Source organism: Paenibacillus validus NBRC 15382 (genome assembly GCF_004000985.1).
Taxonomy (GTDB): Bacteria; Bacillota; Bacilli; order Paenibacillales; family NBRC-103111; genus Paenibacillus_G; species Paenibacillus_G validus.
This window is the reverse complement of record NZ_BIMH01000004.1, coordinates 56672-112946: the sequence shown is the minus strand read 5'-3', so window position 1 is coordinate 112946 and position 56275 is coordinate 56672. Positions and strand designations below refer to the sequence as shown.

At 53.7% G+C, this 56275-nt stretch carries 60 protein-coding genes and 1 pseudogene (1 of these 61 only partly in view); 48 read left to right on the top strand and 13 right to left on the bottom strand.

What is annotated here, in order from left to right:
• Positions 1 to 11: 11 nt before the first annotated feature.
• On the top strand, positions 12 to 2270 hold the full coding sequence (locus tag PVA01S_RS04675; RefSeq protein ID WP_127605575.1) for a hypothetical protein: 2259 nt from the start codon (positions 12 to 14) through the stop codon (positions 2268 to 2270).
• Here PVA01S_RS04675 and PVA01S_RS04670 read toward each other — a convergent pair.
• Positions 2267 to 3148: a hypothetical protein gene (locus PVA01S_RS04670; protein WP_127605573.1), complete on the bottom strand. Its 882-nt coding sequence runs from the start codon at positions 3146 to 3148 to the stop codon at positions 2267 to 2269. The two genes, PVA01S_RS04675 and PVA01S_RS04670, sit on opposite strands and share 4 nt — an antisense overlap.
• 380 nt (positions 3149 to 3528) lie before the next feature.
• Here PVA01S_RS04670 and PVA01S_RS04665 point away from each other — a divergent pair, with 380 nt between their 5' ends.
• The 3 genes from PVA01S_RS04665 (at position 3529) to PVA01S_RS04655 (ending at position 7684) form a co-directional block, all read left to right on the top strand.
• Positions 3529 to 4467 (top strand): hypothetical protein, encoded by a 939-nt coding sequence (locus PVA01S_RS04665; RefSeq protein WP_127605571.1) that lies wholly within the window; start codon positions 3529 to 3531, stop codon positions 4465 to 4467.
• A gap of 181 nt (positions 4468 to 4648) precedes the next feature.
• Positions 4649 to 6025, top strand: coding sequence for a phosphoglucosamine mutase (glmM, locus tag PVA01S_RS04660; RefSeq protein WP_127605569.1), 1377 nt, complete (start codon positions 4649 to 4651; stop codon positions 6023 to 6025).
• A gap of 558 nt (positions 6026 to 6583) precedes the next feature.
• Positions 6584 to 7684, top strand: a complete 1101-nt coding sequence (locus tag PVA01S_RS04655) for an LLM class flavin-dependent oxidoreductase (RefSeq protein ID WP_127605567.1) — start codon at positions 6584 to 6586, stop codon at positions 7682 to 7684.
• Positions 7685 to 7761: 77 nt separating this feature from the next.
• On the opposite strand, the gene PVA01S_RS26470 is transcribed toward PVA01S_RS04655, so the two are convergent.
• Positions 7762 to 7938: a hypothetical protein gene (locus PVA01S_RS26470; RefSeq protein WP_155614264.1), complete on the bottom strand. Its 177-nt coding sequence runs from the start codon at positions 7936 to 7938 to the stop codon at positions 7762 to 7764.
• A gap of 381 nt (positions 7939 to 8319) precedes the next feature.
• Here PVA01S_RS26470 and PVA01S_RS04650 point away from each other — a divergent pair, with 381 nt between their 5' ends.
• Genes PVA01S_RS04650 through chrA form a run of 3 tightly spaced genes read left to right on the top strand, consistent with a single transcriptional unit; the run spans position 8320 to position 10836 of the window.
• The gene (locus tag PVA01S_RS04650) at positions 8320 to 8874 is read left to right on the top strand and encodes a helix-turn-helix domain-containing protein (RefSeq protein WP_127605564.1); all 555 of its coding nucleotides are present in this window, start codon (positions 8320 to 8322) and stop codon (positions 8872 to 8874) included.
• Positions 8871 to 9560, top strand: coding sequence for a hypothetical protein (locus PVA01S_RS04645; RefSeq protein WP_054795229.1), 690 nt, complete (start codon positions 8871 to 8873; stop codon positions 9558 to 9560). The genes PVA01S_RS04650 and PVA01S_RS04645 overlap by 4 nt, the downstream gene beginning before the upstream one ends.
• A gap of 34 nt (positions 9561 to 9594) precedes the next feature.
• Complete coding sequence (gene chrA / locus PVA01S_RS04640) at positions 9595 to 10836, top strand: chromate efflux transporter (RefSeq protein WP_127605562.1); 1242 nt, start codon at positions 9595 to 9597, stop codon at positions 10834 to 10836.
• A gap of 265 nt (positions 10837 to 11101) precedes the next feature.
• On the opposite strand, the gene PVA01S_RS26465 is transcribed toward chrA, so the two are convergent.
• The gene (locus PVA01S_RS26465) at positions 11102 to 11275 is read right to left on the bottom strand and encodes a hypothetical protein (protein WP_164751730.1); all 174 of its coding nucleotides are present in this window, start codon (positions 11273 to 11275) and stop codon (positions 11102 to 11104) included.
• Positions 11276 to 11454: 179 nt separating this feature from the next.
• Here PVA01S_RS26465 and PVA01S_RS04635 point away from each other — a divergent pair, with 179 nt between their 5' ends.
• From PVA01S_RS04635 to PVA01S_RS04625, 3 genes are all read left to right on the top strand, one after another.
• Entirely contained in the window at positions 11455 to 12534 is a 1080-nt protein-coding gene (locus PVA01S_RS04635; protein ID WP_127605560.1) for an ABC transporter substrate-binding protein, read from the top strand.
• A 95-nt stretch (positions 12535 to 12629) separates the two neighbouring features.
• Entirely contained in the window at positions 12630 to 13568 is a 939-nt protein-coding gene (locus PVA01S_RS04630; protein ID WP_230875990.1) for an ABC transporter permease, read from the top strand.
• The gene (locus PVA01S_RS04625; protein WP_054795228.1) at positions 13568 to 14362 is read left to right on the top strand and encodes an ABC transporter ATP-binding protein; all 795 of its coding nucleotides are present in this window, start codon (positions 13568 to 13570) and stop codon (positions 14360 to 14362) included. Before PVA01S_RS04630 ends, PVA01S_RS04625 begins: the two co-directional genes overlap by 1 nt.
• A 70-nt stretch (positions 14363 to 14432) precedes the next feature.
• Here the strand turns inward: PVA01S_RS04625 and PVA01S_RS04620 are convergent, their stop codons facing one another.
• Both PVA01S_RS04620 and PVA01S_RS04615 read right to left on the bottom strand, forming a co-directional pair.
• Positions 14433 to 14900 carry a type II toxin-antitoxin system VapC family toxin gene (locus PVA01S_RS04620; protein WP_127605558.1) on the bottom strand — a complete coding sequence of 156 codons (468 nt, stop codon included), beginning with the start codon at positions 14898 to 14900 and terminating at the stop codon, positions 14433 to 14435.
• A complete protein-coding gene (locus PVA01S_RS04615; protein WP_127605556.1) occupies positions 14887 to 15234 on the bottom strand; it encodes a hypothetical protein in 348 nt (115 codons plus the stop codon). Before PVA01S_RS04615 ends, PVA01S_RS04620 begins: the two co-directional genes overlap by 14 nt.
• Positions 15235 to 15468: 234 nt before the next feature.
• Between PVA01S_RS04615 and yidD the strand changes: the two genes are divergently transcribed.
• The 6 genes from yidD (at position 15469) to PVA01S_RS04585 (ending at position 21733) form a co-directional block, all read left to right on the top strand.
• Positions 15469 to 15678 carry a membrane protein insertion efficiency factor YidD gene (gene yidD, locus PVA01S_RS04610; protein ID WP_127605554.1) on the top strand — a complete coding sequence of 70 codons (210 nt, stop codon included), beginning with the start codon at positions 15469 to 15471 and terminating at the stop codon, positions 15676 to 15678.
• Positions 15679 to 16196: 518 nt separating this feature from the next.
• On the top strand, positions 16197 to 18188 hold the full coding sequence (metG, locus tag PVA01S_RS04605) for a methionine--tRNA ligase (protein WP_127605552.1): 1992 nt from the start codon (positions 16197 to 16199) through the stop codon (positions 18186 to 18188).
• Positions 18189 to 18351: 163 nt separating this feature from the next.
• Positions 18352 to 19335: a metal ABC transporter substrate-binding protein gene (locus tag PVA01S_RS04600; RefSeq protein ID WP_127605550.1), complete on the top strand. Its 984-nt coding sequence runs from the start codon at positions 18352 to 18354 to the stop codon at positions 19333 to 19335.
• A gap of 32 nt (positions 19336 to 19367) precedes the next feature.
• Positions 19368 to 20150, top strand: a complete 783-nt coding sequence (locus PVA01S_RS04595; protein WP_127605548.1) for a metal ABC transporter ATP-binding protein — start codon at positions 19368 to 19370, stop codon at positions 20148 to 20150.
• Positions 20151 to 20205: 55 nt separating this feature from the next.
• A complete protein-coding gene (locus PVA01S_RS04590; protein WP_127605546.1) occupies positions 20206 to 21009 on the top strand; it encodes a metal ABC transporter permease in 804 nt (267 codons plus the stop codon).
• 13 nt (positions 21010 to 21022) lie between these two features.
• Positions 21023 to 21733, top strand: a complete 711-nt coding sequence (locus tag PVA01S_RS04585) for a cytochrome c biogenesis CcdA family protein (protein WP_164751736.1) — start codon at positions 21023 to 21025, stop codon at positions 21731 to 21733.
• A gap of 15 nt (positions 21734 to 21748) precedes the next feature.
• Here the strand turns inward: PVA01S_RS04585 and splB are convergent, their stop codons facing one another.
• Complete coding sequence (gene splB, locus PVA01S_RS04580; RefSeq protein ID WP_127605542.1) at positions 21749 to 22810, bottom strand: spore photoproduct lyase; 1062 nt, start codon at positions 22808 to 22810, stop codon at positions 21749 to 21751.
• A 160-nt stretch (positions 22811 to 22970) separates the two neighbouring features.
• Here splB and mntR point away from each other — a divergent pair, with 160 nt between their 5' ends.
• Both mntR and PVA01S_RS04570 read left to right on the top strand, forming a co-directional pair.
• Positions 22971 to 23393, top strand: a complete 423-nt coding sequence (mntR, locus tag PVA01S_RS04575) for a transcriptional regulator MntR (protein ID WP_054795222.1) — start codon at positions 22971 to 22973, stop codon at positions 23391 to 23393.
• 159 nt (positions 23394 to 23552) lie between these two features.
• A complete protein-coding gene (locus tag PVA01S_RS04570) occupies positions 23553 to 24563 on the top strand; it encodes a patatin-like phospholipase family protein (RefSeq protein WP_127605540.1) in 1011 nt (336 codons plus the stop codon).
• 37 nt (positions 24564 to 24600) lie between these two features.
• Here PVA01S_RS04570 and PVA01S_RS04565 read toward each other — a convergent pair whose 3' ends face one another.
• Positions 24601 to 24879, bottom strand: a complete 279-nt coding sequence (locus tag PVA01S_RS04565; protein ID WP_054795221.1) for a hypothetical protein — start codon at positions 24877 to 24879, stop codon at positions 24601 to 24603.
• 28 nt (positions 24880 to 24907) lie between these two features.
• Positions 24908 to 25783, bottom strand: a complete 876-nt coding sequence (locus tag PVA01S_RS04560; protein WP_155614860.1) for a DUF1385 domain-containing protein — start codon at positions 25781 to 25783, stop codon at positions 24908 to 24910.
• A gap of 206 nt (positions 25784 to 25989) precedes the next feature.
• Here PVA01S_RS04560 and PVA01S_RS04555 point away from each other — a divergent pair, with 206 nt between their 5' ends.
• The 4 genes from PVA01S_RS04555 to efp all read left to right on the top strand — a co-directional run bounded on the left by PVA01S_RS04555 (position 25990) and on the right by efp (position 28721).
• Complete coding sequence (locus PVA01S_RS04555) at positions 25990 to 26502, top strand: YqhR family membrane protein (RefSeq protein ID WP_127605536.1); 513 nt, start codon at positions 25990 to 25992, stop codon at positions 26500 to 26502.
• 78 nt (positions 26503 to 26580) lie between these two features.
• Entirely contained in the window at positions 26581 to 27027 is a 447-nt protein-coding gene (gene aroQ / locus PVA01S_RS04550) for a type II 3-dehydroquinate dehydratase (RefSeq protein WP_054795219.1), read from the top strand.
• Positions 27028 to 27029: 2 nt separating this feature from the next.
• Complete coding sequence (locus tag PVA01S_RS04545; RefSeq protein ID WP_054795218.1) at positions 27030 to 28103, top strand: M24 family metallopeptidase; 1074 nt, start codon at positions 27030 to 27032, stop codon at positions 28101 to 28103.
• A 60-nt stretch (positions 28104 to 28163) separates the two neighbouring features.
• On the top strand, positions 28164 to 28721 hold the full coding sequence (gene efp / locus PVA01S_RS04540) for an elongation factor P (RefSeq protein WP_054795217.1): 558 nt from the start codon (positions 28164 to 28166) through the stop codon (positions 28719 to 28721).
• A 59-nt stretch (positions 28722 to 28780) separates the two neighbouring features.
• On the opposite strand, the gene PVA01S_RS04535 is transcribed toward efp, so the two are convergent.
• Positions 28781 to 29965: an oxalate decarboxylase family bicupin gene (locus PVA01S_RS04535; RefSeq protein WP_127605534.1), complete on the bottom strand. Its 1185-nt coding sequence runs from the start codon at positions 29963 to 29965 to the stop codon at positions 28781 to 28783.
• 127 nt (positions 29966 to 30092) lie between these two features.
• Positions 30093 to 31580 carry a phospholipase D-like domain-containing protein gene (locus tag PVA01S_RS04530; RefSeq protein ID WP_412760960.1) on the bottom strand — a complete coding sequence of 496 codons (1488 nt, stop codon included), beginning with the start codon at positions 31578 to 31580 and terminating at the stop codon, positions 30093 to 30095.
• 717 nt (positions 31581 to 32297) lie between these two features.
• On the opposite strand from PVA01S_RS04530, the gene PVA01S_RS04525 reads away from it, so the two are divergent.
• The 13 genes and pseudogenes from PVA01S_RS04525 to PVA01S_RS04465 all read left to right on the top strand — a co-directional run bounded on the left by PVA01S_RS04525 (position 32298) and on the right by PVA01S_RS04465 (position 44796).
• Positions 32298 to 33500, top strand: a complete 1203-nt coding sequence (locus tag PVA01S_RS04525) for an acyl-CoA dehydrogenase family protein (RefSeq protein WP_127605530.1) — start codon at positions 32298 to 32300, stop codon at positions 33498 to 33500.
• 128 nt (positions 33501 to 33628) lie between these two features.
• Positions 33629 to 34609, top strand: a complete 981-nt coding sequence (locus PVA01S_RS04520; RefSeq protein ID WP_054799086.1) for a catechol 2,3-dioxygenase — start codon at positions 33629 to 33631, stop codon at positions 34607 to 34609.
• Between the two features lie 349 nt (positions 34610 to 34958).
• Positions 34959 to 36827, top strand: coding sequence for a XylR N-terminal domain-containing protein (locus tag PVA01S_RS04515; protein ID WP_127605528.1), 1869 nt, complete (start codon positions 34959 to 34961; stop codon positions 36825 to 36827).
• A 117-nt stretch (positions 36828 to 36944) separates the two neighbouring features.
• Positions 36945 to 37430, top strand: coding sequence for a flavin reductase family protein (locus PVA01S_RS04510; protein WP_054795213.1), 486 nt, complete (start codon positions 36945 to 36947; stop codon positions 37428 to 37430).
• 20 nt (positions 37431 to 37450) lie between these two features.
• Complete coding sequence (locus tag PVA01S_RS04505) at positions 37451 to 38389, top strand: FAD synthetase family protein (RefSeq protein WP_244932901.1); 939 nt, start codon at positions 37451 to 37453, stop codon at positions 38387 to 38389.
• Between the two features lie 28 nt (positions 38390 to 38417).
• Complete coding sequence (locus PVA01S_RS04500) at positions 38418 to 39062, top strand: alpha/beta hydrolase (protein ID WP_127605524.1); 645 nt, start codon at positions 38418 to 38420, stop codon at positions 39060 to 39062.
• A gap of 67 nt (positions 39063 to 39129) precedes the next feature.
• Entirely contained in the window at positions 39130 to 40014 is an 885-nt protein-coding gene (locus PVA01S_RS04495; protein WP_127605522.1) for an acetaldehyde dehydrogenase (acetylating), read from the top strand.
• A 24-nt stretch (positions 40015 to 40038) separates the two neighbouring features.
• A complete protein-coding gene (gene dmpG, locus PVA01S_RS04490) occupies positions 40039 to 41067 on the top strand; it encodes a 4-hydroxy-2-oxovalerate aldolase (RefSeq protein WP_127605520.1) in 1029 nt (342 codons plus the stop codon).
• Between the two features lie 28 nt (positions 41068 to 41095).
• Positions 41096 to 41200, top strand: a pseudogene (locus PVA01S_RS04485) (4-oxalocrotonate decarboxylase); the annotation flags it as partial.
• Positions 41201 to 41296: 96 nt separating this feature from the next.
• Positions 41297 to 42115, top strand: a complete 819-nt coding sequence (locus tag PVA01S_RS04480) for an alpha/beta fold hydrolase (RefSeq protein ID WP_127605518.1) — start codon at positions 41297 to 41299, stop codon at positions 42113 to 42115.
• Positions 42116 to 42413: 298 nt separating this feature from the next.
• Positions 42414 to 42713 carry an antibiotic biosynthesis monooxygenase family protein gene (locus PVA01S_RS04475; protein ID WP_127605517.1) on the top strand — a complete coding sequence of 100 codons (300 nt, stop codon included), beginning with the start codon at positions 42414 to 42416 and terminating at the stop codon, positions 42711 to 42713.
• Between the two features lie 224 nt (positions 42714 to 42937).
• On the top strand, positions 42938 to 43381 hold the full coding sequence (locus PVA01S_RS04470) for a flavodoxin (protein ID WP_054795208.1): 444 nt from the start codon (positions 42938 to 42940) through the stop codon (positions 43379 to 43381).
• Positions 43382 to 43539: 158 nt separating this feature from the next.
• On the top strand, positions 43540 to 44796 hold the full coding sequence (locus PVA01S_RS04465; protein ID WP_054795207.1) for an aspartate kinase: 1257 nt from the start codon (positions 43540 to 43542) through the stop codon (positions 44794 to 44796).
• Between the two features lie 11 nt (positions 44797 to 44807).
• Here PVA01S_RS04465 and PVA01S_RS04460 read toward each other — a convergent pair whose 3' ends face one another.
• The 3 genes from PVA01S_RS04460 to comA all read right to left on the bottom strand — a co-directional run bounded on the left by PVA01S_RS04460 (position 44808) and on the right by comA (position 46997).
• Positions 44808 to 45272 carry a DUF441 domain-containing protein gene (locus PVA01S_RS04460; protein WP_054795206.1) on the bottom strand — a complete coding sequence of 155 codons (465 nt, stop codon included), beginning with the start codon at positions 45270 to 45272 and terminating at the stop codon, positions 44808 to 44810.
• 85 nt (positions 45273 to 45357) lie between these two features.
• Entirely contained in the window at positions 45358 to 46101 is a 744-nt protein-coding gene (locus PVA01S_RS04455) for a 2-phosphosulfolactate phosphatase (RefSeq protein WP_127605515.1), read from the bottom strand.
• Positions 46102 to 46121: 20 nt separating this feature from the next.
• Entirely contained in the window at positions 46122 to 46997 is an 876-nt protein-coding gene (comA, locus tag PVA01S_RS04450; protein WP_127605513.1) for a phosphosulfolactate synthase, read from the bottom strand.
• A 143-nt stretch (positions 46998 to 47140) separates the two neighbouring features.
• Here comA and PVA01S_RS04445 point away from each other — a divergent pair, with 143 nt between their 5' ends.
• The 13 genes from PVA01S_RS04445 to amaP form a co-directional block, all read left to right on the top strand.
• Positions 47141 to 47407: a YqhV family protein gene (locus tag PVA01S_RS04445; protein ID WP_127605511.1), complete on the top strand. Its 267-nt coding sequence runs from the start codon at positions 47141 to 47143 to the stop codon at positions 47405 to 47407.
• Positions 47408 to 47472: 65 nt separating this feature from the next.
• Entirely contained in the window at positions 47473 to 48489 is a 1017-nt protein-coding gene (spoIIIAA, locus tag PVA01S_RS04440) for a stage III sporulation protein AA (RefSeq protein ID WP_054795204.1), read from the top strand.
• Positions 48490 to 48532: 43 nt separating this feature from the next.
• Positions 48533 to 49051, top strand: a complete 519-nt coding sequence (gene spoIIIAB / locus PVA01S_RS04435; protein WP_127605717.1) for a stage III sporulation protein SpoIIIAB — start codon at positions 48533 to 48535, stop codon at positions 49049 to 49051.
• Between the two features lie 48 nt (positions 49052 to 49099).
• Positions 49100 to 49303 (top strand): stage III sporulation protein AC, encoded by a 204-nt coding sequence (gene spoIIIAC / locus PVA01S_RS04430; protein WP_127605509.1) that lies wholly within the window; start codon positions 49100 to 49102, stop codon positions 49301 to 49303.
• 12 nt (positions 49304 to 49315) lie between these two features.
• A complete protein-coding gene (spoIIIAD, locus tag PVA01S_RS04425) occupies positions 49316 to 49705 on the top strand; it encodes a stage III sporulation protein AD (protein WP_054799647.1) in 390 nt (129 codons plus the stop codon).
• Between the two features lie 116 nt (positions 49706 to 49821).
• Positions 49822 to 51027, top strand: coding sequence for a stage III sporulation protein AE (spoIIIAE, locus tag PVA01S_RS04420; RefSeq protein ID WP_127605715.1), 1206 nt, complete (start codon positions 49822 to 49824; stop codon positions 51025 to 51027).
• 29 nt (positions 51028 to 51056) lie between these two features.
• The gene (gene spoIIIAF / locus PVA01S_RS04415) at positions 51057 to 51800 is read left to right on the top strand and encodes a stage III sporulation protein AF (protein ID WP_164751729.1); all 744 of its coding nucleotides are present in this window, start codon (positions 51057 to 51059) and stop codon (positions 51798 to 51800) included.
• Positions 51801 to 51804: 4 nt separating this feature from the next.
• Positions 51805 to 52437: a stage III sporulation protein AG gene (gene spoIIIAG / locus PVA01S_RS04410; protein WP_054795202.1), complete on the top strand. Its 633-nt coding sequence runs from the start codon at positions 51805 to 51807 to the stop codon at positions 52435 to 52437.
• 48 nt (positions 52438 to 52485) lie between these two features.
• Positions 52486 to 53241: a SpoIIIAH-like family protein gene (locus PVA01S_RS04405; RefSeq protein ID WP_127605505.1), complete on the top strand. Its 756-nt coding sequence runs from the start codon at positions 52486 to 52488 to the stop codon at positions 53239 to 53241.
• Between the two features lie 383 nt (positions 53242 to 53624).
• Positions 53625 to 54110, top strand: coding sequence for an acetyl-CoA carboxylase biotin carboxyl carrier protein (gene accB, locus PVA01S_RS04400; protein ID WP_054799649.1), 486 nt, complete (start codon positions 53625 to 53627; stop codon positions 54108 to 54110).
• A 17-nt stretch (positions 54111 to 54127) separates the two neighbouring features.
• Entirely contained in the window at positions 54128 to 55486 is a 1359-nt protein-coding gene (accC, locus tag PVA01S_RS04395) for an acetyl-CoA carboxylase biotin carboxylase subunit (RefSeq protein WP_127605503.1), read from the top strand.
• A gap of 183 nt (positions 55487 to 55669) precedes the next feature.
• Positions 55670 to 56083 carry an Asp23/Gls24 family envelope stress response protein gene (locus tag PVA01S_RS04390; protein WP_127605501.1) on the top strand — a complete coding sequence of 138 codons (414 nt, stop codon included), beginning with the start codon at positions 55670 to 55672 and terminating at the stop codon, positions 56081 to 56083.
• Positions 56084 to 56160: 77 nt separating this feature from the next.
• Positions 56161 to 56275 carry the start of an alkaline shock response membrane anchor protein AmaP gene (gene amaP, locus PVA01S_RS04385; protein ID WP_054795199.1) on the top strand. 446 nt of this gene lie beyond the right edge of the window, so the window shows 115 of its 561 coding nt (coding positions 1-115); it begins with the start codon at positions 56161 to 56163; its stop codon lies beyond the right edge, outside the window.

Below are 56275 nucleotides of genomic sequence, written 5' to 3'. Positions count from 1 at the left end.
AGGAGGGTATCATGCACGTCATTTCGGTAAAAAAAAGAATCCTGCCCGGGCTGGTCCTTCTCGCCTTATTGGCGGGCTGCACCCCGCCATGGGGCGAAACGGCCCGAAACCTGTTTGCCGGCGGCAGCAAAGACATTCCCGTGTCAGCCCTGCCGGTGTACGATGAGGGGGGCGTGAAGCAAACCTCCGCCGTTAAGGACGGGCATCTGCAGGTCTACGACGGGAAGGCGTGGAAACCGCAGTTTTGGTCCGGCGTGAACATGGGGGCTACGACTCCGGGGCATGCGCCCGGAGAGCTCAGTCCGACCAAGGAGGATTACTTGCGATGGTTCGGACAAATCAAGGCTATGCATGCGGATGTCGTCCGGATTTATACGATTTTGCCGCCGCACTTCTATGAAGCGCTGGCCGAATTCAATGCCGGACGCAAGGACCCGCTTTACATCCTGCAGGGCATCTGGGCGCCTGAGGAACAGCTCGTCGGCGCGGGCGGGCAGGGCTATGATGCGCTGCAGCAGGACACGATCGACCAGTTCCGGAAAGAGATCCGGGATGCCGTTCAGGTCATCCACGGGCAGTTGAAGAGGAAGGCGGAGTCCGGTCATGCTTCGGGCAAATTCGAAGCCGACGTATCGCCTTATGTGCTCGGCTGGGTGGTTGGCATCGAGTGGGACCCTTACACCGTGAAAGCGACGAACGATGCGCATCCCGGTATGAAGCCGTTTCAAGGTACCTATTTTCAGGCGGCTTCCGGGGCCTCCCCTTTTGAAAGCTGGCTGGCTCAAATGCTGGACACGTTGGCGCAGGAGGATATGAAATTCGGCTGGCAGCATCCGGTTTCGTTCACCAATTGGGTGACCACCGACCCGCTGACCCACCCGAACGAACCATCAGATACCGAAGACCTGGTCTCGGTGGACCCTATGCAGGTTCGTCCGCAAGCGGGCTGGAAGGCCGGCTATTTCGCCTCCTATCACATTTACCCGTATTACCCGGACCTGCTGCGGTACGAGGAGAAGTATCAAACCTACAAAGACAGCGAAGGGAACATCAATCCGTATGCGGGGTACCTGCACGAGTTGCGGGAGCATCACAAGGGCATCCCGCTGATCGTGGCGGAATACGGCGTGCCGAGCTCGCGCGGTATGGCCCACTACGGTCCGCTAAACCGCAATCAAGGCATGCATTCGGAAAAAGAACAGGGGGAAATCGACGCCGATTTGTACCGCAGTATTTACAACGAGAACTTGGATGGCGCAGTCCTGTTCGCCTGGCAGGATGAATGGTTCAAGATCACTTGGAACACGATGGAGCTGGATTCGCCGATCGACCGCCGTCCCATGTGGCGAAACATGCTGACGAACGAGGAGCATTTCGGCTTGCTTGCGGTGGAACCGGGCAAATCGCAGGAGGACACGATCGTGCTTGACGGGAAGACGGATGATTGGGACCGCCGAAAAAACACCGAAAGCCGGGATTATCCGGGGTACAGCCTCACCGTCTCGCATGATGAAGCTTACCTGTACTTGCTGCTGAAAAATAAGAACGGCGATTGGAAGCCGGGGGAACAGCCGCTTTATATCGGCTTTGATACGGTGGATAGCGGGAGCGCGAAGGCGGATAAAGCGCCTGGCATCACCTTCAGCGGCGGTCAGGAGTTTGTTATGAAGCTGAGCGGGGAGAACGACTCGGCCATCTATGTGCAAAGCGCGTATGATTACCATGCCTGGCAGTATGGCTTCGTGAACCGTATGATGCCCTGGCAGGAAGCCTGGTCTCAGGCAGAGAACGGTCTCTTCCTGCCGTGGAGGCTGCCGGTCAGCAAACCGCTGGTGCTCCCGCAAAGCAAGAAGCCGGTGCCGTTCGAGGATGTCGAGATCGGCCGGCTGCATCACGGCACGACAGACCCGAAGAGCGCCGAGTTCAACAATTTGGCCGACTGGCACGCCGCCGGGTCTGTCATCGAGGTTCGCGTGCCCTGGATGCTGCTCGGATTTACCGATCCCAGCTCGCACAAGGTATGGCGTTACCCTTATCAAGCAGCGGCGTTTAAGATGGAGGAAAGCAAGGCGGTCCGGGTTGAGCCGCATCTCTCCGGAAATTCGAACCCGGCAGAGCCTGTCGCTTACAAGTGGGATAACTGGAACAAGCCGGCATCGCATGAGCGTCTCAAGCAAAGCTATCCGATTCTGAAGGAGGCGTTCGGCAAGCTCGGGAAACAGCCGCCTAAAGCGACTCCTCCGGACGGAGCGGCAGCCGCCAAGCCTTAGTTGCGTATATGGCGCCAGCCGGTGTAATCATGAACGGCGATGCCCGAATAAGACGGGCGAGCTTTCAGCAAGCCGTCGATGACAGCCAGCTGGCGCTCCATTTCTGCCTTGCTTTCCCCGCTGAAGGTGATATACGGAGTATCCGGCGCCGGATTCGTTTCCACGCTAATCCATACCTTCTTGCCAAGACGATCGGCTAAGGCTATTTCCTCCGCTGCCAAATCAATGACGTCCAGCGCTTGATTGCGGTAGGTCATCAAGGCGGTTTCATCCAGCTTGCCCATCATCGCTTCGCTGAGCGTGCCGCTGCCGTCCGATAGCGGAATGCCGTCGAGCCAGAACGGTAAGGCGGCGGATGTCGTTAAAGCGGCGGAATCCTTCTTCACCAGATCATGAAAATAGGCAATGGATTGCTGCCAATTCACGGCAACCGCATGTTGGTCCGCGGTCCAATCCGGCAGCAGATAAGGCTCGATGTCCACTTGAATGCCCGCAAACCGTTCGTTAACAAGCACGGATGCGTTATAGGACTTTACCCAATCGACCAGAGCTGTCATGTATTTCCGGTTTTCCGGAAGTGCCCACTTCGGAGCGCCGTCCAGCGCGTGGATTTGAATACCGCTGTCCGCCGCCGCTTGGATGAAGCTTCGATAATCGCTTTGGGCGACATCCCGGTTCACCTGTAAGTAGATGCGTTCGACCCGCTCATTTTTGGCAAATTGCAAAATGTCGGTTCGCCCTGCGTTCGTACCGATGAGCGAAGTATTCCACAGCCAGGTTGCCCTTGGCATGTTGGATGGCAAGGAGTCTGCCGAGGAAGGGGACGAAGTTGTAAAGCCTGCCGATAACCACATGAGCATCACCATCACTATAATCATATCAAATCCTTACCCCGCTACTGCAATTATGCAACATATCCGATTCAGCTCTCCTTTGCCGCCACTATTGTATTTCTCCCAAAGTTTGTGAATCGATGTACGCGGGGTTAAGCATGGATAGCGATCGTCCGGTCTCGTTCTTTCGTTCTTGGGTGATTAAATAGAATGCTTGCATCCATTATACCAAACGATAGTTTCGCAGTTAAAGAAATTCGTTATAACGCATTCTTGGGTGCGATCTTCTATCATCCCTATGCAAAAGTTGAGCTATTTTTACTAAAATGAAAAAAATGACATAGGAACCATTCTTTATAACGAACTACAATGGTATAATTTGCCTTGTATGCAGCTGAAAAATACGATATCGAAGGAGTTCATAAGTGAAAAGACAACGTCTACGGTCAAGATCCCGCTTTGTTGGAAAAGTACTGGTCATTTGTTTAGCTTTTACCCAGGCCCTTGTCGCCCTTCCGGCGGAAGCCGGTTTGACCCGTCAGGTATATGCCGCGGCAGCGGATCGCCCGATACATAAAGCCACTTGGCTGTGGAATACAGGTACGCTGCTGAAGGACAGAGAAGGCACATTCCAATTTCTCCGGCAGAACGGCGTCAATCTTATTTTTTTGCAGGCCGATCCGGATGTTCAGACGAGTGACTACAGCGGCTTTATCCGGGAGGCTGCCGCCCGCGGAATTGAGGTTCATGCTCTGGGAGGAGCTCCAGATTGGATCCTTCAGGACAAACAGATTAAGATGTACAAGCTGATCAATTGGGTGAAAACATACAACAACAGCGTTGCAGCCGAGGAACGGTTTAAAGGAATCCATCTCGATGTCGAGCCGTACGTCATGCGGGCATGGTATGAGGATACGGATACGATGCTGGGGCTTTGGCGGGATACGGTGAGCGGATTTGTCGAAGAAATGAAAATTGAAACCCCCGATTTGATCGCCGGTGCGGATTTGCCGGTCTGGCTGGAGCAATTCAACGTGCCGGACGGGGAGGGGGGGCGGACAACCTTGTCCAACTGGATGATCGGCAAGCTTGACCAAACGACCCTCATGGCTTACCGCGACAATGCGGCAGACATCATCAGCAGCATTGCTACAGAGCTGGGCGAGGCGGAGAGAAACGGCAAGTCCGTCATCGTGGCGGTGGAAACATTGCCGAGTTCCGAGGGCCCCATCTCCTATTTCGACAAAGGCAGCTTGCAAATGATGCGCGAGCTCGGCACCGTGGGCGAAGCGCTTATCAGCCGCGCTCCTTTTACCGGATATGCCGTGCATGATTATGACGGCTGGGGCCGTTTAAAGGAATAGGACGGCATCGGGACAAGGTTGGGACTCCACGAACGCAATTCCGAACGGCTGGGCATAGAGCAGCACGAATTGCCATTGTGATGAGAGATACTCCGTCTTATTTGAAGCAGTGGAACAAGTAACCAACCAAACTGGAATACGCCGAACCATTGCGGTGGCGCTAAGGAAAGGGGAATGCATAATGGGACGTTATTTTGGAACAGACGGTGTGAGAGGCTTGGCCAATCAGGAACTGACTCCGGAACTAGCCTATAAATTCGGGCGTACAGGTGCGTATCTGATCACGAAACAGAAAGCCAAGGCGTCGATTGTAGTCGGCAAAGATACTCGTATTTCGGGCGATCTGCTAGAGTCTGCTTTAATTGCCGGGATCCTTTCGGTAGGGGCCACGGCTATTCAAGCGGGTGTTATCCCAACGCCAGGCGTTGCCTACTTAACTCGAACCTTGCAAGCGGATGCCGGTGTGATGATTTCCGCTTCGCATAACCCTGTAGCGGATAACGGAATTAAGTTTTTTGGCAGTGACGGCTTTAAGCTGCTTGACGAGCTGGAAGATCAGATTGAGGATTTGATGGATCAGCCGGATGACCGGCTGCCGCGTCCTGTTGGAGCTGATCTTGGGCGTCTGTCTGTGCGTAAAGATGCAGCTGAAATGTATGCGAAATTTCTGGAGAATACAGCGTCTGTTCGTCTGAACGGAATGAAGGTTGTCGTAGATTGTGCGAATGGCGCGGCAGCCCGGATTGCGCCGGCTGTGTTTAGTGCCCTGGGAGCGAATGTCATTCCCTTGGCTGCAGAGCCGGATGGGATCAATATCAATGCAAACTGCGGCTCTACGCATCCGGATGAACTGCGGAAGGCAGTCGTGCGGGAAGGGGCGCAATTAGGCCTTGCATTCGACGGCGACGCAGATCGCTTGATTGCGGTGGATGAGACAGGGGAGCTTGTGGATGGCGACTATATAACGGCAATTCTGGCACGCAGTTTGCTTGACGCCGGTAAGCTGGACCGGAATACAGTAGTCACCACCGTCATGTCCAATATGGGCTTTGTTAAAGCCATGAGAGCCTTGAATATTAACCTGATTCAGACGGCTGTCGGAGATCGCTATGTCGTGGAGGCCATGCGTAAAGGAGGCTATGTACTGGGCGGTGAACCGTCGGGTCACACGATTATGCTGCATCTCAACACGACAGGAGACGGTATTCTAACCGCTGTCCAGCTGGCAAGTGTGTTGGTGAAAACACGGCGACCCTTGAGCGAGTTACGCCAAATCATGCGCTCGTACCCGCAGCTGCTTGTGAATGTTCCGGCCGCTAGCAAGCAAGGCTGGGATGCCAATGTCCGCATTAAGAGGGCGATAGAGGCGGTTGAGGCGGAGCTTGGGGACGAAGGGCGTGTGCTTGTACGTCCCTCCGGAACGGAGCCGTTCATTCGTGTTATGGTTGAGGGCCCCGATGCTGCTTTGCTGGAGGGGTATGCCGAGCGAATTGCTCGCGTCATTCGCTCGGAAACAGGCTTGGTGCATCCTGCATTTCATCCGGTTTCATCGCGTTAGTACCGCAGGGGGCCATTCGTTCGGCTCAGTTGCCCATGTTTCCTTGTTGAGTTAAAGGAAGAGGTAAATGCATACAGGATGCATCGCTCCCGCGGGCTCGAATTCATATTGAACGCAAATAGCCTGACTGTCTCCTGCAGTCAGGCTATTCGATCAGCTTTATTAATTAACGTAAATAAAAAGTTCTTCGTTCCCAAGCATAAGGTGAATTAAGAAATAAACTAACGGTGACGAAAGGACCGCGCAGAATACGAGGATAACTAGCGGAAGGCCGTCAAATTGTTTCTTTTTCTCCGTTTTTATTACCGTTTGCATTCGTATACTCCCCCATTTCAGATCGTATTGTTTGCCTCTGTCGTCCTTAGAACCATCATAGCGGAGTGAAATAAAAAGGTAAGTGATTTAAATCACATCTTCCATCGCGAGGCTTGGAAGGAACGACGGCGATGAAGATCAGCAGCCAAAAGCCTACTTCCGGAATTTCCCTTTTAGATGCATAATAAACTCAGAGCACTTGTTACGAGATTGACTACTTTTCCGAGGAGCTGATCCATCCCTATGAATGACGAATCAAACAGAGCGCATGGGCCGGATTTTGAGTTCGGCGTGTACACTTTCGGGGATTTGCTGCCCGATCCGCAAACCGGACGGACCCTGAGCGCCAGGCAGCGTCTGGAAGAAATCGTGGCGGCGGCCAAGCTTGCCGATGAGGCGGGGCTCGACGTCTTCGGCTTCGGCGAGCATCACCGGCTGGATTTTGCGGCTTCTTCCACACCCGTTGTCTTGGCCGCCATTGCCCAGGTGACCAAGCGCATTCGGTTGACGAGCGCCACGACGGTGCTCAGCACCTCCGATCCTGTGCGGGTGTTCGAAGATTTCGCGACCTTGGATTTGATTTCGGACGGCCGCGCGGAGATCATCGCCGGACGCGGGGCGTTTGTTGAATCTTTCCCGCTGTTCGGCTATAAGCTGGACGATTATGAAGAGCTGTTCAAGGAGAAAATCGCGCTGTTGCTTGAGCTGAGTGCCAAGGAACGCGTCACCTGGGACGGCCGATTCCGCTCGGCCTTGCAGGATGCCGAAATCTCGCCCCGCCCCATACAGGAACCGCTGCCGATCTGGATCGGCGTCGGGGGAACCCTGGAGAGTGCGGCGAGAGCCGGTCTGTTGGGGAAAGGGATGGCGATGGCGCTGCTCAGCGGCGATCCGTCCTTCTTCAAGCCGCGGGTCGACATCTACAGGCGAACCTATCTGGAAGCAGGTCATCCTCCTGCGAACCTCAAGGTGTCTGTGAACAGCCACGGGTATATCGCGAAGACATCCCGGCAGGCTCTGGATGAATTTTACCCGTATTATGCCAATTACTGGGGCCCCCTGATGCGGGAGAGAGGGCGCAGCTTCACGATAACGCGATCCGATTTCGAGCGGTTCGTCCGCCCTGAAGAAGGTCTGGCCGTCGGCAGCCCGGAGCAAATCATCGACAAAATCATGTACCAGTATGAGATGTTCGGACATAACCGCTTTGTTGCGCAAATCGATATCGGCGGGCAGCCCTTCGCCAGGGTAGCAGCCGCCATCGAGCTTTTGGCCACGGAGGTCGCCCCGGCAGTACGGCGCGAGATTAGGCGACGGTCAGCGGGAGCTCGCGGCGATTCTTGACGGATATCGCCGCATATAGAGCGAAAACATAACGCCCTTCAGGATGCGGCTTACGCTTCTTGAAGGGCGTTAAAGCATTACGATTGGTTGCGGTTGACTTCTGCCGCATTCAGCATATCACGTTCGTTCTGCGCTTGGTTTCCGTAAAAAGCATCGTCCATCGCCTCGTTGGCTTGTACCGTCCGGGTAGCCTCCAGTTCTTCGGTCTGCTGTGCGTCAAGCCCGTCTATACCCTCTCTGTTGTCAGGCTCCATCGATTTGTTCGCCTCCTTCACGAATTGTTGATAGGTCAGAAGTAGGATGCTGCAAAAACGGCCATCATAACCGTTAGCTTGGAAGACGTGCTGTATCCACTAGTATCGACATGGCTTCATCCCGACCTAAGTCCAGTGAACGCGCTGGACTATTGCCTGTTCAGCACGCTTCCAAATAAAGGGTATACTGAACGAAGCGATCTGCTGTTGATGGGGAGATCAGGCACGGAGAACGAAGGGAGACGGGACGGTTGATTAGAAACGGCAAAAAGGAGATCGGCGCTGCTTTATTTTTTATTGGAGTACTCTTATATTCGATCAGATTGGTCTTGACATTATTATCATTATCAATAATAATAACGTTATAGGAGGTGTACGGTTATGACGGAATCTAAAGCGGATCTTATTTTGCATCCCGTTCGTTTGAAAATCATTCAAGCGCTTATACAAGGACGCAAGCTCACCAGGCAGCAGCTAAGCGCCTTATTCCCGGACATTCCCCAAGCGACGATGTATCGCCATCTGAACAAACTGGAACAAGCCGGATTGATCGTCGTCGTCGAGCAGCGTAAGCAGCGCGGCGCGAAGGAGAAATGGTATGCGATCGGGGAGCATGCTGAAAGCGTGCCGAACGAAGAACTGACGGCGATGAGCGCGGAGGAACACATGGAGCTATTCATGAAGTTTGTTTCGGGTCTGATCGGCGATTTCGGACGGTATGTGGCTCAGGACGAATATGATATGCAGCGGGACGGCATTTCAATGAGGCAAACGACGCTTTATTTAAGCGATGACGAATATCGCGAGTTGTTTGAAGAAATCAAGGCGTCGCTTATGCGCCGGATGGATAACGGGCCTGCGCCTGATCGACGGAGAAGGGCATTTACGAACATCGTTATTCCCGAGCCAAAGAGGAAACAGGAGGAGTCGCCATGAGTACAGATCCGTTCTTGAATAATGCCCGTATCGCCAAGCGGTTGGTTCCGCTATACTTGCTCGTTCCGGTTCTGTTTGCCGGAGCTTTCGCCTATAGCGGGTTCCCGCTCATATGGACGGCGTTCGGCTTGGGAGCGGCCGGCTGGGTCGTCGCTTTCATGCTGCGAGGTCCATTATCCGTGCTGGCGATGAAGAAGCCCGGTTTCGGCAAGACCATCCTATACGCATCCTCCGGTCCGCTGGAGGAAGGCGTTCGCTATGGCTTGCTGGCGCTTACGTCGGTTCAGGTGAGCTGGGCGGCTTCGCTCGGGCAAGGCTGGGCGGCGGTCGAGGTCGTTTATGTGATGATCCAGGTCGTCGCGATTTCAGCGCTTGCTCACCGACAGGATGAGCAAGCGCTTCAGGCGAAAGCTATACTGGAGTCGCAGGGCTTAACCCAATCACATCCGTTATGGGGGATCGTCGAGCGCCTGTCCGCTAGCGCGTTTCATATTGGCGCGACATTGATTGTAGCGTCGATCCCCTGGACGGTGTTTATCCTGATTCCGCTGCACAGCCTGTTTAATTTAGCAATGGTCCAGCTGGTCAAGCGTTCGGTGGCTTGGGGTGAGGCGTTTGCGGCTTTGCTCGGCGGAGCATTACTTGGGTTAGGGTTGTACGTATCGGGGGCTTGGTCATGGATATAGAGAATCGAAGCGCTGAAGGAGTGCAGGTAAGCTTATGACCATTGTGGGAAAAGCAGGAAGCGCCGCTTCCAAGCCGAATGTCGACGAAGCAAGGAAACGGTCCCGTTTCTCCGTTTTATTTGAAATTTTTATCGTATCCCTGAAGCTGGGATTGACCTCCTTCGGCGGTCCGATCGCACATTTGGGTTATTTTCGCAGTGAATACGTGAATCGCAGACGATGGATGGATGACCGGAGCTACGCCGATTTGGTGGCACTGTGCCAATTTTTGCCCGGACCTGCGAGCAGTCAGGTCGGCATCGGCATCGGAACGCTGCGCGCCGGTTGGCTCGGCGGGGTGGCGGCTTGGCTTGGCTTCACGGGACCGTCGGTGCTGGCGCTCGTATGGTTTGCTGTTCTGCTGCAGGGGACGGATGCGGCACAAAGCGGATGGATTCACGGCCTTAAGCTTGTTGCCGTAGCTATAGTCGCACAAGCGGTTATCGGCATGGGGCAAAAGCTGGCGGCCGGCCGCGTACGGGCTTCGATCGCCTTCGGCGCGTTCGCCGTTGTGCTGCTCGTCGAGAGCGCCTACGCGCAAATCGCGCTGCTGCTGGCTGCCGGGCTGTTCGGGTATTGGCGCCTGCGGCATGAAACGGAGGGCGATCCGGCACAGTTGAAGCTGACGATAAGCAAGCGAACCGGTGCCCTCTTCCTTGTTCTGTTCGCCGCGCTGTTCACGCTGCTGCCGATAGGCCGCCACTTCTTCGCGCATCCGCTGCTGGCGATGTTCGAAGTGTTTTACCGCGCCGGCTCGCTCGTGTTCGGCAGCGGACATGTCGTGCTGCCGCTGCTCGAGCGGGAGGTCGTCCCCGCCGGCTGGGTCGGGGATGCCGACTTTTTGGCCGGTTACGGCGCCGTTCAAGCGGTTCCGGGTCCGATGTTCACGTTTGCCTCTTACCTGGGCATGACGGCATACGGCGTCGTCGGTGCCGTCGTTGCGACGGCCGCAATTTTTTTGCCGGCGTTTCTGCTCGTATGGGGGGCGCTGCCATTCTGGAACGAACTGCGCGGGAAGCCCCGCTTACAAGGCGTTATAGCGGGCGTAAATGCGGCGGTTGTCGGAATTCTGGGCGCCGCGCTGTATGATCCGATTTGGACGTCGGCGGTGACGCACAGGACCGACGCGGCCTTCGCCGTCGTCATGTTCGGATTGCTGCAATTTTGGAGAATGCCGCCGTGGGCTGTAGTTGTCCTTGGCATAGGCTGCGGCGCGCTCGGTATTATTGGATCGTAACGATTTATGGAGGAATTCCCCCGAAGGCGGAAATTGGCCTGCGGCTGGTTACGGCTCCCGTTAGCGCCGATCCTTCGGCGGGTACGGGATGGGGAAGCGACGCAGCGTGAGAATGTGTAAACCGACCGAACACAAAGCGGCCGAGAACGCCTCGACGGCTTTGTTCAGGCTGCGGACGAGCATCTTCACCTTCCCGCAAGAACGGCTTGCTTGCCGATCAGCAGAGCAGACCTTGTCCTACCTTCGGCGGACGAAGGGCGGCGCCTTATTTTTTCTTTTTGAACAACCAGGACAAAAGCTCGGAGCCGATGATAAGAAATGACAGCGAGGCGAGCGCGTATGGAACGACCAGCGGGATCGCCCGCAGATCGGAGATATGAATCAAGCGCAGAAATAGCGGGTAAAGCATGAGCAGCAGGACGAAAACGGCGATTTTCATGAAGGGCCTCCGGTAATTCGGGTGAGCTGTTCCGAAAATAATGACCAATTTATGGATAGTATTCATGACTGATCAGGCAAAAATATTGATAATGACGCCGAAAGCCAACTGAACAACAGTCTATTCTATATTGACGGAATCAATACGTCCATACTATTATAACATTATTACTTTAAAGCATGTTCACGTTACACCAAACGGGGGGTCATCGTAAATTGAAAACTTCATTAAAAATTGTTTCGTTGCTGATTGCAGTACCGCTGGTTCTGGCAGGCTGTGGAACGAAACCATCTACTGAAGGCCAAAGTGCAGGAAGCGCTTCCAATGCTCCGGAAGCGAAAAAGACAGTTAAAGTCGGAATTTCGCAGATCGTCGAGCATCCTTCCTTGAATGCGACAAGAGAAGGGTTTCTGGCGGCATTGAAGGACGGCGGATTCGTCGACAAAGAAAACCTGCAGGTCGACTATCAGAATGCGCAGGGCGATTCCACGAACAACTTGACGATCGGGCAAAAATTCGCCGCCGACAAGAAGGATCTTGTCTTCGCGATCGCTACGCCTTCGGCTCAAGCGGTTGTGCAGAACGTCAAAGATACGCCGGTCCTGTTCGGCGCCGTTACCGATCCGCTTAGCGCGAAGCTCGTCACGAGCCTGGACAAGCCGGGCGGCAACGTAACCGGCGCAGCCGATACGCATCCCGATGCCGTACCGAAGCTGATGGACTTCATTGCGTCCGAGTTTCCGAAGGTGAAAACCGTCGGTGTCGTCGTCAACGAAGGCGAGCCGAACGCCGCATTCATGGTGAAAACGGCGGAAGCCGCTTTAGCCAAGCACAATGTTAAAGTTGTGAAAGCGTCGGTGGCGAATCCGTCCGATGTGAAGCAAGCGGCCGAATCGCTCGTCGGGCGCGCCGATGCGATCTACATCACGCTCGATAATACGGTCGTGAGCGGGGTTGAATCGATCATCAAAGTAGCAACCGACAAGAAAATTCCGTTCTTCTCCAGCGACCGCGATACGGTGGAAAAGGGCGCGATCGCGACCTACGGCTTTAAATATTACGATCACGGATACCAAGCAGGCAAAATGGCGGTCGAAATTTTGAAAGGTGCCAAACCGGGCGATATGAAAGTCAGCTATCCGGACAAGCTCGACCTGATCATCAATGCCGCTGCGGCTAAGGCGCAGGGTGTGGAAATCACCGATTCCATGAAAGCCAAAATGCAGGATAAAAACAATCTGTTGAACGCAGCGAAATAAGATTCAGGAACGAAGGATTCGAATTTGTGCTGGGGGGTGACCTCTCTCTTGGTTAGAGAAGGTCACTCTTCCTGCTTTACTGGAGGGAATTAGCAATGCTCGCAAGTACAATGTTTGCGTTAAAAGGTTCGCTGGAGCTCGGGTTGTTTTATGCAATTATGGCGCTGGGCGTTTATTTGACGTTCCGGATTTTGGACTTTCCCGACTTGACGGTGGACGGCAGCTTCACGACCGGCGCCGCCATAGCGGCCGTTATGATTGCGGGCGGCTCTTCGCCGCTCGTCTCGACGTTCGTCGCATTCGTCGGCGGATTGGCGGCGGGCGCGCTCACCGGCCTGCTGCACACGAAGGGAAAGGTCAACGCGCTCCTTTCCGGTATCTTGATGATGATCGCTTTATATTCGATCAACTTGCGGATCATGGGCAAGGCGAATATTCCGCTGCTCGGTGTGGATACGCTGATCACCAACCTGTCGGTGCTGTGGGTGATGCCGTTTGCGATTCTGATTGTCAAGCTGGCGCTTGACTGGTTTTTGCATACGGATTTGGGGCTCGCTTTACGGGCGACCGGAGACAATCCGCGGATGATCCGCAGCTTCGGGGTGAACACGGACAACACGATCATTGTCGGCCTCAGTTTATCGAACGGACTTGTCGCCTTGTCCGGAGCGCTGATTGCGCAGTATTCGGCGTTCGCCGAAATTACAATGGGTGTCGGGATGATCGTGATCGGGCTTGCCTCCGTCATTATCGGCGAGGCGTTGTTTGGCGCCCGAACCGTCTTTCGCGCTACGCTCGCGGTCGTTCTAGGCTCGATCGTGTACCGGTTGATCGTGGCGCTGGCGCTGCGTGTCGGCTTGGAGCCGACCGATATGAAGCTGATGACCGCGCTGATCGTCATCGGCGCCTTGACCCTGCCGATGGTGCGCAAGTCACTTCGCCAGAAAGCCGTTATGCGCCGCCGGGCGCTTGAACTGGAAGCGGAGAACGTTGTGGGCGTTCGCAGAAAGGGCAGACAGGAGGGGAAACGCTGATGTTACGGATCGAGCAAGTATCCAAGTTGTTCAACCCGGGCACACCGGATGAGAAGGTGGCGCTCGCGCGGATCAATCTGCATCTGGCCGAAGGGGATTTCGTTACGGTTATCGGCAGTAACGGCGCCGGCAAATCGACGCTGATGAACATTATCTCCGGCGTGATGGCGCCGGATGCGGGTAAAGTTCAAATCGACGGCAAACAGGTCGACACGCTGCCGGAATTTCGCCGCAGCGCTTGGATCGGCCGCGTCTTTCAGGACCCGATGGCGGGGACTGCCCCAACGATGACGATTCAGGAAAATTTGGCCATGGCGGCCATGCGGAGCAAGCGGAGGGGCCTCTCGATCGGCGTCACGTCGCGCAAACGCCAGTGGTACCGCGAACAGCTCAGCCGTCTCGGCATCGGGCTGGAGGATCGGCTGAACGCCAAGGTCGGGCTGTTGTCGGGCGGGGAGCGCCAGGCGCTCAGCCTTCTGATGGCAACGTTCACGGAGCCGCGCATTCTGCTGCTGGACGAGCATACGGCCGCGCTCGACCCGTCGCGCGCGGAATTGATCACATCGCTGACCGAGCAGATCGTGGCGGAGTTGAAGCTGACGACGCTGATGGTCACGCACAACATGGAGCAGGCGATCCGGCTCGGCAACCGTCTCATTATGATGGACAAGGGCGGCATCATTCTCGATGTGCCTGCACATGAGAAACAGGGCTTGACCGTTGAAGGGCTGCTTCAGCAGTTTGAAAACATCCGCGGGGCGAAGTTCGCCGACGATCGCGTCGTCCTGGGATAATCTTTACGCATACAAACAACCCGACCATTCCAGTAGGAAGGTCGGGTTGTTTGCGTTGGAAGCGGAGGCGCTACCAAACGCTCGGAATCACTTTAATTTCGCGATCGAGCCTGGAGAGGAACGCGTAGTTCGGATTAAACGTGAAGATCCGTTTCATGCGGTAATGCAGCAGTACGACGGCGGTTAACGCTTCATTCAGGGAAAACCGGTAATCCGGGTATTCCATCAGCAGTCGTCTGGACTCGTGTTCGAGCTCCGAACCGCCGGGAATGATGGTCAGCACGCCCTGCTGGACGGCTTTGTCCACCGTATTGAGGAACACCTGCGCGTCGGTGTAATCAAAATGATTGCGCAGCCACTGGTGGGTTTCGAACACGACGTAATTCGTCGTTGCCAGAGGGCGGTCCAAATCGCTGAGGTCGTAAAAAAGCGAGCGCGCTTTTAAGTAATACGGGTCCTCGGGGTTCATAAACGCCATCCAGGCGGACTGCTCCAGGAAAACCGCTTGCGACAGATTCGTCTGCTCATAAGAAGTCATCGGCCGCTACCTCCCTCGAAGCGCTTGTTTGTCTGCTGACGGTCAAACCGTCGAGGGCCAGCAGCGGGTTTTTCTCGAGCTGCAGGGGGCTCGCCTGGAACACCCGCTCATGGCTTCTCAGCGCAAAGTGCTGTTCCAAAATATAATGTACAACGGACGCAACGGTCGTATGCTGAATTTCGGCCAGCTGACGGCATTTCTCTGCGTACTCGGGCTCAAGCTCGATGAGAGTCGCTTCTTCGTGCGTTTGATTTTCCTCGGCCGAGATGAACTGGGTGGCGGCACTTTTCCATTTTTTCAATTGACTTTGCATGAAATCTTTCGAACTGCTCATGTCCTTCACCTTCCAAAGCTTTAGTAAATGGCGGATCGCTAGGTGTACGTTCATACGTTTCGAATCGGATTATCGTTTTCTGGGCGAATTTGGCGATTTTTGCGGTTTTGTCTGGATTCAACTTATTAAACGTGCCGGTGCCGAATTAAACAGGGGGCGTTTGACACAGATCGGCAAATCCGGCAAGATGAGGGGAGGAGAGTCGTTAGTGCAATCGATGGGGGCGAACGAACGATGAAGCAAGTGTTAAGAGGCGGCGTTCTGTTCTACCGCAAGTTTATTTCGCCGTTAAAGCCGCCGACCTGCCGATTTTATCCAACCTGCTCCGACTATGCGCTGCAAGCGCTCGATAAATACGGCGCGGCCCGGGGAAGCTGGCTCGCCGTCAAGCGCATCTGCAAATGCCACCCGTTCCACCCGGGAGGAATCGACCATGTGCCTTGACATAACCCCCTGGTTTTCGATATATTTGGCTTAATATCCCGTGAACGGATAAGTACTTCGAACGTTTCGCCACACAGAGAGCCGGAGGAGCTGCGAACCGGTTGGCGCATGCGAAGGAAGATGGTCCCGGAGGATTATGAAGGTGAGCTGCAGGAAGAGCGCGAATCGGGTCGCAGGGTGAGCCGGTCGTCAGCGCTTCAGACAGTAAGCTTTCATCGCGGTTCCGGCGTTATCGGAAGGTCGAATGAGACCGCTGAGCCTTGCAAAGCTCCTGCTTTCGTAGTTTACGAGGGCATGGATGCCCGGACGCAGGGGAAGTTGGGTGGTACCACGTGAGCGCGAGCTCTCGTCCCAAAGGGATGAGGGCTCTTTTTGTTGCACGGTCGGCCGCTTCGCCCTGCAGCGCCGCCACTTGAGAGCCTCTTGCCTGACGCCAATAGCGCAAGCAAGATGCGCGTTCTGCGGTAAAACCAAGCTTCCATTCGCAATTCCCATCACCAGAAGGAGGACGATTATTCATGACCGACAATACGAAGCCGAAAAGCTTCTACCTCACCACGCCGATCTATTACCCGAGCGACAAGCTCCACATCGGACACGCCTACTCGACCGTCGCAGGCGACGTAACGGCCCGTTACAAGCGTCTGCGCGGGTACAACGTCATGTACTTGACCGGCACCGACGAGCACGGTCAAAAAATCGAACGCAAAGCCCAGGAAGCGGGCAAAACGCCCCAGCAGTTCGTCGACGATATCGTCGCGGGCATTAAGGATCTATGGAAGAAGCTCGACATTTCGTACGACGATTTCATCCGCACGACCGAACCGCGCCATAAGCAGGCGGTCGAAAAAATTTTTACCCGGCTGATGGAGCAGGACGACATCTACCTCGGCCATTACGAAGGCTGGTACTGCACGCCGTGTGAATCGTTTTTCCTGGAGAACAAGCTTGTAGACGGCAATTGTCCGGACTGTGGGCGCCCGGTGGAATGGGTGAAGGAAGAAAGTTACTTTTTCCGCTTGAGCAAATATGCGGACCGCTTAATCGAGTTCTACGACGCGAACCCCGATTTCATTCAACCCGAGTCGCGCCGCAACGAGATGATCAACAACTTCATCAAGCCCGGTCTCGAAGACCTGGCCGTCTCCCGTACGACGTTCGACTGGGGAATCCGCGTGCCGGGCAACCCGAAGCACGTCATCTATGTGTGGATCGATGCGCTCTCGAACTACATCACGGCGCTCGGCTACGGCAGCGATGACGATAGCCGTTACCAAACCTACTGGCCGGCGGATGTGCACCTGATGAGCAAGGAGATCGTCCGCTTCCATACGATCATTTGGCCGATCATGCTGATGGCGCTGGACCAGCCGCTCCCGAAAAAAGTATTCAGCCACGGCTGGCTGCTGATGAAGGACGGCAAAATGTCCAAATCCAAAGGCAACGTGGTCGACCCGGTGACCCTGATCGACCGTTACGGTCTCGATGCGCTGCGTTATTACTTGATGCGCGAAGTGCCCTTCGGCTCCGACGGCACATTCACGCCGGAAAGCTTCGTGGAGCGCATTAACTTCGACCTCGCGAACGATCTGGGCAACCTGCTCAGCCGTACTGTCGTCATGATCGACAAGTATTTTAACGGCGTTGTGCAGCCTTACCTTCCGAATGCGACGGAGTTTGACACCAGCCTGCTCGATACGCTTGAAACAACGGTGCATAAGGTGGAGGAGGCGATGGAGAAGCTCGAGTTCTCGTTAGCGCTCACCGCCATCTGGCAGCTGATCAGCCGAACGAATAAATATATCGACGAGACGCAGCCCTGGAACCTTGTCAAAGACGAGGAGAAGCGCCCGACGCTGGGCTCCGTGCTGTACGTGCTGGCGGAGAGCTTGCGCATTTCCTCCGTGCTGCTGCAGCCGTTCCTGACCCAGACGCCTCGTAAAATGTGGCAGCAGCTCGGTATCGAGGAGGGGGCGCTCACGGCCTGGGATACCGTCCACGCCTTCGGCACGCTGCCGTCCGGCACGCGCGTCCACAAAGGCGAAGTGATGTTCCCGCGTCTGGAGGCGGACAAGGAAATCGCCTTCATCGCCGAGTCGATGGGCGGGGGCAAAGCCGCAGCACCGGCCGAAACGGCGGCGCAGCCTGAACCCGCCGCGCCCGGACCGGACGATGCGGAGAAGACTCCCGAAATCGAGATCGACGATTTCTTCAAGGTCGAGCTCCGCGTCGCTCAAGTCATCGCCGCCGAGCCGGTGAAGAAAGCCGACAAGCTGCTGAAGCTGCAGCTCGACCTTGGCTATGAGCAGCGTCAGGTCGTCTCCGGCATCGCCAAATTTTACACGCCCGAACAAATGGTTGGCCGCAAAGTCATCTGCGTTGTCAACCTGAAGCCGGTTAAGCTGCGCGGCGAACTATCGCAAGGCATGATTTTGGCTGCCTCTCATGGCGACCAGCTTACCCTGGCGACCGTTGCGGAGGATCTGCCGAACGGTGCCATCGTCAAATAAGTATGAACCCTCTGCCAAACGCATGAATAATTGCGCAGGTAGAGGGTCTTTTTTTTCTTGTTCGTAAAATCTACATTTAGCGTTGACATCCGGGGAAGCGGGTCGTATAATCACCATAGTTAATAAAAAATATTACGATTTACATGGCGGAGGTATATTATTCATGTTCCAGTACGTACGGACCCGGTCATTCCTTATTCCCCTGACATTGATTCTGCTCTTTTCCATGCTGACGGCCGCATGCGGTTCACCGCAGCCCAAGCTTGTTGACGGCAAAATGAACATCGTCACGAGCTTTTATCCGCTCTATGATTTCGCAAGCAAAATAGGCGGCGAGCATGTCAACGTCATCAATCTGGTGCCTGCGGGCGTCGAGCCGCACGATTGGTCGCCGAAGAGCCGCGATATGCAAAATTTGTCCAGCTCCGACCTGTTCTTATATTTAGGCGCAGGCTTCGAAGGCTGGGTCCACGATACGCTTGACAGTATGAAGAAGGACTCCAGGGTAACAGTCGTCGAGACGAGCCAGGGCATCCAGCTGCTGCCCGGTACCGAGGAAGAGGAGCACGGCCACGAAGACGAGCATGCGAAAGACGAGCAGGCGAAAGACGAACACGCTCACGGCTCGACCGATCCTCACGTCTGGCTGTCGCCGGTCAACGCCAAACAGATCGCGCTGAACATCAAGGAGGCGCTGGTGAAGGTCGATAGCGCGCATCAAGCCGACTACGAAGCTAATTTCAAGCGATTCGCTGACCAGCTTGACGAGCTTCACAATAAATACAAAACCCAGCTCGCCCAGCTGCCCAAGAAGGAAATCGTCGTTACGCACCATTCCTTCGGCTATTTGGCCAAAGAGTACGGACTTACGCAGAAGGCGCTTATGGGGCTGTCGCCGGACGCCGAACCGACGTCCAAGGACATCCAGCAAATGATGCAGTTCGTGAAAGACAATCAAGTGAAATACATTTTCTTCGAGGAGCTTGTGTCCGATAAACTGGCCAAGACGCTTGCCAAAGACGCCGGGGTTGAAACGCTGGTGCTCAATCCCCTCGAGGGGCTGACCGAAGAACAGGCGAAGCAGGGAGCCGATTATTTGTCCATTATGGAAAACAATTTGAATAATTTAATAAAAGCATTACAATAGAGGGGAGACCTTCCGCTTAAGGAGCTTTGCTTATGGATACGAATGCTCGTTCCGGATGTCATCAACAGATCGTCACGATCGATGACATCTTTTTTTCTTATGAGAACAAAACCGTCATCGACGGGCTCAGCTTTTCCGTGCTTGAACGCGATTTCGTCGGGCTGGTCGGCTCGAACGGCGCAGGCAAGACGACGCTGCTGAAAATGATCGTCGGCTTGCTGAAGCCGACCCGCGGCGAAATCAGGCTATTCGGCGAACCGGTCGGTTCGTTTCGCGACTGGGAGCGGATCGGTTACGTGCCGCAGAAGAATGCGCTTAACCCGCTGTTCCCGGCAACCGTGAGGGAAGTGGTCACATCCGGCTTGTTTAACAAGAAAAGCATGTTCCGCCGTTTAACCGCAGCCCAGCGGAGCAAATGCGACGATGCGCTGTATGCGATGCGCATTGAGGATTTAGCCGACCGACGCATCGGCCAGCTGTCCGGAGGCCAGCAGCAGCGGGTGTTTCTCGCCAGAGCGCTCGTCAATAACCCGGAGCTGCTCATTCTGGACGAGCCGACGGTCGGCATCGACGCCGAGACGCAGGGGGCCTTCTTCCGTATGATCCGGCATATGCATGAGCATCACCACATTACGTTCATCATGGTGTCCCACGACATGGATATGCTTCAGTCGTATATCGGCTCGGAGCCGAAGCAGCGGCGCGGCGGATTATCCTTTTATGTGAAACATACGCATGCGCCCGAGAACTGCGGGGAGACCGATCTGGTCCATTCCATGCACCAGCTTCGCGAAACGGTGGAAGTATTGACGTAGCTTTGTCCGGAAGGCTATGCCACCGGTTCGAAAGCGGGAAATAGGAGAGAGCAACTTGGACATATTTACCGAATACTTTTTTCAACGTGCCCTGCTGGGCGGCTTGCTGATAGGCCTGGTCGCCCCGTTGATGGGCGTATTTCTAGTGCTGCGCCGTCTCTCGATGATCGGAGATACGCTGGCTCACGTGTCCATTGCGGGCGTGGCGCTCGGTTTTCTGATCAATGTATACCCGATCGGGGTAGGCCTGTTGTTCGCACTAATCGCTTCATTCGCGATCGAACGTCTGCGCAAAGCGTACAAGACCTATGCGGAGCTGTCCATCGCGATTATTATGTCCGGCGGCGTGGCGCTGGCGACGATGCTGTTTACGCTGGGCAAAGGGTTTAATATTAATGTGATGAGTTACTTCTTCGGCAGCATCTATACGCTGGACAACACCGATCTGTGGGTCGTTGGCGGCGTCGCAGTCATCGTGATTGCTTTTGTAGCCATCAATTATAAAGAGATGTTCCTGCTGTTTTTCGACGAGGACGCTGCCGGAGTCAGCGGACTGCCGCTGCGCTTTTATAACATCATGATTACGATGCTTACCGCGCTTGTCATCAGCGTGTCGATCAAAATCGTCGGCGCGCTGCTTGTTTCGTCGCTGCTGACGATTCCGGTCGCTTGCAGCCTGCTTGTGGCCCGCAGCTTTAAGCGTTCGATTTTTTGGTCGATATTGTTCGCGGAAGCGGCGGTATTGATCGGATTGATTAGCGCAGGCTTGTGGGACTTGGCGCCGGGTGCATCGGTCGTGCTCGTATTGATTGCGCTGCTCATCGGCATTTTATTCGTCAAACGGGGATTGCGCTCGTAGAAAGGAGACAAATATCGTGGAACTGAATGTATGGATCGCGCTTTGGGCCGGGCTGATCTCCTTCATCTCTCCCTGTGTGCTGCCGCTGTATCCTTCGTTCTTATCTTACATTACCGGCGTTTCCGTCGGTCAGCTGAAGGACGGTCAAAAGTCCAGCGAGATCCGGTTTAAGCTGGTTACGCATACGCTCAGCTTTGTCGTCGGTTTTTCCGTTATCTTTTACAGCCTGGGGCTTGGAGCGAACGCCGTGGCGACGGCTTTCTTCGATAACCGCGATTTACTCCGGCAGTTGTCGGCCATCTTCATCTTCGTCATGGGACTGTTCTTGCTTGGCATTTTCCGTCCGCAATGGCTGATGAGGGAGCGCAAGCTGCAAATCAAGACGAAACCGGCCGGTTACCTCGGATCGCTATTGATCGGCATAGGCTTCGCAGCCGGATGGTCGCCTTGTATCGGACCGATTTTGTCGGCGATGCTGGTGCTGGCCGCCAGCGAGCCGAATTCGTGGCTGCCGCTCATCACCGCCTATTCGCTTGGCTTTGCCATTCCGTTTATCGTCCTTGCTTTTTTCATCGGCTCGACGAAGTGGATACTCAAATATTCCGCGGTCATGATGAAAGTCGGAGGCAGCGTGATGCTGATCATTTCCGTACTGCTCTATACCGATCAAATGACGCGTATCACGATCTGGCTGCAGCGCATAACGCCCGCTTGGATCGGCTAATTTCCGCTCCCGCGTTCAGGTGAAATAATCGATCTTCGACTCGGGAAAATGAGTAAAGATACGTTCCGTAATAAACTCGCGCAGCGCATTAGCCTGTTCGTCCGGATATACGTACTTGCCTTGGCCCCAGCGGCCCCATTTGTATTTACGCTTCGCTTCGTCCATTTCCAGCTTCGTCTTCGGATAGCGACGTTCGATGACCGTTTTGGCGGTTTTCGTGAACCGGTGCTGAATCAGCTCAAAGGTTAAATTCGAGGTCGCTTCCCGGGGGAGCGCCTCTTTTAGTTGGTGCAGCAGCTCGGCGTACCCTTCCTCCCACCCTTCGTGCCAAATGATGGGGGCAATGATGAACCCGAGCGGATAGCCGGCCCTCGCCACTTTGGAGGCTGCGGCAATCCGCTCGTGGAAGCTGGACGTGGCCGGCTCAAAGTTTTTGATCACATAGTCGGCATTCACGCTGAAGCGGAAACGCGTATGGCCGTTGTGCTTGGCATCGAGCAGCGGTTCGACGTGGTGAAACTTCGTCACGAAGCGCAGACGTCCTAGCGGCTGTTTCCCCATAAACTCGATATATTCCTTGAGCGATCCGGAAATATGCTCCAGGCCGACGGGATCGGACGTACAGGCCGCTTCGAAACGGGTGATTTCAGGAGCCCGCTCTTCGATGTATGTTTGGGCTTGCGCCAAAATATCATCAGTATTAACATAGACGCGAATATAAGGCTTCGCTCCGAGCGTCGTTTGCAAATAACAGTAATGGCAATGGGCCATACAGCCGGTAGCCACCGGTATGGCGTACTCGGCGGAAGGCTTGGAAGTGTCAAACTTCAGTGTCTTGCGGATCCCGACCACGAGCGTCCGCTTGGCGATCCGATACTTCTCGAGTTCGCTGTCGCCGGGTAAATTCGTAATCCGGTTGTGCGACGTCGTCATCCGAATCGGCAAGCCTTCGCGCGTTGCCCATTGATGGATACGTTGCCCCTTCGGGTACTCCAGCGCATCCGGCTCGAAATAAACGAGTTCCGGCACGAATACTTGCGTTTGCCGGATCGGAGGGGCGAGCAGCTCGGTCGACATACATTTCCTCCTTTGGAGTAGTAGACTTGCCTATGGCATTAAGCTTATGATATAGTTAGTAACGCTAATTCGACCTTGTTAGATTGCATCAGGTTCAGCTTTTCGACTCGTGGTAATTTGATGGGTCACATCTCGTCATGGGAATACAGGAGGAACGCGCATGGCAACGCCGAGTATGGAAGATTATTTGGAGAAAATATACAAATTGATCGATGAGAAAGGCTACGCGCGCGTGTCTGACATTGCCGAAGGTCTCGAAGTTCATCCATCTTCAGTAACAAAGATGATTCAGAAGCTGGATAAAGATAACTACTTGATTTATGAGAAATACCGCGGGTTGGTTCTGACGACCAAGGGACAGAAGGTCGGTAAACGGCTTGTCGACCGCCATCAGCTGCTCGAGCAATTTTTGACGACAATCGGCGTTTCGGAGGATAACATATATAAAGATGTGGAAGGGATCGAGCACCATTTAAGCTGGGATTCGATTACGTGCATCGAGGCGCTCGTGGAATATTTCAGGCGGGACACTTCGCGCGGCGAAGATTTGATCAAGCTGAAGACGGAGTTGGAAGAATCGTAACTCGGGCATCTGCCTGTTCGTCATCATTTTAGAAGCTTAGGCCTTCGGGTTTAAGCTTTTTTGTATTTTCGCAACAAAAAGAGCATATGTACAATCCTTTCCCTCATACATAGACTGTGAGACCCACGGTAGCGCTTAATGGGAAGAGGGGATGCCGGTGTGAACATCAATGCGGTTTTCCAGGGCGGAGGCGTCAAAGGTATTGCGTTGGCCGGTGCCGTATCAGCCATCGAGCGGCTAGGCTATGGCATTCACCAGGTGGCGGGGACTTCCTCGGGAGCCATCGTCGCTTCGCTGGTTGCGGCCGGTTATCGGGCGGATGAAATGAGAACTATTATTGAAGGAACGCCGTTTACGGAGTTTTTGCAGCGCGCACCTATATTCAATACCAAAGTGATCGGGCCTTTATCCAGACTTTTTCTCAAAAAAGGACTGTACTCCGGCGAAGCGCTGGAGCATTGGATTTATCAGCTGCTGCTGGCCAAGGGTATTCGGACGTTCGGCGATCTGAAATCGAATCAATTGCGGATTGTCGCTTCGGATATATCCGGGCGGAAGCTGCTCGTACTGCCGGACGACATTGCGCAGTATGGGGTCGATCCGAAGCGGTTTCTCATCGCGAAAGCGGTGCGGATGAGTACGAGTATCCCTTATTTCTTCGATCCCGTTGTGATCCGCAAGAAAACAAACTTGCCTCGCAAGCGAGGAGAGAAGTTTGCGGATCAATTCGTTTACATCGTCGACGGCGGACTGCTTAGCAACTTTCCGTTATGGTTGTTCGACAACGACGACCCAACGAAGGTGGATAGTCACACGCCGACGATCGGATTTCAGCTGGTAGGCCGCGGCACGGGAAAGCCCAATACGATTTTCGGTCCCGTCTCGATGCTGCGGGCGTTATTCTCGACGATGCTGGATGCGCATGACGACTATTACATTCAAGAGCATAACCGCTTTCGTTCCGTCAAAATTCCGACGCATGGCATTGGTGTCACCGATTTCGATTTGACGCCCGAGCAAAGCGTGGAGCTGTTCGAATCAGGGATGAAATCGACGATGGCTTTCTTCGGGAAGTGGAAGTTTACCGATTATAAGCATCATTACTTGACGCATGTGTGCCGGGTCACGCCCAAGCCGGAAGAGCCCCCTCAGAAGAAAAGTTTAACGTAAAATGAGAACAGCCAGCCCTCAAGGCCGGCTGTTCTTATTAATGATATTTCGGAGGTTCGTCGTCGTTGCTGTCCTTACTGCCGGGAATGACGCGGAAGTTGGCTTTCTTTCGTTTGCCCCGCTGGAATCGACCGGTCGGCGCCGAGCGATTCGGCCGTTTCCAGGTATTCGGCGGATATCTATACAGGAAGAAGATAACGCCGAATACGAGTACAGGCAGCAGCACGGCTCCCGGATTAGAAAATACGGTGGCCAAGATGCCGATCGCTAGCAAGCCGAAGAGAATGTAAGCTATCGTGTTATTTCGATTTCTCATGTGAGGAGCCCCCTTTACAGAATCGAAGTTATTGATTTTGCATCTGCCGGTCGATTTCCCGCATGCGGTTGAAGGAAGCGATGGACACTTCCACCTGCGAATCGTCAGGTTCTTTCGTAGTCAGCAGCTGCAGCCATAGCCCCGGATACCCGAGATAGCGAAGCACAGGCACTTCTCTTAAGTTGTTCGTAAACCGCAGCGCTTCATACGAAACGCCGATAACGACCGGCAGCAGCACGATCCGCTGCACGATACGTTCGATGAACGAGTTATATTCGAAGAACGAGTAGATCACAACGCCAATCAGCACCGTGAAGACGATAAAGCTGCTGCCGCAGCGATAATGCAGCGTATTGAACTGCTGCACGTTCTTCACGGTCAGCTCGACGCCGGCTTCATAAGCGCTGATCACCTTATGCTCGGCGCCATGGTATTGGAACAATCGTTTGATCATCGGGGTGAGCGATATGGCGTAAATATAGCCGACGAGCAGAACGATTTTGATTAAGCCTTCAATTAAATTGTGGCCGATTTGATTCTCGAACATGTTTCCGAATACCACTTGCTCGACCGCCGTGGGAACGAGGGTAAAGACGAATTTTCCGAACAAGAACGATAAGATTCCGATGAATGCGACGCCGAGGTACATCGATATTTTGGCCGCGACGGATTCTTTCTTTTCTTGCTTCGCGTCGTTATCCTCTTCCGCAAACACTTCAGCGGCAAAATTCAAATGCTGGGCGCCCTTCGCGCTCGCTTCCACGATCCCGACGATACCGCGGATAAAAGGGATTTTTTTGAGCGTTTGCACCCAGGGTATTTCTTTTTTCGGCACTTCCAAATACTGAATGGTCTGGTCTTTACGTCTAACGGCGGTCACATGGACCTTCTGACCGGCAAACATGACACCTTCAATGACGGCTTGTCCGCCGTATATCGCTTGTTGCTGATTGTTCGACACAACGATGCACCTACTTTTTGGAATGAATGGTTAGCGATGAGGATACCGTGTATTTATTGTAACGAATCGGCGCGCATAATGCTACTTGTTTATCGGCCGCAGTTTTGGTCATACTAGGCATGATCGGAAATGGAGGAGGGACGAAGCTTATGCAGCAGCAACAACGTCATGAACAAGCCAAGACAAATAAATGGACGTTCGCGTTCTATATCGGGTTATTTGCCGGCCTGATCTGGGGCGGATTGAAAATCATTGAACATTATTTTCATTTCACCTCGCTGTCGCCCGGATTTTTATTGGAGCCGTTTTTCTTGCATTCCTTTCTGTCCTCCTGGCCGGGATATTTACTCGGTTGGGGCGCCTTTATTGTGATGTCCGTCGCCGCCGCTTTATTGTATGCCCTCATTCTGGCAAAAGCACGAGGCTCCTGGTTTGGTCTCTTTTACGGCGGCGCATGGTGGGCGGCCATCTTTATGTTCATCGGACCGGTTACGGGAATGATGCCGTGGATGATCCGTATGGATTTGAATACGATCTTGACCGACGCTTGCCTGTTCTTGATTTGGGGATTGTTCATCGGATACTCGATTTCCTTCGAATTTACGGATGAGCGAAGCCGCGAGCCCTACCGTAAAAAGCCGGGAACGCCGGAGGCTGTGTAAAAAAAAGTTCTCAAACCGATGAAACATATGGTAAAATAGCAAAGGTTGTGCTGTTTTTCACGGTAAGGAGGACATTCGGTGAAACAAATCTTGTTGTTGAACGGGCCGAATTTGAACATGCTCGGTGTTCGTGAGCCGGGTGTTTACGGAACGCTAACGCTGCAAACAATCGTAGAGAAGCTGGGCAAAGTGGCCGGTGCTTTAGGTGTCGGACTTGAGAGCTTCCAATCGAACCACGAAGGCGAATTGATCGACCGCATACATAGCGCTTACGGCACGAAGGATGGCATTCTTATTAATCCGGGCGCTTTCACCCATTATAGCTACGCGCTGCGCGATGCGATCAGTACGGTAGCGATTCCGACCGTTGAGGTTCATCTCTCGAATATTCATAAAAGGGAATCGTTTCGACACGTTTCGGTGCTGGCTCCGGTCGCTCTCGGACAGATCGCCGGTTTTGGCGCGGACAGCTACGAGCTCGGCTTGCGAGCGCTCGTTCTACATTTTGAACGTTCGGAGGGATAACGATGCAGCAGCAGCGAATAAACCGGCTTCGGTCGATCATGGAACAGCAAGGGCTGCAAGCTTTGCTGATTACGAACGCCACGAACCGGATGTACATGACCGGGTTTACCGGATCGGCCGGCTATGTGCTGATCACAGGCCAGCGGGCGGTGCTGTTAACGGATTTCCGTTACATGACGCAGGCCCCGCAGCAAGCGATAGGCTACGAAGTGGTGGAGCACGCTCCGAACCCGATGGTAACGATTCTGGACATATTGACGGGCGCAGGGCTCCGCAAGCTCGGGTTCGAGCAGCAGGATCTGACTTACGCCTCCTACGTTTCGTACGGCAAAGCACTGAACGGCATCGACCTGGTTCCTACGGATAAGCTCGTCGAAACGCTGCGCTTGATCAAGGACGACACGGAAATCGCAATTATGCAAGCGGCGGCTGATCTGGCGGATCGCACGTTCTCCCATATCTTAGGCTTATTGAAGCCGGGGTTGAAGGAGAAGGACATCGCGCTCGAGATCGAGATGTTCGTACGCAAGCACGGAGCGGCTTCGACTTCGTTCGAAACGATCGTCGCATCGGGCGAACGTTCCGCACTGCCGCACGGTAAAGCAAGCGACCGGGTCATCGGCACCGACGAATTTGTCAAGCTCGATTTCGGCGCGTACTATCAAGGATATTGCTCCGACATTACGCGTACCGTCGTACTAGGTAAGCCTGCGGACAAGCACCGTGAGATCTACGGTATTGTGCTGGAAGCGCAGCTTGAAGCGTTGAGCCGCATTCGTCCGGGCATGACCGGACGGGAAGCGGATGCCGTCGCCCGCGACGTCATCAAGCGGCACGGCTACGGCGATTTCTTCGGACACGGCACCGGCCACGGGCTCGGGATGGAAATTCACGAAGCGCCGCGGCTCTCCGTACAGGGAGATATCGTGCTGGAGCCGGGGATGGTTGTAACGGTCGAGCCTGGCATTTATTTACCCGGCTTCGGCGGAGTACGCATTGAAGACGACATCGTCATTACAGAGAACGGTAACCGCAGGTTGACGCAATCAAGCAAAGACTTGATTGTGATTCCATAAAGCTTACACCTGGTAGCGGCGGTACGCCGTCTGCTCACATTTTTAGGGAGGTTTTTTAAAGTGATTTCAGTTAACGATTTTAAAACAGGCTTAACCATTGAAGTGGACCACGATTTGTTCACGGTTATCGATTTCCAGCACGTAAAACCGGGTAAAGGCGCGGCCTTCGTCCGTTCCAAGCTGAAAAACCTGCGCAACGGCAACACCGTCGAGCGTACATTCCGCGCCGGCGAGAACGTTAGCCGCGCTCATATTGAGAACCGCCAGATGCAGTACCTGTATGCGAGCGGTAAAGAGCATACGTTCATGGACACGGAAACGTTCGACCAAATCAACCTCGATCAAAAGCAAATCGAATGGGAATTGAATTTCCTTAAAGAAAACATGATGATCAACATCTTGAGCTATCAAGGCGAGATCCTGGGGATCAACCTGCCGAACAGCGTCGAGCTGAAAGTCGTCGAAACCGAGCCGGGCATCAAAGGCAACACTGCGCAAGGCGCGACCAAAAACGCCAAAGTCGAAACCGGCCTCAACGTTCAAGTGCCGCTCTTCATTAATGAAGGCGATGTGCTGCTGATCGATACTCGCGAAGGTCAATACATTTCGCGGGCGTAAAGACGTCCTTCCCACGCCTAAAGAACCGTACCCTCTATATCGGGGTACGGTTCTTGGCGTTAGTTGGAGCTGTTCATGTACTTGACAACAGGCCATTTTTCTTTGCGCAGCACCTCCATGAATTCAGGTCCAACATGCAAGGTATCCTGTACAAGCTCGTGCGGGGTTAGCGCCATCCACTGGTTCAAGGAAATATCGGCGAAGCGGTCGCTCTTGAACATCTCTAGAAACCAGAGCGTCCGGTCGCCGGTATTTTGAATGTAATGCCCGCAGGCAAACGGCACGTAGCCGACGTCTCCGGCTCTGTAGTTGAAGGTGCGGGCCGTGCCGTCGGCCGCGAATACCGTCATTCGTCCCTTGCCCGATAGATAATATTGCCATTCGTCGTTGTTCGGGTGCCAGTGCATCTCTCGCATCCCGCCCGGCTCGATTTCCACCAGCGCTCCGGCAATGGTAATCGAGATGGGGAAGTTGGAGGAATCTACGATACGCACCGTACCGCCGGGAGTGCGAATCGGTTCCTGAGCGAGCAGCCGGTGTTTGAAGCTTTTCGGCACAGTGCCGTACGGATCCGCGACCTTTTGGGTTTCAAGCGCACCGGGCACCTTGCTCTGAAACAAATATCGCTGCTTCGACGGGATATGGGAAAAGGCGCTTTCCGGCACGCCGAAGTTCGCAGCCAGTACGTCCTTCGGCGTGTGAGCGAACCAGTCGGAGATGGTGAAGGTATCATTCTCGGAAAAACGGCCGTCGTCGAAGACCAGCAGAAACTCGCAGCCTTCCTCCAAGCCTTGAATCGAATGCGGGATGCCGGGTGGAAAATACCACAGGTCGCCTACGCCCATATCATCGATAAAGTTTCGCCCGTCCTGATCAACTGCAGTAATGCGCGCCCGGCCGCTGATCATGAAAGCCCACTCCGCTTGTTTGTGCCAGTGTAACTCCCGTACGCCGCCCGGCGTCAGCCGCATATTCACACCGGAAAGCGTAGTCGCGACCGGCAGCTCTCTTACCGTCACCTCCCGCGCCCAGCCGCCGTGCTCTAAGCGCATATGGGTGTCGGAGAATGAAAACTTCAGATTGGGGACCGTACCGGAGTCAGTAGCCGGTGGAACCAACATATCGGGATTCTCAAGATCCCGCATGACGTCACGCGGACCGGTATCGGTTGCGCCTGCACCGTCATCCCTTATGGGCTGCGGTATATGCAGCGGCGCTGCATGATCCGGAGGAAGTCTATCCATCAAACATGCTCCTTTGTATTATAATAAAAAAATGAGGGTCATCATTTATTTTATTAGTTTATGAAGCATATTCGCGTGTATGCCAGTTGACCTTGTGCGGCAAACCAATCCATGTCTGTCCTGCAGGCTACAGCAGCGGAGCAAGCAGGCGCGCCGCTTGCTCCAGCGTTCGGCGCGGAAGGGAACGCTGAACCAAATCTTCGATGCGCAGCTGTACGGAATCAAGGAGATCGCGCTCGAATTGCTCGGTAAGTTCACGCGCCACGCCGACACTGTACAAGATTTCGCATACCTCGTAATCAAGGCGGAAACTTCTCAGATCATAATTGGCGGCGCCGACTTCGGCAATTTCGCCATCGATGATCATCACCTTCGCGTGCAGCATCCCTTTGTCGTATTGGTAAATATGAACCCCGGCTTCCAACAATTCTCCGTAGTAAGTGAGGCTTGCTAGATCAACGATTTTTTGATCCGATTGGCGGGGAACCAGCATTCTTACCCGTACTCCACGCGCCGCGGCTGTCTTGATGGCCATCATAATATCTGCATCGGGCACAAAATAGGGGGTTGTGATATCAAGTGTCCGGTCCGCTTGGGTCAGACAAATGAAGTACGCTTCCCGGATAACTGGAGTAGGAATTCCGGGGTTGCCTTCCAGCGTCTGCACGTAAGCTTCATGCAGCGCTTCTTTCTGCTGACCGGTGTCAGTACCGCTGCCAGCTGTGGTGCCCGGTTCGACGCTCCATTCGGTCAACCAGCCGGAAATTGCGGCCCTGCCGGAAGGGTCGATATTTTTCGAAAATGGACTTGGCTGCTGAATGGGCTTACGTGTAGGCGCAATGTTGGCGTTCGAACGTGTCTTCGTCCGGCTCTGTTCCGGAGAAGCGATCCCCCAGTGGGAATCGAAAACGGCCAGTAAGTCCACGGCAGCCTCACCTGCGATGAACAGATGGGTGTCGCGCCAGAACCCTACGTTTGGTTTCAACCCGGTATACTCATACCCGACATTGATACCGCCTGTATAGGCTTCCGCTCCGTCAATGACAACGATCTTGCAATGATCCCGGTAATTCCAATTGGACAGTACCCATGGGAAGCGCATTGGAAAAAACGTGCGGCACTCAATCCCCGCATCCATCATTCGAAGGATTTGAGCCCGCGGAAATTTCCGGCTTCCCCAACCGTCTCGAATAAAGCGGACCCGCACGCCGGCTGCGGACCGTTCGATCAGCAGGTCGGTGATGCGCCTGCCTATCTGATCATCGCGGTATATGAAATACTCGATATCAATTGTTCTTTGTACGTTCTGTAAGGATTCGATAAGTTTCTCATAGGTTTCGATGCCGTTAATCAGCACCTGAACACGGCCGGTCCGAAGCCCATGCACGGTCAAATGGCGTAAAGCATGGGCGATAGCCGAGGCTGAGCGGCTAAATGAACCAGGCAGCGTGTCCGTCTCATTATGCGGAGAGGTCAGTCTTTCTCCACGTATACGCACAGGATTGGATGTGCAGAGATACAGTCCAAATCCGATGACAGGTATAATAAGACTGATGGTTAGCCAGAACAAAGCCTTGGCCGGCTTGCGTGCTTCGCGTACCGCAACGATTAACATCAAGAGTGTATTTATGAGATACAGCCCCAAAATAAACACCAAGCGAATCCCTCCTTTATCTATATAAGCTGTGCGAATTGCAATGAGTATATACAAAATTTACTGCGGCAGACCGTCTCTCCAGGGTACTAGAACAATATAGTACTATCCAACAAGGAAAAACGCTTTAAAATAGGGGATAAGCAAAAAAGTTGAAGTTCGCATGCTTCAAAAGTAAACGCGAGGGATGAGTTCACTTGGAAACTATGGAACGCTTATCCACTTTAAAAAAGCATGAAACTGACTGTTACAGCATCTGCTATTATCTCTTACAATGTGAACAGACAGCTTTGGAAGCAGCCCAAAAGGCGCTGTGCAACCTGATAAAGTGCGATTTATTTTTTGTTGCCGATGCCCATACGGTACATGAGCTGCTTCGCAAAGAGTCCATCCAATCCTCCCTTCAAATAAAAAAGAACACTCATCTGACCTAGCCGAAAACAAAAAAGTCCTTGAAGATGACCCGAGCGATGAATGTCGCTCGGGTTTTTCGTTTCATACGATTCATATGAATACAGCGGAAAATTGACTCTTGAATCCGCATAATTGTCTGCATATTGTAAATCGAAAATTGTTTATGATTAGTTCATAAGAAAAACCAAGGAGTGATGGGGGAAGAGCGGTAGCGGGTTGAATCCCAACAAAATGAAAGCGTTTAACTAAAGGAGGCATGTGAAAATGGCAATTAACAAGCTCAAGCCAGAAGCGCATTCGGAGATTGAAGATCTGCTTGCCAGAGCGGAAGCGATCGGCAAGCTTGCCGAAGCCGAGGCCGTAGAAGCCGATAAGAATGCACGATTCTCCGAACGAGTGGCCCAAGCCATCGAGGAGGCCGGGTTCCACAAGCTGATGCGTCCCAAAAAATACGGCGGACTGCAGGTAGACTTGGGGACGTACGTTGACATCGTCCGCACGGTGGCAAGGCACAGCGTAGCTGCCGGTTGGCTCGTCTATTTCTACTCCATGCACGAATTGTGGGTGGCTTATCTGCCAACGAAGGGCAGCGACGAAATATTCAAGAAGGGCGGACTGCTCGCCGACGTTGTCGCTCCGATCGGCCGTGTGGAGAAGGAGGGGGACGGTTATCGTCTCTACGGGCATTGGAATTTCTGCAGCGGAGTTCTGTGGAGCGATTGGGTCGGGCTTGGCGCTCTCGTGGAGCTGCCGGACGGTCAAGGCCCTGAATATTGCTTGATGGCGGTGCCGAAGTCCGACTTCAAGATCGTGGAAAACTGGGATACGATCGGACTTCGCGCTTCGGGAAGCAACGGGGTAGTCGTAGACGGCGCCTTTGTGCCGCTGCATCGGGTCTTCCCTGCAGGTCGCGCGCTGGCCACGGGGCTGCCTGCGGGAAAAGACTACGACCCGAACGATCCCGTTTACCGCATGCCGTTCATGCCCCTCTTCCTGCTAGGTTTTCTTCCGGTCGTATTGGGTGGCGTCGATAAAATCGTGTCGTTGTTCCAGGAGCGCACGGAGAAACGCGTCCGCGTGTTCAAAATGGGGGCCAAGGAAAAGGAAGCTGCCAGCAGCCAGCGCGTGATGGCCGAGATGAAAATACAGCTTCATGCGTTGGAAGGCGTCGTTAACTGTTATGTCGACCAGCTGAATGAATGGCAGCAGGAAGGTAAAATCGCCGTAAGCGACGAGGAACGTGAGCGGTTGTTCGCCATGCGGGGTTATGTTGCGAGATCTTCGGCCGAACTTGCTTTGAAAGCGCTGTTAACGCTTGGCGGCACTTCCATCTTTAAAGGAGACCCAGTGGAATTGGTTGTGCGGGATCTTATCGCGGCGGCATCTCACCCGAACCAATTGTACGAGGATTCCATGGCCGCTTACGGACGGACGATGTTCGGTATGCCGGGCGACCCGGTATGGTAAGAAGCGGTAATGACCTTCCGCGATAAGGGGGTGGTGTGCCGGACGCATTCCACGTGGTTCAATCCTAATGTTAAGGAAGTTAGCGAAATCCTCAATACGACAAAGAAAAAATCAGGGAGGGTATCAAAATGGAAAAAGAACCGATTTTTGATGTGGCTCAGCTTGCACACGTAGAGATTTATTCCCCGAAACCGGATGAAACGTTGTGGTTTTTTAAAGAGCTGTTAGGCATGGAGGAGACCGGCAGAAGAGGACAGTCCGTATATCTGAGAGGGTATGAAGATTTCTACCACCATACACTGAAGGTGACGGAAGCGAAGGAAGCGGGATTGGGTCACGTCGCTTGGCGTACGTCTTCCAAGCAGGCTCTGGAACGTCGTGTCAACGCCGTGAAGGAGACCGGTCTTGGCAAAGGATGGTTTGACGACGAAGACGGTCACGGGGCTGCGTATCAGTTCACGACCCCGGACGGACATAAGATGGAACTGCTGTGGGAGGTCGAATACTACCAGGCGCCGGAAGAGAAGAAGACCCCCTTGTTGAACCGTCCGCAGAAGCGTCCGACGCGCGGAGTTCCGGTTCGCCGACTGGATCATGTAAACTTGATGGCAAGCGAAATGAAGCCCAATGTCGACTTTATGATGAATCAGCTTGGCTTTAATCTGCGTGAGCACGTTAGATTAAATAATGGAACGGATGCAGCGGCATGGCTTAGCGTAAGTCCGCTCGTTCATGAGATTGCGATGATGGGCGATCCGCTGGGCGGGAAGGCCCGCATGCATCACATTTGCTACTGGTATGGATATCCGCAGCACCTGTCGGACATTTCCGATATTTTCACAGAGAACGGTATTAAATTTGACGCAGGCCCAGGCAAGCATGGGATTAGCCAAGCCAACTTCTTGTACGTATTCGAGCCGGGAGGCAACCGCGTCGAGTTGTTTGGAGATGCAGGGTATTTGATTTTTGATCCGGCCTGGAAGCCGGTTACCTGGAAGGAAGAGGATCTTGAGAAAGGCATCATCTGGTATGGTTCTCCGCTGCCTCAAGAATTCTTTATGTACGGCACCCCGGTTATCGATCATAAAAAGGCTGCCAATATAGGCTAATCGTCCGATTCATGCTAAAGAGCATTACAGATCTCAGCGCTGCCAGGCTGAAATAGGTAATGCTTTTTGGCTTGCCTGCTTTTTTCGTACGATTCGTACGAAAAAAATACGGTTTTTGTTCCTATAACGGTTCAAATATTTGTATTGTTAGTTTCAATAATTAGGTATAATAGGATTAAGCGGAATTTTATGACATCAATATTGAATGCGCTTACATCATATCGTGTTTGTCATGTCCGGCCGTTATGATGTGCAGCGGCAAGTTCTCTCCCAAGCCATAAGTGTACAGTCTCTTCTGATGCTACGTTGGATGATCTGGATTTAATAATCTTACTTAGGGAGCGGAGTTATGAAAGCTGCGGATTTAAAGTTATCTCAATTTTACAAAACTGCTTTCGGGACGGAAGATTCCCAGTTTGAAAAAATGATTACGATTCCTACCTCGGCGTTAGGCACCTTGCGCAAAGAACTGATTGAAACGTTGGGTCCTGAACAAACGAAAGGATTCCTGCTTCGTCACGGCTGGCATTGCGGGGTCAGCGACGCTTTAAAAATGAAAAAATTGGATTGGGACAACAATGAAGAGGCTCTGTACGCCGGACCCAAGATGCATATTTTACACGGTCATTTGGAAGAAGTCATTATATTGCAAAACGATTTCGACTTTGATGAGAAAACGATCCATATGGAAGCGATCTGGAGAAACTCTTACGAAGCCAAAGAACACCTGAAGCTTTTCGGTAAAAGCGATCATGCCGTTTGTCATACGTTAGTCGGTTATGCCAGCGGATACCTCTCCACCATTATCGGGGAGAAAGTAATCGTCATTGAACAAGGCTGTCATGCGATGGGCGACGAGTGTTGTTATTCGGTATGCAAGACCGTCAGGAAGTGGAACGGCGAAGTCGACGATATTTTAAAATATTATGAACCGAACAGCCTGATCAACGAACTGAATCAAACGTTCGAGAAGCTGAAGATCGAGAGAGACAACTTAAATAAATCGTATCAGGTTCATACCCGGTTAATGAACGAGGTGTTGCGTGAGAACGACTTATCCTCAATCGCGGGCGTGTTGTCTCAAACCGCGGGTCTTCCGGTCATGATTGAAGATACGCAGCAAAAAATACTCGCCGTCTCGGGGATATCCGAGGAGGAAGCGAAGCAGCGTCAAATTCATGACTTGAAAGTCGTTACAAAAACCGAGCTTATGAAAGCGCCTGCAGGCCATAATTTAGTAACTCCAATCTTTTTCCAGCGTAAAATTGCCGGCTATTGCTCCTTTCTATATAATGTGGAACAACCGCAGGAAGTCGATTCGATGATATTGGAACGTGCCGCATTAGCTTGTTCCACCTATATGCTAAACGAACACACGAGGTTTTCCGCCGAGCAGAGGATGAGAGGCAGTTTTTTGGAGGATGTGCTTGCCAGACAAATTTGTACGGAAGAATTGATGAGACGGGCCCACTATCTCGGATTTGACTTAAAACCCCCTCACTTTATGGTAGCCATCCATTCCGAAACGATCAAGAAGACGCTGAACAAAGATCTTAGCGTCATTGACGATGTGGTTAATTCGCTGTCCATCTTCTGCAAGGATCGCCAGATTAATGCGCTCACCGGACAAAAATCGGGAATCATTATCATGCTTCTATCCGGAGGCGATTTATCGAAGATCAGTGTTTTCAAAAAAGAAGTATGCCGGAAAATAGCCGATTTCTTGTCACGCAAATATCCAAACGATGATTTTAAATTAGGAGTAAGCTCCACGGCCCAGCTCATGGAGGATATCACGCAGCTTCACGAAGAAAGCGTAGCCTCTTTAAAGATCATGAACCGCAATTCCAACATCGTGCACTTCGACTCGCTTGGAATCGAGGGCGTGCTGTTCCAGGCGAAAAATGCGGATACGATCGAAAAATTCGTTTATAAGAAATTAGGAAATTTAATCCGGGAAGATAAAAATAAAGACATGGAATTAACGAAAACGTTATTTCACTATTTGAACAACGGATGCAATGTCCATAAAACGGCCAGGGTGATGAATTTCTCCATCAGCGGCTTGCGCTACCGGTTACAGCGCGTCAATGAAATTTTGCAATCGGACATTAATCGGCCGAACGTGACGTATCAGATCTATTTGGCGCTTCACTCGTTGATTGCTCTGGGCGAGCTGGACATCGACGTTGAAGTGGAAGAGGGATCCGAACTATAACACGATTCGTACGAAGATTGTTCATTAAATCATCTCAAGTTGCGACGGTACCGTTGTAGGATAAGAACCCGCATTGTCCTATGATGATTACAATACTGACAAGGGAGTTGAACACGCATGGACGATCGCACATTTCGTAATGCCATGGGTAAATTCGTAACAGGAGTTACGGTCATCACGACGGGCGCGGGGGAAGAAGTGCACGGTATGACAGCGAATGCATTCTTGTCCGTTTCTCTAAACCCCAGACTCGTTCTGATCTCGATTGGGGAGAAAGCCAAAATGCTGGACAAAATCAAGGAATCCGGCCGGTATGCCGTAAGCTTCCTGGCAGCGGACCAGCAGGAAACCTCCATGTTGTTTGCGGGACAAATCAAAGACGGACGTACGTTGGATTTTGAATGGTTTGACCGAATGCCGGTCATTAAAGGCGCTTTGGGGCATTTGACCTGCCGTGTCGTTTCGGAGCATGTCGTCGGCGATCATACGTTGTTTGTAGGGGAAGTCTCCGATATTCAGTTGAATGAGGGAGAACCGCTTATTTACTTTCAGGGCAAGTACCGGGAGCTTGCATCCATCAACGAACAAAGGCTTTCGTCCTGAGGAAATTTCCATTGAAAACGGTGGATCTCACTTCCTGTCAACCGCCTTCCCGCCAAGGCAAAGAGCCGTCGGTCATGGCGTTAGGCTTTTTTGACGGTGTGCATATCGGTCATCAGCGCGTAATTCAAACGGCGAAGCAAATTGCCACAGAGAAGAGACTGAAGCTTTCGGTCATGTCTTTCTTCCCTCATCCGAAAGAGGTTTTGGAAGGCAAGACGGTTTCCTATTTAACGCCGGCAAATGTAAAAGAGAGCATTTTTGGTTCGATGGGCGTCGATACGCTCTACCTTGTCAAATTCGATCTCGCTTTGGCGAAGATGAGCCAAGCCGAATTTATCCGGAACTATGTTGTAGCGGCGGGAGCCGAGCACGTCGTTGCAGGTTTCGATTTTACTTACGGCTACCGGGGCAGCGGAAACATGCAGACCATCGCTCAAGATGGTAAAGGCTGCTTCGAAGTGACGGAAATACCGAAAGCGGAATTGTTCGGTCAAAAAATCAGTTCGACGCTTATTCGGGAGTCGCTTCTTCAAGGAAACGTCCAGCTTGTCACAGCTTGCTTGGGTAAATATTATGAGACGGCAGGTCGGATTAGCGAAGTACGGACGGTAGGACAACGGGGACAGGTTATCGTTCAAGTGGTCACGATGCCCTATTTTACACTCCCCGCTAGCGGCTTGTATGAAGTGCTCGCCGAAATCGGGGGTGCAGTCAGTCACGGCATTGCCCGCAGGAAAGAAGGGTCGGACGTTATTGAATTAAAGCTGAAGCCTGTGCAGGATATCGTTTGTCACAGTCCCGTTTCGTTGAAATGGGTGAAGCCCGTTTCCGAGTTCATTTTTCGCCGGACGCTTCGGATGAAGAAGCTGGAGAAGGGTCGGCCCGGCGGTTATTCCGGCGATGGTTTTGCAAGCGATTACAACGCGGATGCCGATTTTCCGGGTGACCGGGTTCGGTAACTTGCAACAAACTTTAGGGAGGAAGGATATGACCAGTCCGTTCGCATATACGATTCATACCCCGGCATCCATGAAACCGGGAATCACCTATCCAGTAGTCTTTGCCCTGCACGGCATCGGTTATACGGAGAAAGACATGATATCCGTCATCGAGGAGTTGAATGAAGAGCTCATTGTAATCGGTGTCAGGGGACAGCGCCCCTATGAGAACGGGTATGCCTATTATTATCTGAAAGGCTACGGAAACCCCGAACGCGAGCAGTTTGACGAAAGCGTGGGCATGCTGGATCGTTTCATCGACTATGCGGCGAACCGGTACCCGATCGACCGGGAACGCATGTATTTGCTCGGCTTTAGTCAAGGCGCGATCTTGAGCCTGACCTTGGCATTGCGGCTTGGAAAAAAAATAAAGGGCGTCCTTGCCATGAACGGCTACATCCCATCCTTCGTGAAAGAAGAGTACCCGATTCAATCGACGGATCATCTGTCCGTATTCCTGTCGGACGGCCAGGACGATCCTATCTTCCCCCCTCATATCGGGGAGGAAAGCTATCAATATCTCAAAGAGAGAGTCGGTTCTATTCGGTACCAAACGTACGCCGCCGCGCACGAAATTTCAGACGCGAACCGGGAAGACGCGGTCGCGTGGATACGGATGGAGGTTACCCGTTGAAATGGAGCATTCTCGGCGAGGCGGGCGCGTGCGTTTACAAACTAATGCGGGATCGGGGGCACAGGACATGCGGAAAGTGAAAGCGGCCATATTAGGCTCTGGAAATATCGGTACGGATTTGTTGATTAAGCTTGCGAGGTCACCGTTCTTGGAGCTAACCGCGATGATCGGGATCGACCCTTTGTCAGACGGACTAACGAGGGCGAGAAATTTAGGTTACGCCACGTTCGACGGAGGTTTGAAGTCATTTTTGGATGAGGCTCCCGACCTGGCGGATATTGTGTTTGATGCCACCTCGGCCAAAGCGCATATTCGTCACGCGAAAATGCTCAAAGAAAAAGGCAAGATGGCCATCGATTTAACGCCGGCCGCCGTGGGACCTTATGTGGTCCCGTCCGTCAATTTGGGAGAGCATCTGGATGCAGACAATATTAATTTGATCACGTGCGGGGGACAAGCGACCATTCCGATCATCCATGCCATCCATAAAGTTGCGCCGGTGAGCTATGGGGAAATTGTGGCTACTATCGCATCCAAAAGCGCGGGACCGGGCACAAGGGCGAATATCGACGAATTTACGGAGACGACCTCTCACGGGATCGTACAAATCGGCGGAGCGAAGAAAGGCAAAGCCATCATTATTTTAAACCCTGCTGAACCGCCGATCATGATGAGGGACACCGTATATGCGCTGGTGGAAGGTCAAGTGGACGAAGCCGCAATAACGGCCTCCATTCAGGAAACGGTGGCCTCCATTCAGTCCTATGTGCCCGGATACCGGCTTCGCACCGAGCCGATCTTTGACGACAACAAAGTTACCGTATTCATTGAGGTCGAAGGGGCGGGCGATTATTTGCCCAAGTACTCCGGAAATCTCGACATTATGACGGCTGCGGCCGTGAAGGTTGCGGAAGAATTTGCGAAGAGCCGATCTTCCCGATCCGCCGTGTAACGGACAAGAAAGGGGAGAACGACATTGAAACCCGCTCAAAAGTTAACGATAACGGAGGTCGCGCTTCGTGACGGAAGCCACGCCATCAATCATCAGTATACGCTGGAACAAGTCATAAGCGTGGCCAAGGCGTTGGATGATGCGAATGTTCCATATATTGAAGTTTCACACGGGGATGGACTTGCAGGCTCATCTCTGCAGTATGGATTGTCGCGGACGAATGAAATGGAGTTAATCGAAGCCGCCGTATCCGTGTGCGCCACATCCCAAATCGGGGTGCTTCTGCTCCCGGGCGTCGGAACGATTCAACAATTAAATGAAGCCGCGAAGTTGGGCGTCGGCATGGCTCGCATTGCTACGCACGTGACGGAAGCGGATATTTCCGCACAGCACATCGCCAGATCCAAGGAGCTGGGTCTTGTTACCGTCGGTTTTTTGATGATGTCGCATATGGCGCCGGTCGAAACGTTAGTGGAGCAAGCGAAATTGATGGAAAGTTACGGAGCGGATACCGTGTATGTGGTCGATTCCGCGGGCGCGCTGCTGCCGTTTCAGGTGGAGGAAAGAATTCGCGCGCTCAAGCAATCGCTTTCCGCTCATATCGGGTTTCACGGCCACAACAATTTATCGCTGGCCATGGCCAACACGCTTGCAGCCATTCAGGAAGGCGCGACCTGGATCGACGGAAGCGTACGCTGTCTCGGCGCGGGGGCCGGCAATACGCAAACGGAGGTATTGGTCGCGGTGCTGGAGAAGCTGGGCATTGAGACCGGTGTGGATGTGTATAAGCTCATGGATGTAGCCGAAGAGATTGTCGCTCCGATTTTACAAAAACCGCAGGAAATTACGAAGGGAAGCCTGGTGCTCGGTTATGCAGGCGTATATTCGAGCTTCCTCCTCCACGCGCAGCGAGCCGCCTTGAAATTCGGGCTTGATGCCAGGGACATTCTGATCGAATTGGGAAGAAGGAAAGCGGTCGGCGGTCAGGAGGATATGATTATGAACGTTGCCGCCGAACTTGCAAAGTCGAACTATCCACTATCCTCGGTTTAGGGGGAAAGCCATGAACTCAAGCGCCTATCAAGAGCCGATCTACGGATACATATTCGACTATATGGTCGTTGACGGGGACGTGCTGCGCATCGATGAGTTGATTCATCCGAAAGTGGAAGCGGAAATTGCGTACGGCGATACGGTGACGGCGATCTGGGACCGGCTCGGGACGATCCAATTCCGCGTGCAATAATGCAGGTAAGGACATGAAAATAGAGGAGGAAATCAGATGTCAGAACAAGGGTATTTCGAAAAAATCGGAGGTCATCAAGTTTATTTCCACGAGGGTGGAGAAGGGGAGCCGCTGCTCTTGATCCATGGTTCCGGACCGGGAGTATCGGCTTGGGCCAATTGGCGCCCCGTCTATCCCATCCTGTCCAAGAAGCACCGGTTATACGCGCCCGATCTGATCGGCTTCGGCTCGTCGGATAAGCCGAAATCGATTCAATACGGCGTGGACGTTTGGGTCGAGCAGATGATCGCCTTTATCGAAACGAAGAAGCTCGGTCCCCTATCGATTGTCGGCAATTCGTTGGGCGGAGGCATCGCCTTGCATCTCGCCTACCGCCGGCCGGATCTGGTTAAAAAACTGGTGTTAATGGGAAGCGCAGGCATTCAATTTCAATTGACGGAAGGTCTGGACCAGGTTTGGGGATATACCCCGAGCCTTGAAACGATGAAAAAGCTCATTCATTTGTTTTCTTACGACAAACGTTTTGCCGAAAATGACGATTTGGTTCAGATGCGGTACAAGTCCACGTTAAATGAAGAGAACCAGGCTGCTTTCGCCTCCATGTTCCCTGCCCCGAGGCAGCGTCATGTCAACGCTCTGGCTTTAAGCGAGGAGCAGCTAAGGAGCATCGAGGTCCCGGTTCTGCTGTTTCACGGCCGCGAGGATCAGATCATTCCGATTGAGGAGACGAGCTGGCGGCTGTCTCAACTGCTGCCGAATGCGGAGCTCCATACGTTCTCGAATTGCGGCCATTGGACGCAAATTGAAAAAACGGAATCCTTTTGCAAATTGATTGATTATTTTTTGGACACGTAAAGCAGAACCGCGGTCTAACCCCTGTAAGCGAACATGGAAAAACGACTTAGCCGAAAGCTGGCGTCTGGATGTTATCAGGCGTCAGTTTTTTTGAGTTTAACTTTCCGAAGATCGACACAATAGCATCACGTGTATGCCAAGCGGTGGGCGAAATGGTATAATATGCAAGTAGATCGATCATCCAGAAGGAGGACGGTATGAACGGGATTCCGAGGCAATTGAGAGAAAGACGGCGGTCAACTTCCGAATCGCGGGTAAGCGGCGCGGGAACAATACTTGGGAATCGGGTGGGGTGCTTATGATAATGGAAGTGGCGACGTTGCAGGTGAAGCCCGGCTTGGCAAGCGAGTTCGAATCAAGCTTTCGTCAAGCGTCGAAAATCATAACCGGCATGAGAGGCTATATTCACCATGAGCTGCATAAATGCCTGGAGACCGACAACAAGTACGTCTTGCTGGTACGCTGGCAAACGCTGAAGGATCATACGGTCAGCTTCCGTCAATCCCCTGAATATGAACAATGGAAAAGCTTGCTGCATCCTTATTACGATCCGTATCCGACGGTTGAACATTACATCGATATCAAGCTTGACCTCTGACAAGGAAATCCGATAACGGTTACAAGGCATCCGTTCTCTCTAACAGGGAAAACGGCTGCCTTTTTTGCATGTCAAAAAATATGAAAAAAAATAATTGACAATGATAATCATTATCACTTATTATCGATGTAGCGCTGTTAGTTTCCGGAAACCTTCGCAATCTGCAAATGTTAGACAACAAGAAATATGGGAAGCGATCATTCCCGCTATTGGAGGGAACCATCTTGAGTTCAGTAATCATTGTTTTTGCCAGCATGACCGGGAACACGGAAGAAATGGCCGAGCTTGTCGCCGATGGCGTAAGGGCTGCGGGAATCGAGCCCGTCTTGAAATCAGTCGTGGACGCGAACGCCTCGGAGCTGGAGAAGTACGACGGCGTCTTGCTGGGTGCATATACATGGGGAGACGGCGATCTCCCGGACGAGTTTCTTGATTTCTACGAGGAGATGGATGACATTCAACTAGCAGGCCGGAAAGCAGCCGTGTTCGGCTCGGCGGACTCTTCGTACTCTCAGTACGGGGCTGCCGTCGATACGTTGATCGCGAAGCTGAAGGAACAAGGAGCCGATGTCGTTCAGGAAGGCTTGAAGGTCGAGCTAAACCCGTCCGGCGACGAGAAGGAAGTGTGCCGTGCTTTTGGCCGGAAGCTGGCGGAAGCGTTGGCGTAACGATGGATGGAAGAGCGATTCGATACTCATCGGATCGCTCTATTTTTGTTATCCGGCGCTGGTGCAAAATTTTCGACAACTATGTATTTCGCAGAGCGGCGCCCTTATGATATAATTCTATTTTAGTTATGCAAAAGTTTGTGTAGGGAGTGAGCAGCTTGGCTCTGATAGTAATGAAATTCGGCGGAAGCTCGGTTGGGGACGCCGAACGGATGAAACGGGTTGCCGGTCGTATTGTGGAACGGCACCGCGAAGGACACCAATGCGTCGTCGTCGTATCCGCTATGGGCGATACGACGGACGATTTGATCGACCTGACAAAGCAAATTTATACGGGCGCACCGCCGGCGCGGGAGATGGATATGCTCCTGTCCACGGGCGAGCAAGTATCGATCGCGCTTTTGTCGATGGCGATACATAGTTTGGGCGAATCGGCCGTATCCTTTACCGGATGGCAGGCCGGGATGATTACCGAAGACGTACACGGCAAGGCAAGAATCACCGATATGAAGCCGGAACGTGTCCGTAAGGCGCTGGATGCCGGCAAAATCGTCATTGTCGCAGGGTTCCAGGGCATGACCGAGGAAGGCGAAATTACGACGCTTGGCCGCGGAGGCTCCGACACGACGGCAGTGGCGCTCGCAGCAGGGATTCAAGCGGATGTGTGCGAAATTTTCACAGACGTGGACGGCGTTTACTCGACCGACCCGCGGATTGTTAAATGCGCGCGCAAGCTGAACGAAATTTCGTATGACGAAATGCTCGAGCTTGCGAACCTCGGAGCGGCGGTCTTGCATCCGCGCGCGGTGGAATACGCGAAAAATTACAATGTGCAGCTGGTCGTAAGATCCAGCTTCAACCATAATGAAGGCACGAACGTCAAGGAGGAAGCGACAATGGAACAAGGAATCGTAGTACGCGGCATCGCTTACGACAAGAATGTCGCACGCATCAGCATTTTGGGCGTGGAAGAGAAACCGGGGCAGCTGGCGAAGGTGTTCACGGCGCTGGCGCAAGCGCAAATCGATGTGGATATCATCGTACAAAGCGGCGTTGCTCAAGGAGCGGCTGACTTTTCCTTCACCGTATCGCTCTCCGATCTGGAGAAAGCGCTGCAAACGATCGAAGGCATTCGCAGCACCGTCGGCTTCCGCGAAGTGACGTCCGAGAACAACCTGGTGAAGGTTTCGATCGTGGGCGCAGGCATGGTCAGTACGCCGGGCGTCGCCGCCAAAATGTTCGAGACGATCTCCGATCTCGGCATCAGCATCCTGATGGTCAGCACGTCCGAAATTAAGACGTCCTGCGTCATTGAGAACGGCCGCCTGAACGAGGTTGTCCAAGCCCTGCACACGGCTTACGGCCTTGACACCGATACGACCGTATTCGTCGGCGGTCCTTCGGAACGCCGTTAACACCGGCTGCACTAACGGAACTTATCGAATAAGAACGTGAACGCCTTGAGCAAAAAGGCGGTAATCCCGGCGGCCATTAACGGGCCGACCGGGATTCCTTTTAAGAACACGATACCGATAATCGAACCGATTACAAGACCCACAATCATTTGCGGGTCTATTTTTAATAACTCCAATCCTTTGCTGTTCATATAAGTCGCAACGGCTCCCCCCAGCAGGGCGAGTATGCCGGGCCAAGTCGTAAACATCGAGGTGACGTCCTTGATGGATATTTTCTCGCTTGCGAACGGCACAAGAACCCCCATGGTCAAAAACAACAGCCCCAGCTCCAGCCCTCTCCGTTCAATCGTCGGGAGGTATCGCTCCAGACTGATCAGCTTCACAATCAACAGCACGCAAGCGGCCGTCGTAATAATGTGGGACCGGCCCAGCAGTCCGATAATGATAAGCGCAACCAAGAGAATATCCCCGTTCATATGCAGGCCCCTTGTCCGGAAGTATCTTCATTTATGTGTATGAGCGCAGGGCCTTTTTAGAACAAGCTTGGCGGGGAACCGTTAACTAAGCCTCCAGGCGGCCATGCCGTACCATGGGGGCAAGGTCCAGCACATGGGTTTGGGCACAGTGGACCACATCGTCATGGAAACCGATCTTGGTCAGCCGTTTGCCGTTCGCGCACGTCAGTAGCGCGTCTAATAGCCGGTCCTGCACGTTCCGGTACGCCTGCAGCATGGCTAAACCGAAGTCGTCCACGCAGGCCGGTGCGTTCGGCCCCGTCAAGTTTCCGCGGACCGCTCCTGCCGCATGGAGCCGCAGCAGCTCATCGATCAGCAGACCCGCGCACAAGCCGTCCTCCAGCGCAAAGACATCCTGCGTACCGGCACAAACGATGACGATGTCGCCCGTCAGGTTGGCCGCTTTGCGCGCACAGGCGGCGGCATTCAGCATACAGCCGATCAAAATATGACTCGCTTTCGCCGCCTTCTGAATCGCCCGTGTGCCGTTTGTCGTCGTCATGATGACCGTTTTGCCGGTGACAAGCTCGGAGGTATACTCCAGCGGGGAGTTCCCCAGATCGAAGCCCGGTATTTTTTTGCAAAATCGTTCGCCGCCGAGCAGCTCGTCTTTCCCCTGCATGCTCTTGGCTTGATTGACGGTCTCAACGGGGACGATGGTCCGGCATCCGTTCGCAAGCGCGGTCAGCATCGTGGAGGTCGCGCGCAGCACGTCGATGACGATGACGGTTTTGTGCTGCAGCTCTTCGGTGCGCGCTTCGTTTACGCTGGATATGACATGAATGTGCACGGCCTGTTGTCACCCCTTGCCTAAATTTGGTAATACCAGCTCACCGCCGGCGCAGCCTCAACGTTAGCTTCGGCCGCTACCGGCGCAGCATCCGATACGTCAGCCTCCCCGGCCAGCGTATCGGAGCGAAGTCCGCGGCGCAGCGCTTCAAGCGAGAACAGATCGGCCGGCGCGATATTTCCGAGATGAATGCCGCTGCCGAGCCGCTTCAATAAATGAACCTGCTGGTCTTTGTGCGGCGCTTCCCACAACAACAGTTCCGGACTGGGCACCCCGCTGAGCACGAGCTCGATTTCCTCATCCTTACAGCTGCCGTCTTCGTTGTATATCCCCACTCCTTTGCCGGATTCCCGGCCTTCGATCGTAATGAGCGCCGCCCCGAGCTCGGAGTCGATCGTCACGGTCTCGATCAGCTCCTCCAGTTCAATAGCGGAGCCCCAGCCTTTCTTCCCGTATTCCGTAATAACCGTCAGCCCCGCATCTACACCGCGCCGAATCAAATCGCTTCTGACCCCGCGCGGAACCTGGATCGTACCGTCGGAAATTTCTATCCCGTTAAAGCCCAGATAGGCAATCATATCAAAGAAATGATCGATGTTTTGTTGGACGATCGCGACTTCGAGGAACGTGCCGCCGGGGTACACGAGAATGTTGTGCGCTTTGGCCATCTCGATTTTTTTCTTCAGCAATGCCGTTTTATAAAGCGGAGAAGTGCCGAAACCGATTTTCAGCATATCCATGTAGTCGCCTGCCGTCTGCAGCAGATCTTCGAGCGCATGGAGTCCGAGCCCTTTGTCGATTACCATCGTTTTGCCCGCAATGCGCGGTTTGCTCGTACGCTGACCGGTCGGGTCGCAAAGCTGAAAATGCCATTGCAGCGGTGTTCTAACCTCCATTACTTATCGCCTCGCTGTATAAATAATAAAATTCATGAAACATCGTATGCATTTCCTGCTGGGGTTGTGCCCGGATAGCCTAAAAGCAGACGAGCTTGCATACAGTGATAAGGAAACCAGGGGATGGGGTGAATTCCGTGTCAATGATCAATAAAATTGTGCTCAGCATGGCGACGATCCGCGTATTATCCGGCAGTATCGAAATTTTGGCGGCGCTTCTTATGCTGCGCTTCAACCAAATCGAGAAGGCGCTGCTGGTCAACTCGGGGCTGGCGCTCGTCGGACCGCTCGTGCTGCTGACGACAACTACGATTGGGTTGGTCGGGATGGCCGACAAACTTTCGGCCGGAAAGCTGCTGTGGGTGCTTGCCGGGGTGAGCTGCATTTTTATCGGAATCTTAAAAAAGTAAATCTGTCATAATTCAGTAGATATGGCATACACATGATTGTAAAAGATGGACAGGGAGGCTCAAAGATGCAATCGATATTGCCTTTCTTCTCCGCTCCGCTGCGGCACATTCTAGCAACTCTAGCAACGGGGCTGCCGCCTGGCCGGACGCTTCAGGAAATTCGCATCCGTGAAAATCGGCCGCTGGAGGTCGTCTGGGGACCAGGCCATGCCTTCGTCACCGCGGAAGGTGCGACGTGCTCCCGGACGGAACAAGCTTATCATCCGACCCGTCAAGATTGCGCTTTGCTGCTGGAGCTGTTAACGCAGCACTCCATGTATACGTTCGAGGAGGAGCTCAAGCGCGGTTACATAACGATTCAAGGCGGTCATCGGGTCGGCTTATCCGGCAGAACGGTGGTCGAGCATGGACATGTGAAATACATCAAGGACGTCAGCGGCTTCAACATCCGTCTTGCTCGGGAATGGAAGAACGCGGCCCAACGGGTGCTGCCCTTCCTGCTTGAACCGCGGACCGGACAAGTGCTGCGGACCTTGATCGTATCGCCGCCGCAGCAGGGCAAGACAACGCTGGTGCGCGATATCGCGCGGCAGCTCAGCGAGGGCTTCGCAAGCGGCGAAGGGTCGACGCCGTCTAGAGCGTTCAAAGTCGGCATCGTCGATGAGCGGTCGGAGATCGCCGCCTGCGTGCGGGGCGTTCCGACCTTTGACGTCGGCCCGCGCACCGACGTGCTGGACGGCTGCCCGAAGGCGGAGGGGATGATGATGATGATCCGCTCGATGTCGCCGGAGGTGCTGATCGCCGACGAGATCGGCCGGGCCGAAGATGCGGCGGCCGTACACGAGGCGCTGCACGCCGGGATCGCGGTCATCGCCACCGCACACGGAAGGGACGCCCAGGATGTCAAGGGGCGGCCGATTCTGAAGGAGCTGGTGGCGGACGGCGTCTTCGAACGCTTCGTGGTGCTGTCGCGCGCACCGGCAGCCGACGCTGGCGCGGGAGCTCCGGGCACGGCGGTGTACGACGCCCAGGGCAAGCGGCTGGACGAGCGGCTTGCGCTGCGTGGAGGCGTCAGCCTATGAGACGGGCCGGTACGCTGCACAGGCGGAAGCGGGGAAGCCCGCCATGCTGAAGCTGCTCGGCGCGATGTTGATCTTGCTCGCGGGCACGCTGCTCGGGTTCTTTCAAGCTTCACAGCTGGCGAAGCGGCCCCGTCAAATCGCCGACCTGATCAGGATGCTGCAGCGGCTCGAAACGGAGATCCTGTACGGCTTCACCCCGCTGCCCGAGGCGCTGCGCTGCACGGGGCAAGCTTGCGCGACTGCCGTCGGCGCGTTGTTCGTCCGGATGGCGGCGGAGCTGGGACACACCGCGGGACGACCGGTTCAGCAGCTCTGGGGGGAGACGCTAACCGCCGGTTGGCGCGAGCTGTCGCTGGGCCGGGGGGAGAAGGAGATCATGCAGCAGCTAGGCGCTACGCTCGGCCTAACCGACCGGGACGATCAAGTGAAGCATTTGCGTCTGGCCGTCAACCAACTGCGCGGAGAAGAGGAGCTGGCCAAAGACGAACAGCAGCGATACGAGCGGATGTGGAAGAGTCTCGGCTTGTTGATGGGGGCGCTCGTCGTCATATTGATGTACTAGCTCCGATTTGGCCAGTGAAGGGATAGGTTCAAGAATGAGGTGCCGCACATGAACGTGGACGTTAATGCGATATTTCAGATCGCCGGCATCGGCATCATTATCGCGATGATTCATACTGTGCTGAAGCAGATGGGTAAAGAGGATATGGCCCACTGGGTCACGGTCATCGGGTTTGTCGTCGTGTTGTTCATGGTCGTCAGTCTGCTCGACAACCTGTTTAAAGAAATCAAGACGATTTTTTTGTTCCAATAGGCGGGTGCGGCCATGGAAATCATTCAAGTGGTGGGACTTGCGCTCATCACGACAGTGCTGGTGCTGATCATCAAAGAGCAGAAGCCGATGTTCGCGTTTTTGCTCACGGCGTTCACGGGCATTACGATCTTTCTGTTCCTCATCGGGAAAATTTCAACCGTGATCAGCGTGCTGGAGGAGCTTGCGAATAAAGCGGAAATTAATACGATTTTTCTGAAAACGATTCTGAAAATTATCGGCATCGCCTACATCGCCGAATTCGGCGCGCAAATCGTGCGGGATGCCGGCCAGGAAGCGGTCGCTTCCAAGATTGAGCTGGCCGGTAAAGTGCTGATCATGGTCATGGCCATTCCGATCGTATCCGTCATCATCGAAACGGTCGTCAAGCTGCTGCCGGCTTAAGCGAGCGTTACCCGAGCAAAACCAACCAGGAGATGAAGCTCATGCTGCTGCCTAATCGTCGCCTTTCGCCGCCAAGAAGCGAGCTGCCGCTGCAGCGCCGCCCTTCCGCCGCCGAGATGAAGCGATGGCTCGTTGTCGTCGCGGTGCTGACGGTGCTCCTGTTGTCGGGAGGCGTCGGGTACGGCTGCTCGGACCTGACCGGCTGCGGAGCGCAGGTACAGGCCGCCACGCCCGCCGATGAGCTGGTGCGCCAGCAGGCGGAACGGCTGCCGCTCGATCAAGTGGAACAGTTTTGGAGCGGCTTGATGAAGCAGTACGGCGGTTATTTTCCCGACAGCAAAGCCCCGACGTTCATGGAGCTGCTGCTCGGCGCCAAAAACTTCAGTATAGACAGCGTGTTCTCCGCCCTGTTTCGCTACTTTTTTCATGAATTGCTGTATAACGGCAAGCTGCTCGTCTCCATCGTCATTCTCACGATTTTCAGCATGCTGCTCGAGACGCTGCAAAGCTCGTTTGAGCGGAACGCGGTCAGTAAAATCGCTTACGCGATTTCGTTTCTCGTCCTGATGATTATGGCGGTGAACAGCTTTAACGTAGCGATCGGTTACGCCAAATCGGCCATATCCGACATGATACACTTCATGATCGCCGTCGTGCCGCTGCTGTTGACCCTGCTGGCGTCGATGGGCAACGCGGTATCTGTAACGGTGCTTCACCCGCTGATCGTGTTTATGGTGCACGCGGTCGGCACGGCCATCTACTTTCTGGTGTTTCCGCTGCTGTTCTTCTCCGCTGTGCTGCACATCGTCAGCTCGTTGTCTGACAAATACAAGGTCACACAGCTGGCGAACTTGCTGCGAACGGTCAGCCTGGGCTGCTTAGGTTTATTCATCACCGTATTTCTGGGTGTCATTTCGGTACAGGGCGCAACCGGAGCCGTGGCGGACGGCGTGACGATCCGTACGGCCAAGTATATCGCAGGCAACTTCGTACCAGTTGTCGGCCGTCTGTTCTCCGACGCTTCGGAGACGGTCATCGGCGCTTCGCTGCTGGTGAAGAACGCCGTCGGTTTGGCCGGCGTCGTCGTCATCTTGGTGCTGTGCGCTTTCCCGGCGCTGAAAATAATGGCGTTAGCCTTCATATATAACATCTCGGCCGCCGTCATGCAGCCGCTCGGCGATAACCCGATGATTACCTGCCTGGAGACCATTGGCAAAAGCATGATGTATGTATTCGCCGCTTTAGCCGTCGTCGGACTGATGTTTTTTCTCGCGATATCGATCATCATCGGCGCCGGCAACGTCTCGGTCATGATGCGCTGATCCGGAGCCCAGCGAAGGAGGGAGAACGCTTGGACTTTTTGAGCGGTTGGCTGAAGTCGGTCGTGCTGGTCATCCTGATCGCCACCTTCGTCGACTTGCTGCTGCCGAATCAATCGATGCAGCGCTATGTGAAGACCGTGATCAGCATGTTCCTGCTCTTGACGCTGCTCCAGCCCCTGCTAAGCCTGCTTCGCTCCGATGCGGCGCTGGACGAACGGCTGGCGGCAGCGCTGTCGCCCGACCTGGCGGCGGTGTCAGGCGGCGAGATGGACTCGCTCACGGCCATCCGGCAGCGCGCCAATGCCCTGCAAGCGAGACAGTTCGAGCAAACGTCGGCGCTCGTTGAGAACCAAGTGGAAGAATTGATGAAACGCAAGATTGAACAATCGGCCGATGTGGACGTACGGAACGTTCAAGTCGTGACGGCGCCCGACGAGACCGGACAGCCGGTGATCCGGAAGGTCACGCTGCAGGTGGCGGAGGGGCGTCCGGCCGAACTCCCGAATCAGGCACGGGCGAAGCCGGTCGCTGCGATGGAAACGGTCAAGCCGATCGAACCGGTGGTCCCTGTGGCCGACATTCGAATCTCGGACGGACCGGCTGCAACCGCAGCAAGATCAGTGCCGCAGTCCGCCTCGTTCGGACCCGATAAAGAGCCGCTATCCCCGGCATTGCTGCAAACGAAGACGCAAATTATCCGGATGCTGGAGCAAGATTGGCAGCTGACGCAGGAACAGATCGAACTAACGCTGGAACCGGCCCCGGGGAGGTGAAACGGTGGGAGAAGACAAGAAAGGTTGGTTGTCCTGGTTCAAGGGAGGCCCCGGCGGTCCGAAGCGGATGCAGACGTTTCGCCTGCTGCTGCTGCTTGGGCTCGTCGGAGCGGCGCTGATGATCATGAATTCGTTCATCACGGTGAAGGATGTCGATCCGATCAACGAAGGGCGCGGGTCACCGCCGGATCAGGCCGAAGCCGCGTTCGGCTCCGGAAGCAAGGAGCAAACGGGCTTTCGCGAATATGAAGAAGCGTATCAATCGCAGCTGCGGGACATTTTGACCAAGATCGTGGGGGTCGGCGAGGTTGAGGTGCTGGTCACCATCGACTCGAGCGAAGAGATCCAGGTAGAGCGCAACACGAACGAAACGCAGCAGGTAACGAACGAGAAAGACCAGCATGGGGCAACCCGGCATATCACGAATGTGTCCCGGAACGGCGAAGTGGTGTTATACGAAGTATCCGGGGGCAAGCAGCCGCTGATCGTCAAGACGATTAAACCGAAAATCCGAGGCGTGCTCGTCGTTGCCAAGGGGGCGGAAAATCTTACGGTCAAAAAGATGATCGTCGAAGCGGTGGAGCGTGGACTCGATGTTCCCGCGCACCGGATCTCAATCCTGCCGCGCAAGCAATAAATAAACGTCTTTCAAATACGAACGATGAACTCAAGGAGGAATGAACAAATGAATTCCAGAAGACAAACGATTTGGTTGGTATCGATGCTGAGCTTGATGGTCGTCCTCTCCGCCTACTATTTATTCACGGAAGACGTGAACGAGCTGGAAGTGGCGTCAACCGGGGTTAAAACGAACGAGATCGTCGTGAACACGGGTCAATTGGATGTGAAGCAGCCGGAAGCGGCCGATGCAAAAACGGACGCAGCTCCCGCCGCCGATACGAAAGCGGACGCCGCCAAAACGGATAACGCCAAAGCCGGCGATCCTAAAGAGAGCAGCACGAAAACCGATACGCCTTCCTCCGACACTACGAAAACGGACGACAAAGCGGCGCAGCCCGTGTCGAATACGGGATCGGACGCTTCGAGCGAAGAAGCTAAAATCTTACAAAAAATGCAAGCGACTGCGACATCCGGCACCGATTTCTTCCTCAGCGCCCAAATGAAGCGCAATGAAGAGCTGACGAAGAAGGTGGAAAGCTTGATGACGATTATCACCGATCCGAAACAAACGGCGGAAGCCGCGGCCAAAGCTCAGGAAGAATACAACAAGATCCAGGACATGGAAGCGAAAGTAACCAGTCTGGAAGATATCCTCGGCGGCGACTTCCCGCAGGTCGTCGTCACGCAAGACGCGAACAAATGGAAAGTTACGGTGCAGTCGAATAAATTGGAACGCAGCCAAGCCGTCAGCATTGTCGATAAAGCCATGCAGGAGCTCGGCGTTCAGGCGGATCAAATTTCCGTCGTCATGAAGCCTTAAATCATCGGTGACAGAGTCCGCTCCCGCGGACTCTTATTTATTTGGAGTAACAGAATGAAGTACAAGTTAAGAGTGCGTGCGTATATCTAACTGATATGGTGCAGGGGGATGGCTAATCCTTTTGAAATGACACATCATGTATCTAATGTTTTTTGGATGGAAGACCATATTTAGTATAAATCATAAACAAATGGTAGATATTGCAAAGGGATCAGGAATTTCGACAGCTGAAAATATGAAGTAGAACCAAGTACTAATAAGTTCTTCCCTTCAAATTATATTGTGATATAATAACAACGTCGTTTGTTTCACATCGCCAGCGGCGAAGATTGCCTTCCATGGATCGCCTGCTGCGCGCCAGATGCCCAAAGGAGTGAATGCACTTGTTTAAGTTAAGCGAAATCAAAGAATTGATCAAGCTTGTGGATCAAAGCTCTTTGCAAGAACTGGAAATTGAAAGCGAAGGCTCGCGCCTTTTCATCCGTAAACCGAATAAAACCGAACAGGTTGTCGTGACCGCGGCTCCGGCCGCTCCTGTGTATGCGCAAGTGCCTGCCCCTCAAGCGGCGGTACAAGCCCCTGCAGCGGAAGCGCCAAGCGCGTCCAAACCGGCGGCAGCCGACTTAGGTCTACATACAATCGTGTCCCCGATGGTCGGCACGTTCTATGCCGCTCCATCGCCGGGCGCCGCTTCGTTCGTATCCAAGGGCAGTGCGGTGAAAGAGAAAACCGTCGTTTGCATCATCGAAGCGATGAAGCTGATGAATGAGATCGAAGCCGAAGTGAAGGGCGAGATCGTAGAAGTGCTCGTGGAGAACGGACAGCTTGTGGAGTACGGGCAGCCGTTGTTCCTGGTGAAACCGGAGTAAGTAGGAGGAGAGCCGCATTGAAGTTTCATAAAATTTTGATTGCCAACCGCGGTGAAATTGCGGTACGCATCATTCGCGCTTGCCGCGAGCTCGGCATTACGTCGGTTGCGGTCTACTCGGAAGCCGACCGCGACGCGCTGCACGTCCGCTTGGCGGACGAGGCCTATTGCATCGGACCCACGCTGTCCAAGGACAGCTATTTGAATTACACGAACATCATGAGCGTGGCGACGCTGACGGAAACCGACGCGATCCATCCGGGCTACGGATTTCTCGCGGAGAACGCCGATTTCGCAGAAATATGCGAAAGCTGCAATATAACGTTCATCGGTCCTTCCCCGGAAGCGATCAGCAAGATGGGCGACAAATCCGTCGCCAAGCAAACGATGAAAGAAGCCGGCGTACCGGTCATTCCGGGCTCCGACGGGTTGGTCGAGAATGTGGAAGAAGCAATTCGTCTCGGCCGGGAAATCGGATACCCGATCATCATTAAAGCGACCGCAGGCGGCGGGGGCAAGGGCATACGTTTAGCTGACAATGAAGAAATGCTCATTCAGCAAATTACGGCCGCCCAGCAGGAAGCGCAGAAGGCGTTCGGCAACGCCGGCGTTTATTTGGAGAAATATTTGACCGGCATGAAGCACGTCGAGATTCAAGTGCTTGCCGATAAACACGGCAACGTTGTCCACCTGGGCGAGCGCGACTGCTCGGTGCAGCGACGCCGCCAGAAGCTCGTCGAGGAAGCGCCATGCCCGATCCTGACGCCGGAAATTCGCGAGGCGATGGGTGAAGCGGCGGTGCGTGCGGCGAAAGCGGTTAACTATTCCGGCGCAGGAACGCTTGAGTTTTTGCTCGGCGCGGACGGCCAATTTTATTTCATGGAAATGAACACCCGGATTCAAGTGGAGCATCCCGTAACGGAGCTTATCACCGGAATCGATATTATAAAAGAAATGATCCGCGTCGCCGAAGGCGAGCCGCTTTCGTTTACGCAGGAAGACGTGAAGATCGACGGTTGGGCGATCGAATGCCGCATTAACGCGGAGGATTCGGAACGCAATTTCATGCCGTCGGCCGGGCAAATCAAGTTTTACTTGCCGCCGGGCGGCTTCGGCGTTCGAGTGGACAGCGCCGCTTATCCGGGCTACACGATTCCGCCGCACTACGATTCGATGATCGCGAAGCTCATCGTCTGGGGCAAAAATCGCGATGAGGCAATCCAGCGAATGAAGCGCGCGCTTGCCGAATTTGCCGTTGAGGGCGTACATACGACAATTCCATTCCACCTGAAGCTTCTGGAGCATAAGAAGTTTTTGGCGGGCGATTTTGACATTAAGTTCCTGGAAGAGCACGACGTGAACGACCCCAACTCGTAATATTGCCGGTTCATTGTCATATTTTTGTCCAAATGGTATAGTATACAATACAGACAAGGGTCGGGCTGGCATCAGAACCAGTCGCTAATTCGGGCAAAAGTGAAGGACTACCGACGATCGTAAGTAAATTGTTGTGAATGAAGCCGTTTTTGCCTCAGCAAAAACTTGGAGGAGGACCTAACCATGAGTATAGTTGCTGCCGATTACGAAAAGACCGACATGGGTACGATTCAAATTGCTCCTGAAGTGATTGAGATCATTGCCGGCATGGCGACCATCGAGGTTCCCGGCGTTGCCGGTATGAGCGGCGGTTTCGCCGGCGGGATCGCGGAGCTGCTCGGTCGCAAAAATTTGTCCAAAGGCGTAAAGGTTGAAGTCGGACAGCGCGAAGCGGCGATCGATGTTTCCGTCGTTATCGAATTCGGCACCCGGATCCCGGAGGTGGCGAGCGGCGTGCAGCAGAACGTCAAACACGCGATCGAATCGATGACCGGCTTAAGTGTCGTTCAGGTGAACGTGCATATCCATGACGTTATTTTTAAAGGTGCGGAGAAGCCGCCGGAAGAGCCGGAAACGAACACGCAGCGCGTTAAATAAACGATCATAGTCAGGTTGAACCCCCTTACGTTCACGTCTGGGGGTTTCCTCCATACCTGCGAAAGGAGCCCGATCCCGTGGCCAAAGTACTCGACAAACTGCTGTTGTTTATTTTTAGTATCGTCGTACTCCTTGCATCATTCGTCCTGCTCATTGCGGCATTCGGGCTGATTCCTTTGAACGATGCGCAAA

Bases quoted from the DNA above. Each gene is read 5' to 3' on its own strand.
- spoIIIAE (WP_127605715.1), top strand. From the start codon at position 49,822: ATGAAGCGATGGCTCGTTGTCGTCGCGGTGCTGACGGTGCTCCTGTTG.
- PVA01S_RS04625 (WP_054795228.1), top strand. From the start codon at position 13,568: ATGTTACGGATCGAGCAAGTATCCAAGTTGTTCAACCCGGGCACACCG.
- spoIIIAA (WP_054795204.1), top strand. From the start codon at position 47,473: ATGCAATCGATATTGCCTTTCTTCTCCGCTCCGCTGCGGCACATTCTA.
- PVA01S_RS04635 (WP_127605560.1), top strand. From the start codon at position 11,455: ATGTTCACGTTACACCAAACGGGGGGTCATCGTAAATTGAAAACTTCA.
- PVA01S_RS04520 (WP_054799086.1), top strand. From the start codon at position 33,629: ATGGAAAAAGAACCGATTTTTGATGTGGCTCAGCTTGCACACGTAGAG.
- PVA01S_RS04650 (WP_127605564.1), top strand. From the start codon at position 8,320: ATGACGGAATCTAAAGCGGATCTTATTTTGCATCCCGTTCGTTTGAAA.
- PVA01S_RS04645 (WP_054795229.1), top strand. From the start codon at position 8,871: ATGAGTACAGATCCGTTCTTGAATAATGCCCGTATCGCCAAGCGGTTG.
- mntR (WP_054795222.1), top strand. From the start codon at position 22,971: ATGGCAACGCCGAGTATGGAAGATTATTTGGAGAAAATATACAAATTG.
- PVA01S_RS04445 (WP_127605511.1), top strand. From the start codon at position 47,141: ATGATCAATAAAATTGTGCTCAGCATGGCGACGATCCGCGTATTATCC.
- PVA01S_RS04560 (WP_155614860.1), bottom strand. From the start codon at position 25,783: ATGTTTGCCGGTCAGAAGGTCCATGTGACCGCCGTTAGACGTAAAGAC.
- PVA01S_RS04460 (WP_054795206.1), bottom strand. From the start codon at position 45,272: ATGAACGGGGATATTCTCTTGGTTGCGCTTATCATTATCGGACTGCTG.
- PVA01S_RS04405 (WP_127605505.1), top strand. From the start codon at position 52,486: ATGAATTCCAGAAGACAAACGATTTGGTTGGTATCGATGCTGAGCTTG.
- PVA01S_RS04495 (WP_127605522.1), top strand. From the start codon at position 39,130: ATGCGGAAAGTGAAAGCGGCCATATTAGGCTCTGGAAATATCGGTACG.
- PVA01S_RS04630 (WP_230875990.1), top strand. From the start codon at position 12,630: ATGCTCGCAAGTACAATGTTTGCGTTAAAAGGTTCGCTGGAGCTCGGG.
- metG (WP_127605552.1), top strand. From the start codon at position 16,197: ATGACCGACAATACGAAGCCGAAAAGCTTCTACCTCACCACGCCGATC.
- PVA01S_RS04530 (WP_412760960.1), bottom strand. From the start codon at position 31,580: ATGTTAATCGTTGCGGTACGCGAAGCACGCAAGCCGGCCAAGGCTTTG.
- PVA01S_RS26470 (WP_155614264.1), bottom strand. From the start codon at position 7,938: ATGGAGCCTGACAACAGAGAGGGTATAGACGGGCTTGACGCACAGCAG.
- PVA01S_RS04390 (WP_127605501.1), top strand. From the start codon at position 55,670: ATGAGTATAGTTGCTGCCGATTACGAAAAGACCGACATGGGTACGATT.
- PVA01S_RS04620 (WP_127605558.1), bottom strand. From the start codon at position 14,900: ATGACTTCTTATGAGCAGACGAATCTGTCGCAAGCGGTTTTCCTGGAG.
- PVA01S_RS04565 (WP_054795221.1), bottom strand. From the start codon at position 24,879: ATGAGAAATCGAAATAACACGATAGCTTACATTCTCTTCGGCTTGCTA.
- spoIIIAB (WP_127605717.1), top strand. From the start codon at position 48,533: ATGCTGAAGCTGCTCGGCGCGATGTTGATCTTGCTCGCGGGCACGCTG.
- PVA01S_RS04675 (WP_127605575.1), top strand. From the start codon at position 12: ATGCACGTCATTTCGGTAAAAAAAAGAATCCTGCCCGGGCTGGTCCTT.
- glmM (WP_127605569.1), top strand. From the start codon at position 4,649: ATGGGACGTTATTTTGGAACAGACGGTGTGAGAGGCTTGGCCAATCAG.
- PVA01S_RS04600 (WP_127605550.1), top strand. From the start codon at position 18,352: ATGTTCCAGTACGTACGGACCCGGTCATTCCTTATTCCCCTGACATTG.
- PVA01S_RS04545 (WP_054795218.1), top strand. From the start codon at position 27,030: ATGCAGCAGCAGCGAATAAACCGGCTTCGGTCGATCATGGAACAGCAA.
- PVA01S_RS04535 (WP_127605534.1), bottom strand. From the start codon at position 29,965: ATGGATAGACTTCCTCCGGATCATGCAGCGCCGCTGCATATACCGCAG.
- PVA01S_RS04555 (WP_127605536.1), top strand. From the start codon at position 25,990: ATGCAGCAGCAACAACGTCATGAACAAGCCAAGACAAATAAATGGACG.
- PVA01S_RS04615 (WP_127605556.1), bottom strand. From the start codon at position 15,234: ATGAGCAGTTCGAAAGATTTCATGCAAAGTCAATTGAAAAAATGGAAA.
- PVA01S_RS04480 (WP_127605518.1), top strand. From the start codon at position 41,297: ATGTCAGAACAAGGGTATTTCGAAAAAATCGGAGGTCATCAAGTTTAT.
- chrA (WP_127605562.1), top strand. From the start codon at position 9,595: ATGACCATTGTGGGAAAAGCAGGAAGCGCCGCTTCCAAGCCGAATGTC.
- PVA01S_RS04475 (WP_127605517.1), top strand. From the start codon at position 42,414: ATGATAATGGAAGTGGCGACGTTGCAGGTGAAGCCCGGCTTGGCAAGC.
- comA (WP_127605513.1), bottom strand. From the start codon at position 46,997: ATGGAGGTTAGAACACCGCTGCAATGGCATTTTCAGCTTTGCGACCCG.
- PVA01S_RS26465 (WP_164751730.1), bottom strand. From the start codon at position 11,275: ATGAAAATCGCCGTTTTCGTCCTGCTGCTCATGCTTTACCCGCTATTT.
- PVA01S_RS04655 (WP_127605567.1), top strand. From the start codon at position 6,584: ATGAATGACGAATCAAACAGAGCGCATGGGCCGGATTTTGAGTTCGGC.
- PVA01S_RS04525 (WP_127605530.1), top strand. From the start codon at position 32,298: ATGGCAATTAACAAGCTCAAGCCAGAAGCGCATTCGGAGATTGAAGAT.
- PVA01S_RS04595 (WP_127605548.1), top strand. From the start codon at position 19,368: ATGGATACGAATGCTCGTTCCGGATGTCATCAACAGATCGTCACGATC.
- PVA01S_RS04670 (WP_127605573.1), bottom strand. From the start codon at position 3,148: ATGATTATAGTGATGGTGATGCTCATGTGGTTATCGGCAGGCTTTACA.
- PVA01S_RS04515 (WP_127605528.1), top strand. From the start codon at position 34,959: ATGAAAGCTGCGGATTTAAAGTTATCTCAATTTTACAAAACTGCTTTC.
- PVA01S_RS04500 (WP_127605524.1), top strand. From the start codon at position 38,418: ATGACCAGTCCGTTCGCATATACGATTCATACCCCGGCATCCATGAAA.
- yidD (WP_127605554.1), top strand. From the start codon at position 15,469: ATGAAGCAAGTGTTAAGAGGCGGCGTTCTGTTCTACCGCAAGTTTATT.
- spoIIIAC (WP_127605509.1), top strand. From the start codon at position 49,100: ATGAACGTGGACGTTAATGCGATATTTCAGATCGCCGGCATCGGCATC.
- PVA01S_RS04510 (WP_054795213.1), top strand. From the start codon at position 36,945: ATGGACGATCGCACATTTCGTAATGCCATGGGTAAATTCGTAACAGGA.
- splB (WP_127605542.1), bottom strand. From the start codon at position 22,810: ATGTCGACCGAGCTGCTCGCCCCTCCGATCCGGCAAACGCAAGTATTC.
- spoIIIAD (WP_054799647.1), top strand. From the start codon at position 49,316: ATGGAAATCATTCAAGTGGTGGGACTTGCGCTCATCACGACAGTGCTG.